Below are 57,671 nucleotides of genomic sequence, written 5' to 3'. Positions count from 1 at the left end.
GTCATCGGGTTCTTTTGCCATGCCGCGCGCGATGACGTCGTCGAAACCCACTGGCACGCGCGGGTTGACCACGCTCGGTCGTGGCGGGGGCGAGGTGAGGTGGGCTGCAAGAGCTTGCTCAAGGCTGCGACTCGCAAACGGTGTGCGGCCGACCAGCGCCTCGTACAACACGCCCGCCAGCGAATAGACGTCGGCTGCCGGCGTATTCGGCAGGTCGTTGAAACGTTCGGGCGCCATATAGTCGAAACTGCCGATTTGATAGCCGCCCATCGTCAGCCGAGAGTCGCCCTTCGCCTGTGCGATGCCAAAGTCGAGCAAGTAGGCGAAATCACCCGCTGTGGCAATGATGTTCTGCGGCTTGACGTCACGATGAATCAGGCCCTCGGCGTGCGCCGCGTCCAACGCCGACGCGACCTGGTTGACGATGGCTACCGCGCGTTGCGGTTCCAACGGCCCCGTCTTGAGTAACTCATGCAACGTCTGCCCCTTGACCAGGCGCATGTCGATGTAGAGCTTGCCGTCGATTTCGCCCCAGTCATGGATCGGGATGACATGGGGTTCTTGCAGAACCGCCGCGGCATGCGACTCGCGCTGAAATCGGGTGCGGTACTGCTCGTCTTCTGAGTACTCCTCGCGAAGGATCTTGAGCGCAACGCTTCGGCGCTTGTCGGTGTCGTAGGCCTCGTAGACCTCACCCATCCCACCCTTGCCGAGCAGCCGGTTCAGGCTGTACTTGCCGAACGTGCGGCCGGCCCGCGAATTGGCCGTAGTCACCCTTTCCTCCCTTGACACGTCGCAGTATGCAACGCGGCGCCGACTGGTACGCCAGGTTTGCCGATCAGCAGTTCGCGACTCGGGAATTTTGAGGTATCGATGGAGCCACGAGGTACCGACAGCTTCGGGGAGAACATGCGGTCGCGGGCATCGTCCAGGTGGCGGTGCACCAGCGGCTCGTCGCGTGGCGTTTCGGGTCATGCCTGTGAAATCGACCCGTTCAACAGCCAGCGCCCTCCAACTCATCGAACAGTCCGCTGATCGGGTCCACGATCTGTTGCATGACGGACAGCAGTCCAATCGGCTCGCGGTCGGGCACCTCGATGTACTCCCCGAACTCCGCCGTGGAGAGAATCTCGGGATGCCGCTGGTAGACACTGCTCGGTTGTACACCAAGCTATGGACAACCACTGCGGAGGTGGGTGTTGGCCTGTCGCTGAAAATGACGAGGATGCCGTCAGTGCCGACGCCGACGAGAAGGCGGGTTTGCTCGTCATCCTGGCGGCGTGATGGTCTCGATGACGCAGTGGAGGGCACAGTGACGGTTGGTTCGGTCACCGTGATGCTGCCTCGGGTGTGGAGAATTTCCCGGAATCCTCGCCGTTGTCAGCGGATTCGGGGCGGGGACACGCGAGCATGACCGCGTGCGCACACCGCGCAGCGACCCCCGGGGCGCGCTGGTGCGCCGGTGCGCACACCGCGGCCGCCGGCGGCCCTAACCAACGCCCTGCTTTCGGCGGAACGTCTGCCCCCTGCATGGTGCCGACGCGATCCTGTTCTGCTGTTCACTCGAAAACCGCGGGCAGGTGCCTGTGATCCGCGTAAGGCCTAATATCGGCTCATGCCAGCCGAGAATTCCGCCGGCGCTCGATGATTGCGGGTGCTCGCCTCCGGGCTCGCGCAGCTCGCGGCGAAGTGTGAGGAGGTCAGCGCCGAGCTGGGCGACGCCGCCGCCAAGCCGCCGGTCACCGCCGGGGCCGGGTGGCCATCGAGTGCTGCCGTGACGAACGCCGCCGTGGCGGCGGGTAAAGACCTGGCCGGGATCGGGGCGCGAGTCGGCGCGCGCGGGGCCCACTACAGCGCGGCCGACGTCGCCTACACCCAGACCGAGGACCAGTCGGCAGCAAAGCTTCGCGCACTGGTGGTCTGATACCCGCCACCATGCTGGACTGGCCCACACTGGCGGAGCTGCGCACCGCCGACTACTCGTACTTCGGGCAACTGGCCGGCTATTTAGAGAAAATCTCTTCCCAGGCGCAGACCGCGCTGCAGGATTTAGCCCAGGACGTCAAACGCCCCGGCGGCGTCGACTGGGAGGGGGAGGCTGGCGACGCGGCGATCGCCCAGGCCCACGCCGACCTCATCAAGGCACGCCCGATCATGTGGTCCTGGGACGACGTAGCAGTGTCCGCTCGGCGCTGGCAAGACGGGTTGCAAGCTGGGACATGCGCAGCACTCGATGCCGTCGACGACGCCCAACGCGACGGTTTCACCGTCAACCAGGACTACAGCGTCTCCGACACCCGCCGATCCGCCACCGAAGCGCAGTTCGCGCAGCGCGTAGCGGCTGCTGAAGCGCACTCGAACTACATCCGCTACCACGTCGGCGCCCTCGTCGCCAACGAGTCCCGCATGAACGCCGAACTCAAGACCATGACCGCCCAGTGGGGCACCCTAACCTTCCCCCAATCCGGCGGCGGTGTGAAAGCCCAGCCAGCCGACCGCACCTTTAAACAAGGCCCCGACCAACCGCCGCCGCCCGGGCTAAAAGACCCATCGGAAGGCCGGCTGCCGGATCCCGTCGGCAAGCTCGGCCTGCCTAACTACAACCCCGGTTCGCTATCTGATGAAGATGCCCGAGCTGTTTACGCGCATGGTGAACTGCGGATGCGCGTCCTCAACGAGCAACTCGTCAAACAAGGGCTCAACGCCGAAGAGCGTGCGAAAAAAATGTTCGAGCAACGGAATTCGCTGCGCTCGTGGGTGCGTGACCTGATGCGTGATCGCACCGCCGCCGACTGGCTAGCCGAGAACCGTCCCAATCAGACTTGGGAGCAATCCATACAGAAGGAAATTTCTCGAGGAAAGCAAGGCGACACCATCTACGAGGGCATCATTGAAAGCTCTACGCGCAGCAACCCCGGTGTCAACGCGGCCACCGGCATCAACCCCGAGCATCCGCCGGCGCTACCAGCGGTGCACCCGTCGGCGCCGATTGAGAGTATGCACACGGAATCGCATCCCCCAACTCCACCGGCGCCTGAAACCGTGCACTCACCGGCTGCGCCGCCGGTCAAGTCAGCACAGGTTGAGCCGCCCGCGCCTCGAGCGTTGCCTCCGGCCGAGGGCGGCGGTGAAGGGCCAATGCTTCCCGGTGCGCCCGGTCAACCCTTCGGGCCCCAGGTAATACCTCCGCCGCACGCTCATCCGCACTGGTTGGGCGAGACCCCGGAAGAAGAATGGGAGGAAGGCCCCGCCGGCCAGCATTAATTAACCCTCACTAAAGCATCGGCTAACGCGAGATGGACGGGCCGCAAACTGGCGGACGGCCGATACTTGGCCTCTGCCGGAGTCTGAGCCGCGACAACCGTCGATGAAGGCGGTATGGCACAGTTGGTACCCGACACCGCCGTTGTCGTACCTGCTGGGAATAATTGGGTCATGACGGACGCTGACCATGCTCCCGATCAGGGATCAACGTTTCGACACTTTCGCTATGACGCCACAGGTCTAGCTGGTCGTCGAATGCGCGTAGTAGCTGAATACCCCGAGGATGACTCTGGTAGGGACTCAGACCTTCCGCCAGGAACCAAGGACGTGATAGCGGTCGATGACACGCCCAGCGTTTTTCTTGAGATGCGTGTCCATCCGGTAGATATGCCAGAGCGACTTGCCTCTGTCCGATTCGATCAGCTCGCGCTCTACATCGAGGAGTGAATCATCATCAGTCGGAAAGGCGTGAGTGACCGACGACGGTCCTAAGATGGCGGACTTGGGCAGTGGACTGGTGATGGCCCGACCGTTGCCGCGGCAAGCATCGCCGGTTGCGCAACCACGACCACCGGTACAACTGCGGCAACATCGACCGGCGCACACGCCGCATCGTCGAGCATCCCTGTGCCCATGCCGCCCACCATTAATCAGGGAATTCAAGTGTCGGGGCCGGTGTCTCAGCTGCAGCCAGCAGGCCCAATCATTAGCGCGCTGAACAGGCTGCGGCTGCGTGAGGAGCTACCGATCATGGCGATCTGGGGTGATCGGGACGGCATCATTCCCGTCGACCACGCCTATGCCGCGCGTGAGGCGCGCTCGGACAGCAGGCTGGAGATCCTGCCGGGGGTCGGGCACTTCCCGCAGGTGGAGGCGCCCAACGAGGTGGTCGAGCTGATCAAGGACTTCATGGCGACCAGCGATCGTCGGGAATTGGAGAGCCTGGAGTTGAGCTTGGAGGTCGAGTAGGGCCGTTTGTCTCACAGCGTGGCTTGCCATGATTGGGCATATGGCCGAGCGTGATCGGGACGACTCGGGTCGACCCAGAAGCGCACGTCCGCGTGATTCTTTGGGTCGGCCGCTGCCCTACGGCGGTGAGGGCGTTCCGCGGATTCCCGATGACCTCGAGCTAACAGCGGCCGAAACCCTGGCCTATGCGCAGGATCTACTGGATCAGGGCCTGGCGTTCAACGCGCACGAGGTCTTTGAGGCGGCGTGGAAGTCCGGTCCCGACGATGAACGGATGTCGTGGCAAGGTCTGGCGCAGCTCGCGGTTGGCATCACCCACGTCCAGCGCGGCAACGTCGAGGGGGCGACGAGTCTGCTGCGCAGCGCATCGGCCCGTCTTGCGCACGCCGACCGCCCGGGACGCCATGGGATCGACGTCGCCGGTTTGGTGGACTATGCCGATGGACTGATCGACGATCTTGTGGCGGGAGTCCAGATCACGCCGCAGCGGTTGCGACCACGTCTGGTCGCCCTCGAATCCGGTCGCGCGTAGCGGCTTTCTGAGGTGATCCGATGGCGACCTCCACGGCATACGCGCCCGGGCGTACGCAGTAGGCGACTACTCGGACCGCGCCAGCTACCGCGGTGTGGGGGCGTGGTAAGGGCTGGAGTTTCCAGGGGAGGCCAGCGACATGGCGCAGTCGTTGGTCAACAACGCCGAGAGAGTGGATCGTTTCCGCGGCGGGCACTGGCCCACACAGCAACCGCGGAGATGACCGGCGACAGCGTAGTGCCGCTGATCGCGACTAACTATACGTTCGGCGCCAGGGACGTTATGTCCAACGGGCACTGCACTTAATCCGAAGTTGCGTCCGAAGGTGGTGTCGGGCGCAATGGTTACGTAGCGCGCCGGCGATGGGACGTATCGACGCACTGCGACGAAGTTCAGTGTTCAAGCTAGCTGCACGCCTAGACGCGACTGGAGCTCACCCGACAACGGAGTCAGAAGTCTGAACGTGACCAACACCGGTTTTGATCCTTCATGTCTGAGCGGTATCACCCGCCCTAAGTATGTGAATGGCCCGTCTTTCCGCCGCATCCACAGCTCGATCGACTTTCCGGTTTCGAGGGCGTCGAGTATCTCCCTGCCCTTCTTGCCTTCGGGATGCGTCGACGATTGCGAACTCCAGACGAACACGTCAGGAGCCTCGAAATGCTCGACGTACTGTTTGCGGTCCGCCCGCTTTTCCAGGCTGACAAATAGGATAGCGTAATTTTGAAGGGACACATGGCCCGATTGCCAGTTGCCGGGGTTGAATTCCTCGCCGTAAAGTTCTGGCACATCACGGCTTTTGAACTGCTCACCAATGCGTGGGGTGAGTGGATTGATGTCTTGCTGGTCGAGCTTGGAAATCAAGCGCGCGACCGGCCGCATGTCTGCTCGTCCCTCAATTGGCGCTACTGCAGGGTTATTCGATTCCAGGAGGTAACCGGCTCGCTCCCGCCGAAGAATCTTGAGTGTGCCAGCGACGCCATACTTTCCGGCCGTCTCAACCAGTACAGGCTGGTCGAGATAATCACTCGCCGACCCGCCGATGATCCACTCGAACAGCAGCGGGTCGCCGTTGCGAATCGGGTCGGGTCCACCGTCCATTGAGTCACCGTGTGCAAAGCACACGAAGTTGCGCGACGGTGTTATTTCGTGACCAGCCTTGCGCCTAATCGCGATCTCGGCAGCGAAGTGGTCGCTCCACGAGGTCTCTACGCCCGGTCCGCATGCCACTGTGTAGTCGCTGAACAGCGGCACGTAATCAACTTCGAACTCGCTGGAAGCTGGGGCACCAGGCCGCAATAACAGCGTTCCATCGATCTGCTCTAGCTCGACCGTATGCGACGTACCCGGGTGCCCGGTCGACGGGCCGAACCAGCCGCGAAGCAGGCCGGGTAGCGCGTTGCCGGCAGTTCCGTCGCGGGTCGCGACGGTCACCGCGCCCTTGGCGAATGAGGCCTGATACTCGGCACCATCGGCAATGAAGGTTTCGTGGCCGGCTGGCAAATCCTGGTACTGCCTTCGATCCAACCGAATGATCGGATGACCATCAGCGTACGTCAGGCGGCATGTCCACGATCGAGTCGTTGATCTTTCTTTGTTGAGAACGTAACTGGCAAGCCGGTATTCGACGAGCTCTGCCACCATGGAATCGAAGATCTCACCGAGGCTGTTGTCGATCGCAAACGTCGGAAGAATCCGATCGGATTCGATTTCGAATAACGGGTTCGTTCGTGCTGCCGCAGAGCCGGTACCGGTCAAATGTGCGATCGGCCACGTATGCCAGTACCGAACCCATTTTTCGATTGGCGCTCCGGCGAGGTCAGGGAACTCCTTCGCTGGCACCTCGCTGGCAAGTCGCGGATCATTCAATAGCAACTCGCGTGAGGCTTCAGCATTGCGGGCAATTTCTTCCCCTGCTCGCAGGACGCCATCCTGCAGAAGCGCGCGGATCGCCACGAGTTTGTAACTCTTGGTAATGGTTTCGGTTTGGAAAGCGCGCAAAATATCGCCGTAAGCGTCGGCGACAGTTGCCTCTCGCTCGCCGAGCAGCTCGGCAATTCGCAGAAACGCAAACCAGCTGCCGTACCTGCTGGTCACGGACGCCGGGTCGTGTCCAGCCCGGAACGTTTGTGCGGCCGTCGGGCGCAGCCCCTCTTCTTCGAGATATGAACGGCAGTACTCTTCGATCGCATCGCGTGCGGTAACACGCGAAAGCTGCCTTAACATGTCAACGACCGTCAGGTCGTAATCCACTGAACACCCTTCGGGCAGATCAAAGTCGTTTCGCTCCAACGCCTGAAGTACTTGCAACGTGGTCGGTGCCTCCCGGCGGCCCAAGCTCAACAGCGTCCGAGGCTTTAGTAAGAACGACCGGTGGTTCCCGATGAAGTCGATCACGGTCAGCGCTCTCTTGCCCTCATGCGTCCGGAGACCGCGACCAAGCTGCTGCAGGAACACAATCGGTGACTCTGTTGGCCGCAGCATCAGTACCGTATCGACGTCCGGCACGTCTAGTCCTTCATTGAACATATCGATACTGAAGATGACCTCGAGATCACCAGCACGCAGAGCATCGATTGATTCGTGTCGCGGATCGCTTGTCGCGCGGCTGTGTACTGAAGCGCAGCGAATCCCTCGTGTCCGGAAGAAGTCGCGCATGAAGTCCGAGTGGTGCTGCGAAACACAGAATGCCAGAGTGCGACTACCTCGGTGAGCCTGCCATTCGTCGAATGCCGACTGCGCACGCTCTTGCGTTTCGACGGCTGCTTGCAACGTTTCTGGATCGAATTTGCCGTTACGCCACGGAATCGGTTCGAAGTCAACCGGATCTGGCACACCCCAGTAGTGGAATGGCACCAATTCGGCACGTCGAATGCCTTCGATAAGGTCGCATTCATAGACCAGGTTATCGGCGCACAACGTAAGGAGGTCTGCGCCATCCATCCGATCTGGCGTGGCCGTCAAGCCCACGAGGAAGTCGGGTTTGAAGTGGTCCAACACCTTTCGATACGAGGCCGCTGCGGCGTGGTGAAACTCATCGACCACGACATAGTCGAAAGCATCGGTAGCGAAGCGATCAAGGTTTCGCGACAACGTCTGGACCGATGCAAACACGACGTCCGCAGCAGGCCGCTTTTCTCCGCCGTAGTACAGACCGAGCGACGCAGCGGGTATCACCTGTCGGAACACGTCGCGGCTTTGCTTGAGTATCTCCTCGCGGTGCGCAACGAACAATACACGCGTTACCTCTGAGCGTGCGGTGTCGAACGCCGCCAGCCAGGTCTTGCCTAAACCCGTTGCCATCGTGACCATCCCGGCACGAAAGCCATCGGATCGGCTCTGTGCCAGCGCCCTGAGTGCTTCTTCTTGTATGGGGCGGGGTCTCGGCGGCTCCTCGAGTACGTCGATCACTTCGACGACTTCGGGAACGTACGACGGTGCCGGCTGGTAAGCAGCGATCAATTCATCGGTCAGCGGGAGACTGCGCCGATCCAGCCAAAGAACGTGGAATCTTTCTTGCAACTCGTCAATGGTTCCAACGAGGAGATTCCATTCGATTCCGCCAGCTAGCCCAGATCGGCTGAGATTGCTGCTGCCCACGAATGCGGCCTCTGCTCGACCGTGAGCGGAGTAGAAGAGGTACGCCTTGGGGTGAAAGCTCACGGCTGGGTCGTGAAATAGGCGAACGCGCAAATGGTCCGGATGGTCGTCCATCAGGTCGTGCAGGCGTGCAAGCGCAGCGAGTTCGGTCAATCCCAAGTAGTCGGTGGTGAGAATTCGCACCTGTGCGCGCCGGTCCAGTGCGTCCCGCAGAGGACCTTCGAGCAGATACATCCCAGACATCTTGATGAAGCTCACGACTATATCGACACGGTCGTATTCGATATCACGAAGGTGTTGCGTCAACTGAGGTAACAGCAAGCGCACCTGCCCATCGACAAGCACCGGTGTCTGCGAGGTGAGTCCGAGCTCGTCAGAAATCTCTGTTGGACTCGCCAAGTAATTGCCGCGAGCAGGGATCACATTTCGAACGCCCCCGCGCGGGTCCGGCACGTCGCCAAGGTATCGAGGGATGACGTGGATATGTAGGTGTTCGATGGTTTGACCGGCAGCCGTGCCGGCGTTGAAGCCCACATTGAATCCGTCAGGTGAGTGGTGCTGTTCGATGTGTGCTCGCACCTGCTCGACGAGGTTCATGAGATCGGTTCGTTCGTTTGGTGTCGCTTCCCACCAATCGGTGATCTGGCGGCGCGTCACAACCAAAGCGTGTCCTGGATTGACGGGGTAGACGTCCCATATGGCGAAGGCCGAGCGGTTTGATGCAATCCACTCAGCCCGCGGAATGTCGAAGAACGGAGATTCAGTTGGCATTATTGAACTTTCATTTCTCGTTTGACTTTGGCTTTCTGCAATCGCAACCGAAGTCCACTCGCCCGCACCGCTCGCCGTTCGATCGCCGCCCGCACCGAGGCCTCCGATCCGACCAACCGCACATTCCCTTTCGCCCGAGTCACCGCGGTATAGAACAACTCCCGCGTCAGCAACCGCGAATCCTCGCCTGGTAGTAGCACGGTCACCTCATCAGCCTGGCTGCCCTGCGACTTGTGGATCGTCATCGCATGCATGGTCTCGACATCCGAGAGTCGGTTCACAGCGAAGTCCAGCGGCCCGCTGGCAGCTGCGATAACCGCCCGCAGTCCGTCAACACCGTTGACAACCACACCGGTGTCGCCGTTGTAAACCCGCAACCCGTAGTCGTTGGCGGTCACCAGCAACGGCCGCCCGGGATACCACTCCGACCATGGCGGCTGGCCCGTCTCCTCGGACAACCATCTCTCGACCTGACGGTTCCAGTGCCGCACGCCATATGGGCCTTCCCGATGTGCGCACAGCAGCCGGTGTTCGTCCAGTGTCGCCAGCGCGACGCTAGCGTCGCCGTACAACGCCGCCTCGCGCAGCCGCAACGCATGCGGCAGCAAGACGGAACGTAAAGCGTCCGACGCGTCTTCGACGAACTCGATGTGCTCGCCGCCAGCCCTCAGCAACTCCAGCGCCCGGTCCGCATCACCCACCCGGATCGCGTCGGCCAGCAGGCCGATCGTCTCCCCGAACCGGTGCGACGTTGTCAACGTCGCCACCTCCATGTCGGTGCGCGCAGAAATGCCGTCGACCAAGTCGGCCAATACCGCGCCGGCTTCTACCGACGCCAACTGGTCGGCGTCGCCGACTAGGATCAGCCGGGAATCGGGACGCACCGCTTCGAGTAGTCGCGCCATCATCGTCAGCGACACCATCGACGTCTCGTCGACCACAATCACGTCGTGCGGCAACCGGTTTCCGCGATTGTGCCGAAACCGCGACGACGTGTCGGGCCGGCTACCGAGCAGGCGATGCAGCGTCGTCGCCTGCAGGTCGCCGAGCCGCGCCCGGTCCGCGGGGTCCAACGCCCTCACCTCATGCTGCACGGCCTCCTGCAACCGCGCTGCCGCCTTGCCGGTCGGTGCCGCCAGCGCGATCCGCAACCGGCCTGCCTGCTCGGCCAGCAGCGCCAACAGCCGCGCAACCGTGGTGGTCTTCCCGGTCCCGGGGCCACCGGTCAGAACCGTAACCGCTTGCTTCAGGGCAATTTCCGCCGCTGCGCGCTGCTCGTCGAAACCGGTCGGGAAAAGTCGCTCGAAGGCGGGCATCTGGCTGGTCGGCTTGGACACGCGCAGCGCCAGTAAGTCGTCGCAGACCTGCTTCTCCTCGCGCCAATACCGGTCGAGGTAGAGCAATCGCTCGTCATAGAGGTGCAGAACCTGGCCGAACAGCGGGCTTTTCCGCACCGCCGCGAGCCATGCCTCAGCCGAAGGCCACGGCACGTCCTCTGCGCCGATGTCAAAAGCGATGGTCGCCAACTCGATGCAGACCGATCCGCCGCGAAGTCCGCGCACCAGCAGCGCCACTGCCAACGCCACGCTTTCGTGAGACTCTTTGCCGAGGGCGCAAATTCGTTCCGCCACTCGAACGTCCGAAACTTCCAACACGTCAGCCTCGTTGAATGTCTGCAGCAATCCGCTCGCATCGACGGCAAGTTCGATTGTCATGCCGCCTGCCTTCCCTCGTCGAGAAGACCCGAAAGCGCAACCACCAAAGCACAAGGCGGCTGCCAGCTGAACACCCCGCACGGCTGACCGTCGATCACCGGGGTGTCGGCACCGCACATGCCGCGGACAAAGAGATACATAGCCCCACCGAGGTGCACAGCAGGATCGTAACCCGGCACCCTCCACCGCAGAAAGCGATGCAGCACAACGGTATACAACAGCGCTTGCAGCGGATAGTCGGAATGCAGCATGGCCTCGGCCAGCCGGGCATGGCTGTAATCTGCTGCATTGTCGCCCAGGTAGTTGGTCTTGTAGTCGACCACCAGGTAGCGCTGGTCGGGCAGGCGCAGCACGGCGTCGATGGAGCCGGACAGGTATCCGCGCAGCGATTGGTTGCCCAGCGCGGCGGACGTCAACCGATCGACGTACGGCGCGACCGGATCGTCTTCCGGGAGAAAAACGCGGAGCAATTCACCGACGTCGGACACCGACACGTTCGGTGCGGCGCCACGCACGTCGCCACCGGCAAGCGGGACTTCAAAGGTCAACTCGCGCAATCGGTCTGATAGGCCAATCTGCCGCAAGGTCACGCCACCCGCCAACGGACCCAGTGACGTCTCATTGAGAGGCACCATTGCCGCGGCTAGTTCGGCTGCCGTCACATCTACCGACCACCAGTTCAACTCGCGCAAAGCATGTGTCTGTAGTTCGGCGGCAAAGTCCGGCGCAAAAGGATCGGCATTCTCCAACACCGCATGCACCAGCGACCCGAATGTCGCGCCCCTCGGCAGCGCCGCCATCGGCGATGGCACCGCGGCCCCGGACGCATTCTCGGTCAATGAGATATCATCGGTCTCGTCGTCTAATTCGGTGACCTCGGGCTCGCTGGTGACCCCGACGGCCTCGGCGACCCGGATGAGGCCGGAGTACGACGTCCGCCGCCAGCCGGTGTCGATACTGCGGTGGAAGTGCCGCATCTCCAGCTCCGCCGGCGCTGGCTTTGATGGCACCGGCGGTGCTGCCGCTATCACCGAGGCCTCGATGACCGGACCGCCGGCGGCTTCCCATTCCCGCAGCCGGGCCATCGCATCGTCGTCGGCGATCTTGGCTGGATCACACCGGTCCGGCACAACTGCCTCGCCGGGGCGGCGGCCACGCAGCAGGCGTGACACACCGCCGTTGGGTTCGTCGCGGGACGGCGCCCACCACAGCACCACCTGCGACTTGGCGCGCGTCAACGCGACGTAGCTCAGCCGGCTCGCGTCGCCGGCGTCCGCACGCCTTCCCTGTTGCTTGGCATGCGCGACACCGGCACCGTTCGGGCCGCCGACATACACGCAACGCACGTCGCCTTCGTGGAAAACCACCACATCGTGGTCCTGGACATTGCGGTTGAACGCGAACGGCACATACACGACCGGGAACTCGAGTCCCTTGGCCGCGTACACCGTCATCACCTGGACGGCGGCGGCGTCGCTGTCGAGTCGACGGTTGCGTTCGGTGGCGCCGCTGCGCTCCTCGCGTTGCTTGCGCAGCCAGTCGCGCAGTCCCGGCAGGCCCCATCGATCATGGTGCGCGGCGTCCTGCAGCAACTGGGTGACGTGGGCGAGATCGGTCATCCGCCGCTCGCCGTCCTCCCACGACAGCACCCGATCGCCCATCCCGCGCAACTGCGCGGCTTCGTAGACCGCGGCGACGCCGCGTTCCCTGGCATGGGCGGCCCATTCACGGAGCGTGTCGGCGATCCGGTCGGTCAGTGGGTCACCACCCGCGGCAAGGGTTTCCGCGGTTTCGCCGAAGAACACCGTCGCAGCGGCCGCGCGGACCATGCCGGGGCGATGCGGTTGATCGAATGCCTCCAGCAGGCAGAGCCAGTCTGCCGCGGCGTCGGAGGTGAACACGTCGGTGTTGCCGGTGTACACCACCGGGACGCCCGCGTCGCACAGTGCCTGGAAGCAGACCTCGGCGTCCCGGTGCCGTTCCACGATCACCGCGATGTCGCGGGCCCGCAGTGGGTGACCGTCGAACGTCGCATCACCGGCCAGCAGCGCACCGATGTCGGCGGCGAGGTCGGCGCCGATGTGCTTTCGAATGGTGTCGATGGGTAGATTCTGAACACCCGTGCGGCCCAGCATCTCTCGACAAACGACCCGTAGTCGCAACGGATCGTTGTGTGGCGCTCCCGCCAGCCGGTGACCTTGGTGGTGCGCCGTCACATCCTCCACCACGATTGCGGCGTCACCAAGCTGCGCGCCCCCCAGCAGTACCTGTAGCCGGTCCAACAGCGCAGAGTCGCTGCGCCAGTTGGTGGCCAGCGTCTTCTGCTCGCCGGCTGTCTTCGCCGCCTCCAGATACGTCACGATGTCGCCGCCGCGGAACGCGTAGATGGCCTGCTTCGGGTCGCCGATCAGGATCACCGTGGAGCGTCCGCCGAACGCGCGGTCGATCACCTGCCATTGCACTTGGTCGGTGTCCTGGAATTCGTCGACCATGACGATCGGCCAGCGGGTGTGCATCCGTGTTCGGGCGGGGGAGTCGTCGGTGTCCAGTGCGGTGGCCAGCCGACTCAGCAGGTCGTCGTAGCCGAGGACGCCGAGGCGTCGCTTGCGGGTCTCTAGTTCGGCCAGAACGGCTTTCGCGAATTCGACGCGGGCGGCCGCCTCGGAACCCAGCGGCGGGCCCAGGGGTCGAAGCTGAGCGGCCGGATTGCCGACCACCTCATGCGCCAGCTTCAGCGCGGGGCCGTACTGCAGCAGCGGATCGTCGCGCTCCTGACCGAAGTGGGCCAGATACAGGTCGTCGACGATCTCGGTGGTCAGCTCGTCGAGGCTTTCCAGCAGGGTGACCGTGGCGGCGGTGTCGCCGGCCACCCCGAGCGACTTCAACACCAGCTGGCAGAACTGGTGCGTGGTGGCGATGGTCGCCGCGTCGAAACCGGCCAGCGCATCGCGCAGCCGCTGCGTGCGGCGGATCAGCTGCTCGTCGGTGCCTTGCAGCAGATATGCCACCAGCTGATTGTCACCGGCCGTCGACGGATCGCCGAAAGCGACGACAGCGTGGACGATTTGGCGGCGCACCCGCTCCCGCAACTCCTGGCTGGCCGCTCGACTGAACGTGATGAGCAGCATCTGATCCAGCGTGGCCTCGCCCTCGGCCAGATAGCGCGTCACCAGGCCGGCCAATGCGAATGTCTTGCCGGTGCCCGCACTGGCCTGCAGGACGGTGGTGGAGCGTTCGGCCGGCAATGGGCCGAGCAGGTCGAACGGCTCCATCAGACGGGGATCCTCTCGGCCCGCAGCATCGGCAGCCAGAGCCGACAGGCATATGCCCCGAGCCGGTTGTCTTCGCTGTCGAACTCCTCACCCGGCCGCAGCGGTGTCATCAGGTCGGCAAGTCGCGCGCCGTGGCCCCAGGCCTGCACGTGTGCCGGTGACTGGTTCTCACCGAAAGTGCCGCTCCACGGGTATTCCGCCTTGCTGACCGGGTCGTCGCCGGTATGCCGGGCGACCGCCCACGCGTAGGAGGTCTTGACCGGCAACGGGAGTGGCTCTCGGCGGCCCGCGTCGTAGATCGCCACCAGCTCACGCAGCACTTCGACGGCGTCACCGTCGGGCCGGCCGAGTTCTTCGACCCGTGGAGCGGTGCCCCGCTTCGGACGCCCGATACACGCCGCCGACCAGTCCTGGCGAGAATCACGAGCGAACAACGCCAGCAACGCAATCCACGATTCCAGCAGATGTTTGCCGTCCAACTTGGAATAGGTCACCGACACCAGACGGTGACCGTGAACGGCGGGCACGGTGCCGCTGAGGCGCCGTCCGCCGCCGAGTTCGATGTCGACGTCGTAGGGCGTGGGATCGGCAATGCGGTACAGCTGCGCCTGGGCTGCCAGGAGGCTGGCCTGGTCGCGGATCTCGGTGGCCTTGCGCCAGCCCAGTTTTCCCGGCGGCAGCGTGCCGCGCCGCCACTCGGCCTCGCGCGCCCGCTCCGGGGTCATGCCGCGCAGAACGTCGTGCAGTATCCGGTCGCCGACCGACCACTGTGCGAGGTTGTCCAGGTCGACGGGCATGGCGTCTTCGACGCCGTCGACATCGCGTGGCAAGGTGAAATCCAGCGCCCGGAAGAACCCCTTCACCGGATCTTTGAAGAAGCCGATCAAGTCGGCGAGGATGACGTCCTCGATGGGTCGCGCGGGGAGCGGTTCCGAGATGAACTTCGGGCGCTCGTGGCGGTAGCCGGTACTGGCCGTGGCGGCCCGCAGCGCCGTCGGGTCGAAGCTGAATGGGACGTGCGGCACCAGCTTGCCGGGCTCGACATTGCGAATGTCGAACGGCTGCAACGGATGTTCGACCACGATGCGGTGGCGGATCTTCTCCGCGGTGGTCATGTCGAGGGTGTCGAGCAGCTCGTCCAGCGGCACCGCAGGCGGGCGGGGCTGGCCCGAGTACTGGTTGGCTCCGGTGTAGGTGATGACCAGTTTCTCGGTGGCGGCGCCGATCGCGTCCAGCAGCAATTGCCGGTCCTCAGAACGGATGTCGCGTTCACCGGTCATCGGGTCGCGGGCCAGCACGTCGTCACCGTCGACGACGCCGAGACGCGGGAAGACGCCGTCGTCGAGACCGACCAGGCACACCACCCGATGCGGCACCGAGCGCATCGGCACCATCGTGCACACCGTCAAAGTTCCGGTGCGGAAGTTGGCCCGGGTCGGGCGCCCGGCCAGGTGCTGGTCGAGCAAGGCCCGGATGTCGGGCAACCGTAACAAGGTGTCGGAACGAGAACCGGCCTGCTGCAACACCTCTGCGAACTCACGCTGCATCTGGCGGGTCTGCCAGGCGTCAGATTCGCTGATGCGCGTTAACGTGGTGATTCCATCGTTTAACGCGTTCAGCCAAGCGCGCAACGGTCGCGCGCCGGATAACGAGTCGGCGGTCCTTTCGAGTCGGCAGACGAATTCGGCCAGCTGCCCGGCCAACTCGACACGGTTGCTGCTGACGTCATCGAGCGGCAAGGTGTTGTCGATCCAGGCGTGGGCATCGTCGGACATCGCAACCCCGGCCAGAATGCGGTCGATGCCGAAACGCCAGGTGTTGTGCACGAAGTCGACGTGGTAGGGCCGCCGGTGTTCCTGGTCGAAGCCCCACCGGATGTTCGCCTGCCGCACCCAGCGGGTGATGGACTCCAGGTCGTCATCGGTGAAGCCGAATCGTGCTCGCACCGGCGCGGTCTCGGCGATGGTGAGCACCTCGCTGGCGGTCACCCTGCTGTCGGCCAATGCCAGCAATTGTGAGGCCAGGCCGAGCAGCGGATTGGTCTGGATCAGTGAGCGGTCGGCGAGCTTCACTCTCAACCGGTGAGCGGGATGCGCGCCGTGCACAATGTCGCCGAGGCCGAAGTCGGCGACGATCAGCGGCGCATAGGTTTCGATGTCCGGACACATCACCAGGATGTCGCGCGGCTCCAGCGTCGAGTCGTCTTGCAGCAGGCCCAGCAGCACCTCACGCAAGACATCGACTTGGCGGGCCGGGCCGTGACAACTGTGCACCTGCACTGAGCGGTCGCCCGTTGCGAGCGTCCGTCCTTGTGGCCGAACGGTATTCGCGGCAATATCGGACTGCAGCCAACTGAGCAGGGAGTCGGAGCGGCCCGCATTGGACACGTACTCATCGGTGGGCAGATCGGCCGGCAGGCTGCGCTGCAGTTCGCGCAGGTCGCGCCCGAGCGTCGCCAGCAGTGGATGGTCGACCTCGCGGTGGCTGGCGTCCTCGCGGCGCGGGATAGCGCCATGGTGGGCGGCCAGCTTCTGCCACAGCGCATCGCTGGGGTGCGGCAGCCACACATGCAGATTGTGATGAGTGGACAACGCCTGCAGCAGTTCGATGTCGGTGCACGCCAACCGGGTGTGTCCGAACAGCGACAGCCGAGCCGGCAACTCGCTCGGCCCGTCCCGAAGCCGGGTCACCGTCTTCTGCTGCCGGATGTGCGGGGGGTCGGCGTCGATGCGCTGGACGAGGGCGCGCCACAGCTCGGGCTGCCAGGCCAAGTCATCGTCGAGGCCTGCTGCGTTGCCGTCGAGCCAGTCGATGAGCAGCTGCGGGCGCTGCCGGGCATAGGAGGCGAACAGCCCGGCCAGCCGCCGCGCCACCGAATACCGTCGGCCGCGGCGCAACTCGGCTTCATCGTCGCAGTCGACATGACCCAAGTGCCGTGCCAGGATGGTGCACCAGGGCTGGTCGAGTGAGGCGTCGATCGTTTCCAGCAGCGGCCACGTCATCGCGTCCGGCGACCACAGGTCGTCGTCGACGGTGCCGGTGATCTCCGCGATCAACGAGCCCGGGCTGCGAAATGCCACCCCGGCGCACACGCCGTCGCCGCTGCTGCCGGCGCCCAGGATGTGCGACAGCCGCTGGCTGAGCCACCGCTCGACGCCGCGAGCCGGCACCAGGACAAGCTCCTCGGCGAACGGGTCGGGCAGCGGGTCGGCCAGCAGCGCGCCCAGCCCGTCGGCCAGCAGGTCGGTGCGCTCGGCACGGTGGAGGTGAAGTGCCATTGAGGGTCACCCTAAGGCGGAAAGCCGACCTCGTTGAGCGGATCGGAGGTTTGTTCTACGTACGTACCAGGAAAGGTTCGATACCGGTGAGTTTTTTGCGGCTGTGGCTGTTAGCGGCCCGGCGCAACATGGGGGAGGCCCGCAGCCGCTGCCGACTTCGACCAGCCCGTCCTCCAGTCGCTGTCAGGTACCGTCGCTGACCGCAATGCAAGTCCCTGGATCACTGCGCGGGGTCTGCTGCATGAATAGGTGACGTAGTGACTCCGACCCTGATCAGAAAGTAGAGCTACGCTCCGCACGCCAAGCGCAAGACGTCAGGCGTCCACGCCGGCCAGGCCGGCGAGCCGATACAGAAGCCGTCGTTCAGCTGCGCGACGATGCAGGGGCCTGTCAGCCCGCTGTTGTCGTACACGGTGGACGCATCGCAACGAACGACCGCGACGGCGACAAATTCCCAAAGACGTTGGTAGCGTTCGCGGATCTTGTTCTCGGGCACATCGTGCCCGCCAGCGCTTACCCGGCACCGGACCCGCTCGACCGCCAGCTCCTCGGGGATGAGCAGGACATGCAGGACGATCGCGTAGTCCGCCGCGCGCGCTGCGTCGATGAGTTCAAGCTTCGACGGGTGGGAGAACACGGTCTCGGCGATGAACGACGCGCCCAGCGCGATGAGCTTGGTCCTCGTCTGCGCCGCCACCCGTGCGGCCTCATACGAATGCGAGGCCGCATCGTCGGGCCATCGCTGTTTGGCGATCTCGTCGGCGTTGACGAAGGCGCTGCCGCGCAACAATGGCGCCAGCGTGAGTTCGACGAACGTTGACTTGCCGGCTCCATTCGGCCCGACGACGAGATCGAGCCGCTTCATCGGGTGGGTGCGGCGCTGGCCTTCCTGCGGCGTGGCGGGCGCCGCCTTCCGGTCAGCACGACCGAGGACCCGTCCGGGCGGTGCTCGACGATCTCGCCGTTCTCATCGAGAGCAACCGTGGTGATGCCGCGCCCGGCCAACACTTTCCCGTAATTCGATGCTGCGAGTTTCTCTTGAACGGCCGCGGCGATCTCGGCGTTGAACACCGCGCCCTCTTCGACGTTGAGTTCGCGCAGTTCCAGCTCGCCGGCCAGTGCGGCCTCGACCCGTCGCCGGGCCGCCGTCTGCTGACTCGACACCGCGCGCCCCACTCGCGCCCAGTGGTCGAGCTGCTGCTTGGTCGAGCGGCTCTGCCGCGCGCCCTCGGCGGCGGCGCTGTCCATGAGATCGGCTGCGATGCGGGTCACCCGATCAGCGGCGTTCGTCATAACGTCTCCTGGCGTAGCAGTCTGCTACGACTGTAGCAAACTGCGGCACGGCTTATCGGCACATGGTGGCGGCCGCGCTGGTCTGGCGCGACAATCCCGGCCCCGTGCGCCGAAGTGTAAGCATTTCAGCGCGCCCCAGCCGGTTAACCTCGAGACGCGGCATAAAGTATTTGAAAGCAACGATGCTTGATCGGGAGAGGGTTTGCGATGGCGCACGTGATGCCGCGAGATCATAAGGGCAACTACGGAATTGACGGATCGTTTCACACCATCTCGGCCCGTGGGCAGGCCGTCACCATCGGCGTCGGATCGGTAGCCCTCGCGGCGTGGTCGGCAATCAGCGCCCGCCGCGGCAAGCGATTGGCCGCCGCGCTGACCGGCGCGTCGTCGCTCGGCATTGCCGCGAGCACCGCGCTCTACATCTACGCAACCAAGGCCGGCAAGTTCGCGGTGTGGCAGCACATCCTCGACGAATTCGTGCTCCAAGGCGACGAAACCGTGCTCGACATGGGATGCGGCCGAGGCGCGGTGCTGCTGGCCATAGCCAAGCGACTCCCCAACGGACGCGCCGTCGGCGTCGACCTGTGGCAGGCCGACCAGACCGACAACTCACCGTCGGCAACCCTGGCCAACGCGGAAGTGGAAGGCGTCCAGGACCGTATCGAATTGCACACCGCAGACATGACCGCACTTCCTTTCGGCGACAACAGCTTCGACGCCATCGTGAGCAGCCTGGCCATCCACAACATCGCGGGCCACGACGGCAGACGCGCCGCTCTGAACGAGGCCATTCGCGTCTTGAAGCCCGGCGGCCGCCTTGCCATCGCAGATTTGTGGGAAACGAAGCAGCACGCCGATTATCTGAAAAAGCACGGTTGGCAGCAGGTCGGACGCAAGAGCGTCGGATGGCGGATGTGGTTCGGCGGCCCGTGGATCTCGACCCATCTTGTCACCGCGACGAAGCCGCGATGAATCACGCTGGAACACCTGCCCAACACTGCGCTTAGCTGGGCATATCGGGATACGCCGAAAACTCTGCCCAAGTCGGTGGCGTCGCCGATGAGCGCGGTGATGGCTGCAATTTCCGATTCCGACCAGCCGGTTGGCCCGACGACGAGACCGCTACCCTGACGTGACCGCCGGCCGTTAGGCAGATTTGCTCCGGCGGCAAGCCAAATTCAGGAGGACGAGCATGCAGATCTCTAAATTCCGACTGACGCTAGCCGGCGTGATCACCGCGGCCAGCTTCAGCCTCGCAGGCGCCGGCGTGGCCTACGCCGTCCAACCACACATGGTCAGTGCGAGAGACCACCTGAAACAGGGCCTCTCCGAGTTGCAGATCGCCGACCCCTTCGATTCGGGTGGACACCGCGAACAGGCGATCGAGATGGTTCGACTGGCGATCGACGAAGTCGACCAAGGTATCGACTACGCCGAGCTGCACCAGTAGGGCGCGCTGAGCGAATTCGCTCAGAGGCGGGCACATCGACTACTGCGACCGGAGCGTGGCTGGTGGGACTTCTGTGACCGCTGGTTCTTTGTGTCCACGCCATGTACGAAAACCCTGCCGAGCCGCAAACGCGCCGACTACCGCAGTCACGCACCACACCCCGATCGCGGTATACGCCAGCACCGGCGACTTGTTCCCGATCGAGGCGCCCAACGCGGTGTAGACGAACGCGCGCGGCAGTGAGCCGATGAACGCGCCAACGGCCATCTGCCACAACGGAACTCCGAACGCGCCGAAAGCATACGAGGCCATCGCATCCGACAGCCCGGGAATGAAGCGCTGACCGACGACCGCCCACAGGCCGCGCCGCTGGATCAGCGCATCGAGACGGTCGGCGCGGTCGGCCCCCAGTAGGGTCCGCGCGCTGTCGCGACCCGCCCGACGTCCCGCGAAGGCCGCGACGACCGCGGTGCCCACCGTGGCGCCCAACGTCACGAACACACCCAGCAGCGGGCCGAACAGCAGTCCGCTGCTGGCCGCCAGGATCGGGCCCGGCACGAAGATGGCGCCCAGCGCAGCCGACAGCACAACGTAGGTGAACGGCGCCAGCGGACCCGTCGCCTGCACCCAGTCCCGCACGTCCTCGACCTTCACCACGTGCTTGACGGCCAGCAGATAGAACAACACGACCAGGAACGCGGCAAACACCGCAAGCCGGATGATGTGCGGCCGCCGGGAGGTCGGTGGGGAGGTCATGGTGACCGTGATTCTTCCGTATCACCGGCTCACGTAGGGTCGGGAGGTGGCGAGAACCGATGATGACAGCTGGGAAATCACCGAAAGCGTGGGCGCGACGGCGCTGGGTGTGGCCGCGGCGCGCGCGGCGGATACCGAGAGCAGCGATCCGCTGATCGACGACCCGTTCGCGCGGGTGTTCCTCGACCGGGTCGGCCACGGCGTGTGGGACTGGTTCGGCGGTCCCGAACTGCCTGCGGCCGTCGTCGAGGCCGAGCCGGACATGCCGCAGCGGATGCAGGCGTTGGTCAGCTACTTCGCCACGCGCACAAAGTTTTTCGACACGGCGTTCATGGATGCGGCAAACGCCGGTGTCCGCCAGGCAGTGATCCTGGCCGCCGGCCTGGACGCACGGTCGTGGCGACTGCCCTGGCCTGACGGCAGCACGGTCTACGAGCTCGACCAGGACCGGGTGCTGGACTTCAAGCTCGAAACCCTGCGCAACCACGGCGCAGAGCCGAAGGCCACCCGGGTTCCGGTCGCGGTGGATCTGCGCCAAGATTGGCCGACGGCGTTGCGGCAGGCCGGTTTTGACCCGTCAGCCCCGAGCGTCTGGTCGATCGAAGGCCTGCTCATGTACCTGCCCGCCACAGCCCAGGATCTGCTGTTCGAGCGCATCCACGAGCTTGCAGCGCCCGGCAGCCGGATCGCCGTCGAGGGGCTTGGGCCTGAGTTCGCCGTCCCCGAACTCCGCGATGTGCGGCGTGAGCGAATGGATCGCGTCCGGGAGTTGATGGCCGAGGCGGGCTCGCAGATCGAGGTCCCCAAGACCGACGAGCTGTGGTACTTCGAGGAGCGCGACGACGTCGCCGACTGGTTGCGCCGGCACGGCTGGGGTGTGACCGCGACGCCGTCGGACGAGCTGATGGCCAGCTACGGCCGCCCGTCACCCGAAGGGCTCGAAGAGGCCTCGCCGACCCATTGGTTCATTTCGGGACAGCGAAAGTCTTCCTGACAGCAGGTAACTAACCTCGGGTTTTGCAGAGGTATCGAAAAGAGTCAGTCGTCAGTTCCGCGCAGCCGCACCAGGCGCGTCGTCGAACTCTCGTCCAGCTCGACCAGATCAGTGCGCGACCGCAGGAAGTCGCTGAAAGACTTGAAACCAAGCGACTTTTCGCTGAACGACGGGTCCATCCGCTTCATCTGCGCCTTGACCGCCGAGTTGTGCAGCCAGTCGACGTCGTCCTTCTCGGTGCCGATCCGCAGCGCGCGGGTGAGCAGGGCGGTGGCCGCTAGCGGGTCGGGTCCCGTCGGAGGCTCGTCCTCGTCAGCCTTCGTCCGCCGCGCCTTGGGCTCGGGCACCGGAACCCCGGGCAGCGCGTCGTAGATGACGAAGTCGTCGCACGCCGCGGCCAGCGCCTTACTCGACGAGCCGGCCACCCCGACGCCCACCACGTAGCGGCCGAGCCGCTTGCAGCGCTGCGCCAGCGCGATGTAATCGGAGTCGCCGGCCACGATCACCACATGCGTCAGGTCGGGCAGCCGGAACATGTCCTCGACCGCGTCGACGGCCAACCGGATGTCAGCGCCGTTCTTGCCGTAGGCCGCCGCCGGAAAAAGCTGCACCAAATCGACGGCGCGACCGACTAATTGCTCGCGGTATCCGTTGTTGACCTCCGACGACCAGTCGGCGTAGGCGCGGGTGAGCACCAGCGTCCCGAACGACGAGGCGAAGTCGATAATGGCGCCGACGTCGACGGTGGCCCGGGCCAGCCGATCCTCCTTCAGGCCTTTGGCCTTGTCCTTCTGGAACGAACTGCGGCCGTTGACCTGGTCATACCGCGAGATCACGATGTTGTCGAAGTCCAGGTACACCGCAACTCGGTCCGCGTCGGCATCTGTCATGAGTCCAGTCTCGACTATCGGGGGCCGTGCGAGCGCCATTTGCCGATAGTGGGTGTCATGATCGGCCGCCGGCACAACAGCGCAGCGGCGGTGAGCAATTGCCACCCAGTGATCGAATAAACGCTGCATCGCTCCACCACGCCGAGCGGCAGGTCCATGCTCTTCAGGTCGATCACGAACACCGCGAAGCTGAGCAGACCGAACCCGCCGAGTCCGATCGAGGCCTTGCGGTGCCAACCCCCGAGGATCGACGACCCGGCCAGGATGGCGGTGTTCCCGCCGACGATGGCCAGCACCGCGCCGAGGGCATGCATGGCGGATCCGCTGTGATAAATAGCGATCAGCACATTGCCGACGGCATTCGCGGCGGTTAGAGCGATAAACGGCCGAGCTTTACTGACCGCCACGGCGCCGACGAGGAACAGCGATCCGTTCACACAAAACCCGAGATTCATCAGCCACGCGAACGGCGAGTCAGAGCCCGGCACCCCGAGATCGCTGATGAAGTTGTCGGCATAGCTGTAGTGCGGCCGAAAGGCAGCTGCCGCAACGGCTTCCAGCGTCAGGTATGCCGACGCTCCAACCAGCCAGACCAGGCCCCTGATTCCGAGCTCTCCAAGCCGCTAACTCGACAGCTAACCGCCCAGATGTGCGCTGCTGTCGCCCAAATCATTGCGGCGCAGCGCCATCGGGGTCATCACCGGAATATCGCCACCGGCCACCACGGTCCGCGTGATCGGCGTGAGCGCCTGAAAGAGCCTGTCGACCTCGTCGTCGCTCAGGGTGTCGAGCACCGACAACGACAGCGCGTCGGTGGTGGATTCGATGTGGTCCTTCAATTCCTGCCCGGCTGGTGTCAGCGACCCGTCTTCGGTGAGCAGACCCCGCTCGGCCAGCCCTCGCTCGTGCCGGCGCCATTCCTCGTCGTCGTAGTCGCGCGTGCTGGCAATGAAGTCGCGGGGGATGGCACCCGCGGCGGAGTGCAGCACGTTGCATTCCCGGCCCGTCACGCCGGCGGCGCTCAGCACCGCGGTGTGCGTGTCGCCGCGCTGCTCCCGCAGCAGGGTGCACGCGTGCCACAGCGCGGCCAGCGGCTCCTCCGGCCAGGGGAGTGCCCGGTTCGCGGCGAACAGCGGCCGTCCGCACAGCGCCGCGCTCTTTGCCGCCTTGCCGAGCAATTCGGCTGCGGTAGTGACGTTTTCGTCATCGTTGAGACCGTACCGACGCAACACCGCCACGGCAGTGTCCAGTCGGACGCGTAACGCCTCTTCGGGGCCGGCGATCTCCCACGCCGCGGGCAGCGCCTTGGCCACCCGCGCGGGGGCGAAATTGTAGAAGATCGCCGTCACCACCTCGGCCGGCACCTTGCCCAGCGGCGCCGAGCGGGCGGCGAAATACCCCATCCAGAAGCCCCGGTAACCCAACCCGTCCAACGCCTCGCGTACCTCGGGCGCGAAGTACGTCACGCCGTGAACGGGCTCGAATCGATCAAGCAAGCGCCGGGCAAGCTTTGGTTCTCTATGCATGAAGACTGAGCCTAATGGCGGCCACGGCATCACGGTACGCAATAGCGCAGGACCGGACACATTTCTGCCGAAACCGCGGGCGCTTGAGCCCGGCCGCGTTACGGTCTTACAAGAATGCTGCCATCGACGCTGCGGAGGGCGGATGACTTCCTACAAGACCGTGTTGGTGGGGACTGACGGCTCGGAGTCGTCACTACGCGCGGTCGAGCGCGCCGGCCGGATCGCCGCCGAGTCCGGCGCGAAGCTCATCATCGCGACGGGCTACCTGCCCGAGAAGGACGACACCCGGGCCGCCGACATCCTCGGACAAGAGGCCTACAAGGTGACCGGTAGGGCGCCGGTGTACGCGCTGTTGCACGATGCCCACGACCGGGCACGGGCGGCGGGCGCCACCCAGATCGAGGATCGGCCGGTCCAGGGCGATCCGGTTCATGCACTGGTGGATCTTGCGCACGACGTCGGCGCCGACCTGTTGGTGGTTGGCAACGTCGGACTGGACACCGGAGCGGCGATCATCGGGCGGGTGTTCTCGATACCTGGAGCAGTGGCCAGCCGCGCCAAGATCGACGTGTTGATCGCACACACCGCTGGCTGACGCTGGATCCGCGCCGCACGCTGCTTTCCTTCACCGTCGACATTTCCGGATGCGGACACGCACAAAGCGAGCCTGGTCCATGCTGTTCTCCATGACCCGCAACCAGATCACCGAACAGATCGTGCTCGCCCGCCTGCGTAAAGGCCTGACCTGGCAGCAACTGGCCGACGCAGTCGACAAGCCGGTGGTGTGGACCACATCGGCTCTCCTCGGCCAGCACCCGATTCCCGCTGAGGCGGGCCGGGTGCTGGTCGAGATGCTCGGCCTCGACGAGTCGGCGATCCCGGTGCTGGCCGCAGTGCCGGTGCGGGGCGGACTGCCGACCGCGGTTCCCACCGACCCGACCATCTACCGCTTCTACGAGGCAGTGCAGGTCTACGGCCCGGCGCTCAAGGAACTGATCCATGAGAACTTCGGCGATGGCATCATGAGCGCGATCAACTTCAGCGTCGACATACAGAAGAAGCCGCACCCGTCGGGCGACCGCGTCGTGGTGACGTTCGACGGTAAATTCCTTCCCTACGACTGGGTTTCAGCGCAGGCGTAAAGAATCCGACGCGTCTGACCGATTGGCGTCGCGAAGCGCTTCGAGGGGGTCATGGCGCTGATCGCCCCAGCCGCTACCGTGGGGGCGTGACCTCCGAACTCAAGGCGGACCTCGTCCTCTCGGGTGGCGGCGTCAAGGGCATCGGCCTTTCCGGCGCCGTCGTGGCGCTGCTCGAGGCCGGTTATGCGATACAGCGGGTGTCCGGCACGTCGGCAGGTTCGGTCGTCGGCGCGATCCTGGCGGCCGGCGCCGACCAGCTGGGCCCCGAGGACGTCGAGCGGCTGACCATGGCGCTGCCGTACAAGAAATTCCTCGACCCGACGCGGATCACCGGCATCCCACTGCTCGGCCCGGCCTGGGGCGTGCTGAGTGAAACCGGGATCTACAAGGGCGATTTCGCCCGCGAGTGGATCAGCTCCGAGCTGGCCAATCTCGGCGTGCGCACTTTCGGCGACCTGGCCATCGACGCCCCGAGCCTGCCGCCGGAACAGCGCTACCGGTTGGTGGTCACCGCGGCCGACGTGACCTTAGGCCAACTGGTCCGGCTGCCGTGGGACTACCACAGGCTCTACGGCCTGGATCCCGACGAGCAGCCGGTCGCCGACGCGGTGCGGGCCTCGATGTCGATCCCGTTCTTCTTCCAAACCGCGAAGCTGACCAGCACCAGCGGGATGACGTCCACCTTAATCGACGGCGGCATGCTGTCGAACTTCCCGATCGACTCGTTCGACCGACGGGACGGCAAACCACCACGCTGGCCGACGTTCGGCGTCACGTTGCTACCCAATCTGCCGCAGGGCAACGACAAGGTGATTCCGGCTCTGGCACCGGTGAATTGGCTGTTCGGCGGGCCACCGCTGATCGAAGCGCTGATCACCACGATGATCGTCGGCCGCGACCAAGCCCACCTGAGTCGGCCGTGGGTGAGTTCGCGGGCGATCCGCGTCGACTCGTCGAGCGTCGGATTTCTCGACTTCGGTATCAAGGACAAGCAGAAGCAAGAGCTCTATCAGAACGGTTACAACGCGGCGATCGCATTCTTGTCGACATGGAACTGGGAGGACTACTTGAAGCGCTTCCGGCGGCCGGGAACCTAGGCAGTCAACCCGCGAATTCGTTTGCCATGTCGTCGATTCCGGCGCGAATGCCGGCCAGCGCCTCGGCTCGGGTGCGCAGCTTCGTCGCGACATGGGCGTGCTGATTCAGCGCGGCGAAGTCCCGCGCAGCTTCCTCGGCGCGACTGAGGACCATGTCGGGCAGCACGATTTCGTCGACCCACCCGGAGGCCATCGCGGTCTCGCCGAAGAAGGTTTTCGCCAGCCCGGCTGACTGCTGGAACGCCGCCCGCGTCAGACGCAGCTTCATCACTTCCAGCGCCGCGTAGGGGATCGTCATACCGACCGCGACCTCGTTGGCCGCAATGTTGTAGGCGGGCGCGGCAATGCGATGATCGCCGCTCGCCAGCAAGAAGGCACCCATCGCAATCGCGTGACCGGTGCAGGCCATCACCACCGGCTTGGGGTACGACAGCAACCGGTGCGACAGCTCGAAACCGCCCTTGAGCATGTCGATCGAAGCCTGGACGTCACCGGAATTGAGGATCTTCAGGTCGAATCCGCCGCTGAAAACCCGGTCGTTTCCGGCGATCACGACAGCGCCGACGTCGTCGCGGTCGGCGTGGTCGAGGGCCTCCTGCAACGCCTGCTGCATGGTGGGTCCGAGGACGTTGACTTTGCCGTCGTCCATGGTGATGACCGCGATGGAATCGTCGAGACGATAAGTGACTGAACCGCTCATAGCAGCGATTGAATCAGACCGGCCACATACCGATGTCGCTAGACCCGTTCGCCGCGGTGCTTGCCGAGTTCCTCTTGGGCGTTACCCCAGCGCAGGCTGACGTCGGTCGGCGGCGCCTCGATCTGCCGGATGCGCCACCGGTCCTTGGTCTCGTCGACCGCACGGTTCATCCGCTCGATCTCGGTGCGCAACACGTCCGCGCGAGTCTCCTTGGTGGCGTAGTGGAAGTAGGTCAACAGGCTGCGCAGCAGCTCCAACTTCTGCTTCTCCCGCTTGCCCAAGTCGTGGTTGGTCATCAGCTCGATGCGCTGCACCGGCGGCAGTGCCGCCCAGTCGAGCACCACCTTGGTTTCCAGCGCACGCCGACGAGGCCGCCAGAACTTCCAGCCGCGGGGGATTTCGGCGCGGTCGTAGTAGGTCACGGTGCCCGGGAAATGCGACTCGATGCCCTCGCCGAGCTCGGCGCGGTCGAGTGCGGAGTCCCACACCGTGCGCCATTCCTGGCCGGGAGCCAGCGTCGGCAACTGGTGGGGGAGTTGCAGATCGACGACATCGGCATAGCCGTCGGTGGCGTTCTCGTATTCGGCGACGGTCGGCGGGTTCGGAAACGCGAACGAGACGTCGTAGGCGGATGTCTTGCCGAAGTTGCGGACGACCAACTCGATCACGTGCCAGTCGGCGGCGTGCGGCTCCATGAACATGCCGACGTGCGGGCGGGTTTCTTCCCACGCCAGTCGACGATTCCCACGGATGTGGACATTCGCGTAGGCGAGCGCGACAACGCCGAGCGCGAGCAACGCCCAGACGGCCCACGCCAACCAGGTAGCGGAGCCGGCACTCGCTACCTCATGCCATCGATCGCGGATCCATTCCATCGAAGAACCCATCGCTTTCCCCTAGATCACGCGATTGGCCGCGTGAAAGTTCGCTGGCGAGCTCGTATCGCGTGCTGCTATCCGCCCATCAGCGTTCGCCACTGTTCCAAGTCAGCGACTCGGTAAACATAATTTGAGCGCTTGACCTCCGACAACGAGGCGCTTGGATCCGCCGAATACCAATGTCCGGGAAATACTGTCGGATCACCCGATAGCTGTGCAAGCTTTTGCAGGCTGCGAAATATCTCGTCGGAATCTCCACCGGGAAAATCGGTGCGACCGCAGCCCTCCAGAAAGAGCGTGTCGCCGGCGATCAACCGGCCGTCGAGCAGGAAGCATTGGCTGCCCGGCGTGTGCCCGGGCGTGTGCAGCAGTTCGATGTCGATGTCGCCGACGCTGACTTTGTCACCGTTGCCGTGTGAGGTGAGATCGCTCATCGGTATTCCGGTGATCCGCGAAACAAACAGCGCCTCTTGGGAATTGACGTGGATGGGGACGCTGACCCGCTCGAGCAACTCGGCCAGGCCTGTTAGCTCGAAGCCCATCATCGAACCCCCGACATGGTCGGGGTGATGGTGGGTGACCAGGACGCCGGACAGACGCATGCCGTCGGCCTCCAGCGTGTCGACCAGGTCGCCGGCCGCGTACGCCGGGTCGACCACGACGCAGTCACCGGTCTGCCGGTCGCCGATCAGGTAGGCGAAGTTGCGCATCTGCGCAGCGATGCCGTCGCCCCGGGCGAAGTCGCGGCCGGAGAGCAGTTGGCGGAAGTACAGCTGGTCTCCAGAAGAAGAGTCGGGCACTCGGACAGCCTAAGCGGGCCCGCGACAAGCGGTAAACCTCACCGTTTGGTGCCCCCGCGGACCAGGCTGTACCCTCTTTTAGGCCCGAGGCATGACCGGAACGGTCATTTCGGGTGCGGCCCCCTTAGCTCAGTCGGTAGAGCGTTTCCATGGTAAGGAAAAGGTCAACGGTTCGATTCCGTTAGGGGGCTCGGCGGACGCCGAGCAGGCAGGCGGCGCGCAGGGCGAGGCGGTGTAGCTCAGTCGGTTAGAGCGAACGACTCATAATCGTTAGGTCGCCGGTTCGAGTCCGGCCATCGCTACCAGTGAACAACGAACACCCGAAAAGAGAACTGACGTGGCCTCCAGTACCGACGTACGGCCCAAGATCACCTTGGCGTGCGAGGTGTGCAAGCACCGCAACTACATCACCAAGAAGAACCGCCGCAACGACCCCGACCGGCTAGAGCTGAAGAAGTTCTGCTCCAACTGCGGCAAGCACCAGGCGCACCGCGAGACGCGCTGACGCCCTGCCGTCGGCCATCCCCTCAGGCGGACTAGGTACATTTAGCAGTCATGTCGCTGGGCCAAAACGCCATCGGTAAGCGTTTCCGCTACCCCGACCACTACATCGTCGAACGGGAGAAGATTCGCGAATACGCGGTCGCCGTCAAGAACGACGACCCGCCGTTTTTCGAGGAGAGCGCTGCTGCGGAACTCGGCTACGACGGCCTGGTCGCGCCGCTGACCTTCATCTCGGTGTTCGGCTACCGGGCCGTGGCCGCGTTCTTCGAATGGGCGAACATCGTCACCAACGACGCCCAGGTGGTGCAGGTCGACCAGGCGCTGAAATTCGCCGCGCCGATCAAGGTGGGCGATCGGCTTTTCTGCGACGTGGAGATCGAATCGGTTCGGCGCGCTCACGGCACCGACATCATCATGACCAGGCAGACGATCACCAACGACACAGGTGAGACTGTCCAGGAGACGTACACGACCTTGGCTGGTCGTTCAGATGAAGAGGGAGAAGGGGGCTTCACAGATGCCACTGCGTGACTTCGATTCGGTAAAGGTGGGCGACCAGCTCCCGGAGAAGATCTACCCGCTGACCCGTCAGGACCTGGTCAACTATGCGGGTGTCTCCGGCGACCTGAACCCGATCCACTGGGACGACGAGATCGCCAAGGCCGTCGGGCTGGACACCGCGATCGCCCACGGCATGCTGACCATGGGCTTGGGCGGCGGCTTCGTCACGTCGTGGGTCGGCGACCCCGGCGCGGTGACCGAATACAACGTGCGGTTCACCGCGGTGGTGCCGGTGCCCAACGACGGCAAGGGCGCCGAAGTCGTGTTCGGCGGCCGGGTCAAATCCGTTGATCCCGATAGCAAGTCGGTGACGATCGCGCTGACGGCCACCACCGACGGCAAGAAGATCTTCGGTCGGGCGATCGCAACAGCGAAGTTGGCCTAAGCGTGGCGATCAACACCGACATCCTGGGCATGGTCTGGGAGTACCCGGACAGTTACGTGGTGGGCCGGGAGAAGGTCCGCGAATTCGCCAAATCGGTCAAGGTTGATGACCCGGCTTCGCTCGACGAAAGCGCGGCCGCCGAATTGGGCTACGACTCCCTGGTCGCGCCGCTGACGTTCGTCACCATTTTCGGGCAGCTGGTCCAGGCGGACTTCATGCGCAAGGTCGACACCGGCTACGACACCATGCAGATCGTCCAGGTCGACCAGCGGTTCGTCTACTGCAAGCCGATCATGGTCGGCGACGTGCTGCACGCCCGGATGGAAATCCACTCCGTCACCGAGCGATTCGGGGCCGACATCGTGGTCACCAAGAACACCTGCACCAACGACGCGGGCGAGGTCGTGCTTGAGGCGTACACCACGGTGATGGGCCATGAGGGCGACGACTCGGTCAACCTCAAATGGGACAAGGAGACCGGCCAGGTCGTCCGGACGGCGTGATTAGTACCTGACACCTGCTCCGAGGTACACTCAGATTTCGGGGTTTTCCCAGTACCAGCGTGTTTTTCCGTAAATTGGGCGAAGCGCGCGTGCATCGAAGGCCCCGACACGCGCAGGTTGGCCTGCCAACCAGCAAAGGGGCGTAGCTCAATTGGCAGAGCAGCGGTCTCCAAAACCGCAGGTTGCAGGTTCAAGTCCTGTCGCCCCTGCCAGGGTGGACACTGGGAGTGACCATCACGCACACGACTGAACGAAGGAGCATGCCGTGAGCGACGAACGCGTCGATGACGACGCCGCAGCCGACGGCAATGGAACCGACGACGCGCAAGGTGGTCGCACGGCCGTCGTGACGCGTCCGCAGCGGCCCGCCGGTAAGCGGTCCCGTCAGCGCGCAGAGGCAGATCAGGCATCGGGCGCCGTCGAGCTCACTGATAGCGACGCCGACGACAGCGACACCAAGGCGAAAAAGGCCAAAAAGGCCAAAAAGGCCAAGTCCGACGACCCGTCGAGCAACCCGCTCGTCTTCGTCTTCAGCTACCTGAAGCAGGTCGTTGGAGAGCTGCGCAAGGTTATCTGGCCCAACCGTAAACAGATGAGCTCGTACACCTCGGTGGTGTTGGCGTTCCTGGTGTTTATGGTGACGTTGATCGGCCTGGTGGACCTGGGCTTGGCCAAGTTAGTACTGCTGGTGTTCGGCTGAGCTTGTGCACGGCCACCTAGCGCTGAAATATTAGGAAGGACCCAGAAAACCGTGACTACCTCCGACGGCGATCAGCCGGTGGGTGAGACGGTCGACATCGAAGCCGCACTTAACGAGGTCACCGCCGACGACGCAGCCGAGACGGCCGGCGCTGAAACGCCCGTCGAAGAGGCCGACTCGGCGGCCGATGAAACCGCCGCACCCGAGGAACCGGCTGAGGACGAGGACGTCGACCCGGCCGTTGCGCTGAAGGCCGAGCTGCGCTCCAAGCCCGGCGACTGGTATGTCATCCACTCCTACGCGGGCTACGAGAACAAGGTAAAGGCCAACCTCGAGACCCGTGTGCAGAACTTGGACGTCGGCGACTACATCTTCCAGGTGGAAGTGCCCACCGAAGAGGTCACCGAGATCAAGAACGGCCAGCGCAAGCTGGTCAACCGCAAGGTGCTGCCGGGCTACATCCTGGTGCGGATGGATCTCACCGACGAATCATGGAGTGCGGTGCGCAACACCCCGGGCGTCACCGGCTTCGTCGGCGCGACCTCGAAGCCGTCGGCGCTCATGCTCAACGACGTGGTGAAGTTCCTGCTCCCGCAGGGCGCCGCCAAGAAGCCCGCCAAGGGCGCTGCGGGCACGTCGACCGCGGTTGCCGAGGGCGGTCTGGAACGTCCCGTGGTCGAGGTGGACTACGAGGTCGGCGAGTCGGTCACCGTCATGGACGGGCCGTTCGCCACGCTGCCGGCGACGATCAACGAGGTCAACGCCGAACAGCAGAAACTCAAGGTGCTGGTGTCCATCTTCGGCCGCGAAACACCTGTGGAACTGGGCTTCACCCAGGTCTCGAAGATTTAAGGAAGGAACCCCAACACTCATGGCCCCGAAGAAAAAGAAGGTCGCCGGGCTGATCAAGCTGCAGATCAAGGCCGGGGAAGCCAACCCGGCTCCGCCGGTCGGTCCGGCGCTCGGCCAGCACGGCGTCAACATCATGGAGTTCTGCAAGGCGTACAACGCCGCGACGGACTCCCAGCGCGGCAACGTCGTCCCGGTGGAGATCACCGTCTACGAGGACCGCAGCTTCACCTTCGCGCTGAAGACGCCGCCGGCTGCCCGCCTGCTGCTCAAGGCCGCCAAGGTCGCCAAGGGCTCGCCCGAGCCGCACAAGGAGAAGGTCGCCAAGGTTACCTGGGACCAGGTCCGCGAGATCGCCGAGACCAAGAAGGCCGACCTCAACGCCAACGACATCGACGCGGCCGCCAAGATCATCGCCGGGACCGCCCGGTCGATGGGGATCACCGTCGTATAACTTTTCGGCGGCGTGACAACGCCAAGTGGGAGGGCCAGCTTCGGCCCGCGAACCACGACCCAACACATGGATTGGACGAACGAATGAGCAAGAACAGCAAGGCATATCGCGCCGCCCTCGAGAAGGTCGACCGCGACAATCTTTACACCCCGTTGCAGGCCGCCAAACTGGCCAAGGAGACGTCGTCGACCAAGCAGGACTCGACCGTCGAGGTTGCGATCCGGCTCGGAGTGGACCCCCGTAAGGCCGACCAGATGGTCCGCGGCACGGTGAACCTCCCGCACGGCACCGGTAAGACCGTCCGCGTCGCGGTGTTCGCGGTCGGCGAGAAGGCCGAAGAAGCAACCGCGGCCGGTGCCGACGTCGTCGGCGGCGACGACCTGATCGAGAAGATCCAGGGCGGCTTCCTCGACTTCGACGCAGCGATCGCCACCCCCGACCAGATGGCCAAGGTCGGCCGGATCGCCCGCATCCTCGGCCCGCGTGGCCTGATGCCCAACCCCAAGACCGGCACGGTCACCCCGGACATCACCAAGGCGGTGTCCGACATCAGGGGCGGCAAGATCAACTTCCGTGTCGACAAGCAGGCCAACCTGCACTTCGTGATCGGCAAGGCATCGTTCGACGAGAAAGCGCTCGTCGAGAATTACGGCGCGGCGATCGACGAGGTGCTGCGGCACAAGCCGTCGTCGTCGAAAGGCCGCTACCTGAAGAAGATCACGGTGTCGACAACCACCGGACCGGGCATCCCGGTCGACCCGGGGGTCACCCGCAACTTCAGCGAGGGGTAATTGCCCGCGACCAGACGCAGAATCGCACAAATATCGCTCGGGCGATGCGACTCTGCGTCTGCTCGCCGAGGGTGGCTAGCAGATACTTATGCCGCAGCGCCCGGCTTCAGGTAGGTCACCAGGCTGACGTCCAGCATCTCCTCGGAGAAGTAGAACTCGCAGCCGCGCAGGTACTTCATGTAGCGCTCGTAGACCTCTTCGGACTGGATCTCGATGGCCTTGTGCTTGTTGGCCTCCAGCGCGTCACTCCACAGATGCAGGGTCTTGATGTAGCTCTCGCGCAGCGAAATCGGCTCGGGCACAACGAAGCCCGCCTTCTCGCCGTGCTCGACCATCATGCCGGTGGAAGGCAGGCGGCCACCGGGGAAGATCTCGGTGAGGATGAACTTGATGAATCGCGCCGTCTCGAAGGTGACCTTCTTGCCGCGCGCGTTCAGGTCATACGGGTGGTAGGCCACGCTGCTCTGCACGGTCATCCGCCCGTCCTCGGGCATGATGCTGAACGCGTTCTTGAAGTAGCGGTCGTAGTTCTCGAAGCCGAAGTGCTCGAACGCCTCGATGGACACGATTCGATCGACCGGCCGGTGGAAGTCTTCCCAACCCTGCAACAGCACCGTGCGGGAGCGGTCGGTGTCGAGGCCGTCCAGGACCTGCTGGGTGCGGGCGTGCTGGTTGTTCGACAGTGTCAGGCCGATGACGTTGACGTCGTATTTCTCGACGGCGCGGCGCATGGTGGTGCCCCAGCCGCAGCCGATGTCGAGCAGCGTCATGCCGGGCTTGAGGTCCAGTTGATCGAGGTTCAGGTCGACCTTGGCGATCTGGGCTTCCTCCAGCGACTGGTCGTCGCTGGTGAAGTAGGCGCTGCTGTAGGTCCGCGTCGGATCCTGGAACAGTCCGAAGAAGTCGTCGGAGAGGTCGTAGTGCGCCTGGATGTCCTCTGGGCGCGTCCGCTTGTCCAGCGGATCGACGGGGTTCTCACTCATCAGCGTCTGTCAACCCTTTCCTACTGCCTGGGGTATGGCCGCACCCCAGGTTGCGAAAGCACCATACCCGGCTCCACCAGTCGTCGAGCACATCATCGTTGTTATTGCGTGCGTGGCGGCTATTTCTCCAGCGTGAACTGGTTGACGTCGATGTATCCGATCCGGAATCCATTCGCGCAACCGGTCAGATAGTGCATGTAGCGGTCGTACATTTCCTGCGACTGAATCTCGATTGCTTCGTCTTTGTGCGCCTCCAGTGCGGCCGCCCAGCAGTCCAGCGTTCGGGCGTAATGAGGCTGCAGCGACTGTCGGCGCGTCAGCGTGAAGCCGCCTTTGGCGGAGCGCTCTTCGACCATCTCGATCGACGGCAGCCGGCCGCCGGGGAAAATCTCGTCGACGATGAACTTCATGAACCGGGCCAGCTCGAAGGTCAGCGGCATGCCGCGCTCAGTCATCTGCGCCGGGGTCAGGCCGGTGATCGTGTGCAGCAACATCACCCCGTCGTCGGGCAGCGACTCGTTGGCCATCGTGAAGAAGTCGTCGTAACGGTCGTGGCCGAAGTGCTCGAACGCGCCGATCGACACGATCCGGTCCACCGGTTCGTTGAACTCTTCCCAGCCGGCCAGGCGGACTTCCTTGCTGCGGGGGCTGTCCATCGCCTCCAGCGTCTTCTGGACGTGGCCGGCCTGATTCTTGGACAGCGTCAGCCCGATGACGTTGACGTCGTACTTTTCCACGGCGCGGCGCATGGTGCTGCCCCAGCCGCAGCCGACGTCCAGCAGCGTCATCCCGGGTTGCAGGCCGAGCTTGCCCAGGGCCAGGTCGACTTTGGCCTGCTGGGCTTCTTCGAGCGTCATGTCGTCGCGTTCGAAGTAGGCGCAGCTGTAGGTCTGGCTCGGGTCGAGGAACAGCCGGAAAAACTCGTCAGAGAGGTCGTAGTGCGCTTGGACATCCTCGAAGTGCGGCCTTAATTGTTCGGCCATCGCGTCGCACGCCTTCCTGGATTTTCGTTGGTCTCACCTGCGTTGGGTTGCCTGCCGTCCCCGGCGATCCATGGGTCAGCCTAGTCGACGTGGCCGGTCCGGCCGAATCGGCAGAATCCCGGCTCAGGCCTGCGCAAACGTGGTGAACAGTTCGCCGGTGATCTCGTCCCACAGCTCTTCGGGCAAGTCGTGGCCCATGCCGTCGAACAAGACCAGGCGGGCGCCCGGGATCGTGCGGGCCACAACTTTGCCGCCGCACGGCCGCTGCAGCTTGTCGGCCTTGCCGTGCAGGACCACAGTCGGAGCGGTGATCTGCCGGTCGTAGCGGGCCAGGCTGCCGCTGGCGACGATCGCGCTGAAATGCCGGGCCGTACCCCACGGGTAGTAGCAGCGTTGGTAGCCCTGGATGGCCTCGTCGCGCAGCCGCTGCTCGGGGGCCGGGTATTGCGGGCTGCCGATAATCCGCCAGACCTGCACCGAGTAGTCCGCGATCACCTCGATCGGGGAGTTGGGCGACGGCCCCCGCAGCATGGCCAACAGCGCCCGCGGGTGTGGCGGCGGCAGGAACGGCCGGTTGTTGCTGGAGAAGATCACCGCCAGCGAGCGGGTGCGCTGCTTGAATCGCGCCGCGAAGATCTGGGCGATCATGCCGCCCATCGAGGCGCCGACGATGTGGGCTTTGTCGATCTCGAGATGGTCGAGGATCGCGGCGGCGTCGTCGGCCATGTCTTCGAGCCGATAGTCAGCCTTACCGGGAATGCCCAGGAAGAACTTGACCATGCTCGGGATCATCGCCTCGCTGTTGCCGCGACGTTCGGTCTTGCTGGACAGGCCGACGTCGCGGTTGTCGTAGCGGATCACCCGCAGGCCCTGGGCAACGAGCTTCTCGCAGAACCTCATCCGCCACAGCAGCAGCTGCGAGCCGAGGCCCATGATCAGCAGGACGGCCGGGTCGCTTGGTTCGCCCATGTCCTCGTAGTAGATGTCCACATCGCCCGAACGTGCTGTGCCGGTGCGGATTTGCATAAGTTGTACCTCTCAGGCGTCGATGCCGGAGTCGTTGTGCTCGCGGGCCACCTCGACCATGAAGTTGGCGAAGTAGCCGGTGAGCTGCGGGTCGGACATCATCTGCCAGCTCGGTGCCAGCAGTTTCATGTAGCGCTCCACGTAGAGGAACTGCTTGCCGATCAGCACCAGCTCACGCGGCAGTTTGACGTCGTAGGCGTCGGCGAGCGTCGACAGCTGCTTGCCGATGTCGGCGTAGGACAGCTCGCCGAGGGTCTGCATGGTCAGCGGGGTGGCGAAGCGCTCCAGGTCCTTGGCGGCCTCGGCCTCGGGTCGCATGGTGCCCACGGCGCCCATCAGCACGACGATCTTGCCGGCCGCGGCGTGGTCCTTCTTCACCAGCAGCGCGTGCACCAGCTCGCGCAGCAGCCAGCGGGTCCGCGGATCGATGCGGCCCATGATGCCGAAGTCGAAGAACACGATCCGGCCCTTGTCGTCGACACAGAGGTTGCCGGCGTGCAGGTCGCCGTGGAACAGGCCGTGCCGCAGTCCGCCCTCGAAGAGGCTGAACAGCAGTGCCTTGACCAGCTCGGTGCCGTCGAAGCCGGCCTTGCCGATGGCGGCGACGTCGTCGATGCGGATGCCCTGCACCCGCTCCATGGTCAGCACCCGCTCCGAGGTCAGATCCCAGTACACCTGGGGCACCCGGATGTTGCGGCCGAGCGGCGACCCGTGCAGGTGGGAGACCCAGGCCTCCATCGACTGCGCCTCGAGCCGGAAGCTGAGCTCCTCGGCCAGGTTGTCGGAGAAGTCCGCGACGACGTCCTGCGCGGACAGCCGGCGGCCCAGCTTGGCCAGCTCGACGGCCTGCGCGAAGCGCTTGAGGATCTGCAGGTCGGCGGCCACCCGGCGGCGGATGCCGGGCCGCTGGATTTTGACGACGACCTCTTCGCCGCTGTGCAGCGTGGCGTAGTGCACCTGGGCGATCGACGCCGAGGCGAACGGGTGTTCTTCGAAGTGGGCGAACAGCTCCGACGGGTCGCCGCCGAGCTCTTCGGCAAGGAGTTTGTGCACGGCGTCGTTGTCGGCCGGCGGAACCCGGTCGAGCAGGCTGCGGAACTCGCGGGACAGCTGTTCGCCGAACGCGCCGGGGCTGGACGCGATGATCTGGCCGAACTTGACGTAGGTCGGGCCCAGGTCGGCGAAGGTCTGGGGAAGTTGCTTGACGACCTTTTGTTGCAGCGGACCCTTGCCGGGCAGCGTGGTCAGGATGCGGGCTGCGGTGCGGGTGAGCTGCCAACCGGTCACGCCGATGCGTGCCGCCTCGACCGGTAGCGGTACCCGGTCGAGCCTGGCAACTCCACGGTGGTTGCTGGAACTCATTGCTGCAGTCTCTCAAATTGCCAGTTCGTTACCGAATCTCGCAGGTCAAGGGCCGCTCGACGGCGCCTTGCGCGGCGTCCAGGGCTGCACCCAGCCGTCGATCGACCAGCCCTCCAGGGCGGCCAGCAGCTCGTACATGGTGGCGCCGTCGATGGTCTCGCGGATGATGTCGGCATGGCCGCAGTGCCGGGTCAGCTCGTTGATCACGTGCAGGATCACCCAGCGCACCGACCAGTCCTTGATGCCCCTCGGAAGCCACGGAATATCCTGCGGCACTGGCACTTTCGCCGCAAGATCGGTCGTCTCGACCAGTCGCAGCGCCTTGGCGCTCTCGGCCTTGAACTTCTGGAGTAGCCCGTCCAGCGTCTCGTCGGGCCGCATGACGTGCTGGCCGGCGAAGTCCTTGGCGATCTCGTCGAACGGCCGGGGATCGCGCGGCGGGGCGTCGGGTGCGGCAGCGACCCGCGACATCCAGGTGTGCTGCATCGCGGTGCAGTGCTTGACCAACCCGCCGATGGACAGCTCGCCGACGGTCGGGCACGAGCGGGCCTGCTCGTCGGTCAGGCCGAAGGCCACCGCGAAAAACCCGCTCTGGTGGTAGGCGAGGTACTCGCGCAGGGCGCTGCGTTCGTCAGCGACGGGCGGAGCGAGAGCAGGCATCGGCGGTCCTTTCTCGTGGACGTGTCGCAAGCCTTCCACCCGGGCACCCCTTCGGCGTCGTAGGGTGCGGGAATGCGGGTGGTTTCGGCGGAGTCGACGGATCTTTTCGTGGGCCCGGTCGACGCGCCAATGCAGCTGGCCCGGGTGACACTCGACGGGTCGACCGAGCCGGTGCAGGTTCGTGTCGACGGCGACGGGCTCAGCGGTTCGGCCCGGGGCCAGGGCGTGGTCGAGGTGCCGGTTTCGGTCGAGGGCCCGGTGGTCGGGGAGCGGCGGGCCGCTTCGGTACACGCCGGCGTTGCCCAGACGTCCTTCGACTTCGTGGTCGCCGAGCCGGGCTGGACGATGTTCATGATCAGCCACTTCCACTACGACCCGGTGTGGTGGAACACCCAAGGTGCCTACACGAGCCGCTGGACCGAGGACCCGCCCGGAAAAGCCCGGCAGACCAACGCGTTCGAGTTGGTTCATGCGCATCTGGAGATGGCCCGCCGCGAGCCCGAGTACAAGTTCGTCCTGGCCGAGGTGGACTACCTCAAGCCGTACTGGGACACCCACCCCGAAGACCGTGCCGACCTGCGTCGGCTGATCCGGCAGGGCCGGGTGGAGATCATGGGCGGCACCTACAACGAGCCGAACACCAACCTCACCAGCCCCGAGACGACTATCCGAAACTTCGTGCACGGCATCGGTTTTCAGCGTGATGTGCTGGGCGGCAGCCCCGAAACCGCGTGGCAGCTCGACGTGTTCGGTCACGACCCGCAGTTTCCCGGCATGGCCGCCGACGCCGGGCTGACCTCGAGTTCGTGGGCCCGCGGGCCGCACCACCAGTGGGGCCCGATGCACAGCGAGGGCGGCGTCTCGGGCATGCAGTTCAGCAGCGAGTTCGAGTGGATTTCGCCGTCGGGCCGCGGGCTGCTCACGCACTACATGCCGGCGCATTATTCGGCCGGCTGGTGGATGGACGAGTCGACCACGGTGGCCGAGGCCGAGCGGGCCTGCGTCGAGTTGTTCGCGGAGCTGAAGAAGGTCGCGCTGACCCGCAACGTGTTGCTGCCGGTCGGCACCGACTACACGCCACCGAACAAGTGGGTCACCGACATTCACCGCGACTGGGCCGCGCGGTACACCTGGCCGCGCTTCGTCTGCGCGCTGCCGCGCGAGTTCTTCGCCGCGGTGCGTGCCGAGTTGGACGAGCGCGATGAGGCACCCTCGCCGCAGACCCGCGACATGAACCCGATTTACACCGGTAAGGACGTGTCGTTCATCGACACCAAGCAGGCCAACCGGGCCGCCGAGGACGCCGCGCTGGACGCCGAGAAGTTCGCGGTCTTCGCCGGTCTCGTCGGCGGCGCGGACTATCCGCAGGCGGCGCTGGCCAAGGCGTGGGTGCAATTGGCCTACGGTGCGCACCACGACGCGATCACCGGCTCGGAATCCGATCAGGTCTATCTCGACCTGCTGACCGGCTGGCGGGACGCGTGGGAGCTGGGCCGGGCGGCCCGGGACAACTCGCTGGCGCTGCTGTCCAGCGCGGTGGACGGCGACGTTGTGGTGTGGAACACGTTGGCGCACAATCGGACCGATATCGTCACCGCGCGATTTACTGAACCCCTGGGTGCTCGCGTCAAGGTGCTGGATCACGACGGCATCGCGCTGCCCGCGGTGGTCGAGCACGGCGGGACGTCGGTCAGCTGGCTGACCCGCGACGTGCCGTCGCTGGGTTGGCGTTCCTATCGCGTGGTTGCCGGGGACGCTTCTGCTGGTTGGGAGTCGTTGGAGGGCAACGAGATTGCCAACGAGCACTATCGGTTGACGGTCGACCCGTCGCGGGGCGGGGGAGTGGTCTCGCTGGTCCGTGACGGCCGACAGCTGATCGCCGATGGCCGAGTCGGCAACGAGCTGGCCGTCTACGAGGAATACCCGGCGCATCCGACCGGCGGCGAAGGTCCCTGGCATCTGCTGCCCAAGGGGCCGGTGGTCGGGTCGTCGGAAACTGCTGCCGAGGTGCAGGCCTACCGCAGTCCGGTGGGGCGACGGCTGGTTGTCCGCGGCCGCATCGGTGAATTGTTGCGCTACACCCAGACACTGACGCTGTGGCGCGGCGTCGACCGGGTCGACTGCGCCACCACCATCGACGACTTCGTCGGCGAAGACCGGCTGTTGCGATTGCGCTGGCCGTGCCCGGTGCCCGGCGCGATGCCGGTCAGCGAAGTCGGCGATGCCGTGGTCGGTCGCGGTTTTGCGTTGCTGCACCATCCTCATACGGACTCTGAGTCGGTGGACACCGCCGACCAGCCCTGGACGCTGGACAACCCGGCCTACGGCTGGTTCGGATTGTCGTCGGCGGCGCGGGTCCGCGTCGGTGACGGGGTGCGCGCGGTGTCGGTGGCCGAGGTCGTCGCACCGACCGGGGCGATGGGTGGTCGGCTGGCACGCGACCTGGTGGTCGCGCTGGTGCGGGCCGGGGTCACGGCGACCTGCAGCAGCGCAGACCGGCCGCGGTACGGGCTGCTCGGCGTCGACTCCAACCTGCCCGATACCCGTATTGCTTTGAGCCAGAGCTCCTTCACCGCGTCGGTGCTGGCGGCCGCCGATCCGGCTTATGCCGGTGAACTCGAGCGTCAGCTGGCCGACACCGGCTGCGCCAGGGTGTGGGTGCCCGCGGCTGCCCCGTTGGCCGAAGCCTGGACTCCCGATGCCGATCTTCGGGATGCGCGGGCGCTGCCGGTGCTGGTGATCGCCGGGAGCGACGACGCCCACCTCGCCAAGGCGATCGCGTCGGTGGTCGACGACCTGGCCGATGCCGAGATCGTCGTCATCCAGCACGCCCCGTCGGGCCTGCGGGACTTCGAATCGCGCACTGTCGCGCTGTGCAACCGCGGCGTGCCCAGCTTCGCCGTCGAGACCGACGGCACCCTGCACACCGCGCTGATGCGATCGTGTACGGGCTGGCCGTCCGGTATCTGGATCGACGAGCCGCGCCGCACCGCACCGGACGGCTCCAATTTCCAATTACAGCACTGGACCCACACTTTCGACTACGCGCTGGTGTGCGGTGGCGGTGATTGGCGTCGCGCCGGGGTGCCCGAGCGTAGCGCCGAGTTCTCCCACCCGCTGTTGCCCGTGACGTCGTCGGGCTCGCTGGGCGGGTTGCCCGCGACCGGCTCACTACTGCAGGTGGAACCCGTCGGCGCGGTGCAGCTGGGCGCACTCAAGGCGGCCGGCAACCCGCTGGCCCACGGTAGCGCCGAGCGTGTCGACACGACTCGCGTCGCGATCCGGCTGGTCGAAACCCGCGGCGGCGACGCCAAAGTCGACGTGCGTTCCCCGCTGGGGACGGTGTCCGAGCTGCGGTCGGCCGACCTGCTGGAGCGGCCGCAGGGCCGCCACCACGTGACGACGTTGCACGGCCACCAGATCGGCACCGCGCTCGCGCGATTCGACCTGCCGCGGCTGCTGGATGCCGAAAATGCCGTGCTGGCACCGGATGCCGAGATCGCGCAGCCGCTGTACGCACGCTACTGGCTGCACAACCGCGGACCGGCGCCGCTGGGTGGGCTACCCGCCGTCGCGTACCTGCACCCGCAGCAGCTCACCGCCGAGCCGGGTTCCGCGGTGTCACTGCGCCTGACCTTGGCCAGCGACAGCACCGATGCCTCGCTGGCCGGGACGGTGTCGCTGGTCTGCCCGCCGGGCTGGTCGGCGGACCCGGCCGCGTTGCCCTTCGCGCTGTCGGCCGGCGAGCATCTGGAAGCCGACATCGTGGTCTCGACGCCGGCGGGCGTCGAGCCCGGCGGGTACCCGGTGCGGGCGCAGCTGGCGGTCACCGATGCCGCCGTCCCGGCGGCTTGGCGTCAGGTGGTCGAGGATGTCGCGCTGGTCTCGGTGGGCGGGGCGGACCACGGTGGGCTGGTCCAGCTGACCCGTGAGCCCACGGATGTCTTTGTCGCCGCCGGTGATTCGGCTCAGTTGAGCGCCACGCTCGGCACCGACGCGGGCGCTGACCTGAGCCTCGAGGCGCACCTGATCAGCCCCTGGGGGACGTGGGAGTGGATCGGCCCGGCCGCGCTGGGTGCGGTATTACCGGCCCGCGGCACCGTCGACGTCAGCTTCGACGTGCACCCGCCCGCGTGGATCGAGCCCGGCCAGTGGTGGGCGCTGATCCGGATCGGCTGCGCCGGCCGACTGGTCTACTCGCCGGCCGTCACGGTGACCGTGCGATGACTCATCTCCACCCGCCCGGCGCGGTTGCGTTCGTCGACGGCATTGCGGTATCGGTCGACGAGGTCGACGCGCGCGAGTCACGTTTGCGCGGGGGCCCGCTGGCCTCCGCGCTGCCGGTTGCCGGGACCAGCGAGGGCAGGCAACTGCGGCGCTGGCTCACCCAGCTGATCGTCACCGAACGCGTGGTCGCCGTCGAGGCCGCGGCCCGGGGCGTGTGCGCCGACGATGCCCCTGGCGAGGACGAGCTGGTGCCCGACATCACCGCCCGGCTGGAGATGGGCAGCATCGCCGCCGCGGCGTTGGCCGATCCTCGCGCGCGAGCACTGTTCGCCCGCATCACCTCCGACGTCGACGTCAGCGACGGCGATATCGCTGCCTATCACGAGCGAAACCCGTTGCGCTTCGCCGGTTCTCAACGCGACGCCCGCGGCTGGCGGACCCCGGCGGCGACCATCCCGCCGCTCGCCGCGGTACGTTCGACGATCGCCGACCACCTGCGGGGCGCCGCCCGACGACGGGCCTTCCGGATCTGGCTCGACCAACGCCGCGCCGCACTCGTGCAGCTCGCCCACGGCTACGAGCACCCCGGCGACCCGCGTCAACCCGACAACACCCATCGGCACTGAACGGTGCTGACCCTGGCCCTCGATATCGGCGGCACCAAGATCGCCGTCGGGCTGGTCGACCCGGCCGGCGAATTGGTGCACACGTTCGTTGAGCCCACTCCCAAAAGCCCTGATGCAGAACATGTCTGGGATGCGCTTGATCGGATGATCGCCGAGGCGGCCAAGACTGCCAGGGGAGCGATCCGGGCGGTCGGCATTGGATGCGCCGGCCCCGTCGACGCCGTCGCGGGCACCGTCACCCCGATCAATATCGGTTCTTGGCAAGGGTTTCCATTGCGCGACCGAGTCGCGGCCGCGGTGCCCGGCGTGCCGGTCCAACTGGCCGGAGACGGTGTGTGCATGGCCCTCGGTGAGCATTGGCGGGGTGCCGGCGGTGGTGCCCGCTTCATGCTCGGCATGGTGATCTCGACCGGTGTGGGTGGTGGGCTGGTGCTCGACGGCAAGCCGTATCACGGACGGACCGGCAACGCGGGTCACGTCGGCCACGTCGTCGTCGAGCCCGACGGGCAACTCTGCACGTGCGGCGGCCGCGGCTGCGTCGAGACCGTCGCAGCCGGGCCGTGGATGACGCGGTGGGCGCTGGCCAACGGCTGGGACGGGCCGCCGGGCGCCGACGCCGTGGCGCTGGCCGACGCGGCCGAGGCCGGTCAGCCGGTGGCGCTGAAGGCGTTTTACCGGGGCGCGACGGCGGTGGCCGCGATGATCGCCTCGGTCGGCGCCATATGCGACCTCGACCTCGTCGTCATCGGCGGGGGAGTGGCTCGAGCCGGTCCGTTGCTGTTCGATCCGCTCCGGGCAGCTTTGGCCGACTACGCGGGGCTGAAATTTATCCGCGGCATGCGGGTGGTGCCGGCCGTTCTCGGCGGCGACGCCGGATTGATCGGGGCCGCGGCACTGGTCACATAAGTCACATGAGTCACATGAGTCACCGACCCCCACCCCCGAGCTGTGACTGCTGTGACTCGTCGTTTTGGCTGATCGGGACGGTGCACTGTATGGTGAGCGGCGATCCACCGAAGACCGTAGGTCACCGAGCAATCGGGTGAAGGTCCGGGCTCGCACAAAAGTGTATGGGCCCGGCGGCCCACGCAGGAGGACGAGGCAGATCTCCGTTGGCCCGAGCCGACGGGAACTTCACGCCCCGACCGCATCCTGCGTCGGGGCGTTCGTCGTTTCCGGGCGCAGCGGGTCGTCGCACGACGACCCAGAACTCAAGGAGGAATGCATGGCACAGGCTGGAAAGGCCACCGCCGTTGCAGACATCGCTGAGCAGTTCAAGAGCTCAACAGCGACCGTGATCACCGACTATCGCGGTTTGACGGTCGCCAACATGGCCGAGTTGCGCCGCTCGCTGGCTGGTTCCGCGACCTACTCGGTCGCCAAGAACACGCTGATCAAGCGCGCTGCGTCGGAAGCGGGCGTGGAAGGCCTCGACGAGCTGTTCGTCGGGCCGACCGCGATCGCGTTTGTCAGCGGTGAGGCCGTCGACGCCGCCAAGGCGATCAAGAAATTCGCCAAGGACCACAAGGCGCTGGTCATCAAGGGCGGCTATATGGACGGCCGCGCGCTGACCGTGGCCGAAGTCGAGCGCATCGCCGACCTGGAGTCGCGCGAGGTCCTGCTGGCCAAGCTGGCCGGAGCGATGAAGGCCAACCTGTCCAAGGCGGCCGGGCTGTTCAACGCGCCCGCCTCGCAGATGGCCAGGCTCGCGTTCGCACTGCAAGAAAAGCGAGCCTCAGAAGAGCCGGCGGCCCCGGCCGAAGCGCCGGCTGCAGAAGCTGAGCCAACCGAAACACCCGCCGAAACCACCGAATAACCCCGTAACACCCAGGAAGGACCCACACCATGTCCAAGCTCTCCACTGACGAACTGCTCGACGCCTTCAAGGAACTCACCCTGCTGGAGCTCTCGGAGTTCGTGAAGAAGTTCGAAGAGACCTTCGAGGTCACCGCGGCCGCCCCGGTCGCAGTGGCGGCCGCCGGCCCCGCCGCCGGTGGCGCGCCCGCCGAGGCCGCCGAGGAGCAGTCGGAGTTCGACGTCATCCTCGAGTCCGCCGGTGACAAGAAGATCGGCGTCATCAAGGTCGTGCGTGAGATCGTCTCGGGTCTGGGCCTCAAAGAGGCCAAGGACCTCGTCGACGGCGCGCCGAAAGCAGTTCTGGAGAAGGCCCCCAAGGAGGCCGCCGACGAGGCCAAGAGCAAGCTCGAGGCCGCCGGCGCCACCGTCACCGTCAAGTAGTCGACTACAGCGAAAACCCCCGGAGCCGAACTGGTTCCGGGGGTTTCGTGTAGCTAGCGCTGGACCGACGCCAGTTGCGACTTGCGCACCAACTCCGGTGAATCACCCAGCGCAACCAGCAAGTTCGTTGTCAATGCGGCCAGCACCGGTCCGATGGCACTGCCCTGCGCGCCGTAGGAACCGGCCAGCTCGAGCATGACGAAGCCGTGAATCGCCGCCCAGAACTGCGCGGCGGTGGCCACCACGGCGGCGTCGTCGTCGGGCGAGCCGTCGACGCGCCCGGCCTGCATGGCGCGGTGCACGCCCCGCACGACGTGGGCGAAGCTGGGGTGGTGGTCGTTGATCTCGGCCAGGGTCAGCGTGAGGACGTTGTGCGCCGGCGCGTTGATGCCGTGCGCGCTGGTGCTGCCGAACATCAGTCGATACATGTGTGGCCGCTCGATCGCGTAGCGCCGGTAGGCGATTCCGGTAGCCATCAGATCGGCGACCGGGTCCGACGTCGACGGCATCGTCATCGCGACATCGAACTGACGTAGACCCTCCTCGGCAATTGCGGCGATCAGCCCGGGCATGCCGCCGAAGTAGGTGTACACCGCCATGGTCGACGTCCCGGCGGCGCTGGCGATCTTGCGAGTCTGCAATCCGTCTGGGCCGTCCTGATTGAGGATGTCGACGGCAACGCGCAGCAACTCGTCGCGCACGTTGCGTTTGGGCCTCGGGGTCTCGGGGGGCATCGATAGACATCTTGACACACCACCCGGCGAACTGTTATAACGATGACATATCAATGTTATAGCAGCTGGGAGGCTTGCGTGGACAACGCCGTCAGTGCACCACCGGCGAATCCGTACCTCGACGACTTCCTGGCCCCGGTCAGCGACGAGGTGACCGCCACTGACCTCCCGGTTACCGGCGACATCCCCGACTTCCTGGCTGGCCGCTACCTGCGCAACGGGCCCAACCCGGTTGCCGACGTCGACCCGGCCACTTATCACTGGTTCACCGGCGACGGCATGGTTCACGGTGTGTCGCTGCGGGGCGGCAAGGCCGGCTGGTACCGCAACCGCTGGGTGAGAAGCGCCGCTGTGCGCAACGTGCTGGGGGAGTCGGGCGCGGGCCCGCGCAATCTCAAGGCCGGCATGCAGTCCCTGGGCGCCAACACCAACGTGCTGGCCCATGCCGGCAAGACGCTGGCGCTGGTCGAAGGTGGCGTGGCCAACTACGAACTCACCGACGAACTCGACACCGTCGGCCCGTGCGACTTCGGCGGGACCCTGACGGGCGGCTACGCCGCGCACCCGCATCGCGACCCGCGTACCGGGGAACTGCACGCGGTGTCCTACTCCTTCGCCCGCGGCAAGTCCGTGCAGTACTCCGTCATCGACAGAGCCGGTCATGCCCGTCGCACAGTCGACATCGAAGTCTCGGGGTCGCCGATGATGCACGACTTCTCGTTGACCGACAAGTATGTAGTGCTCTACGACCTGCCGGTGACGCTCGACCCGATGCAGCTGCTGCCGAGGAAGATGCCGCGGTGGTTGCGGCGCCCGGCTCGGATCGTGGCCGAAGCCGTCGTCGGACAGGTGCCGGTGCCGGGGCCGATCGTGGCGATGTTCAACCGCAACGAGACCTCGGCGTATCAGCTGCCTTACGCCTGGAACCCGAAATACCCGGCGCGCATCGGCGTGATGCCGCGAGAGGGCACCAACAAAGACGTCCGGTGGTTCGAGATCGAACCTTGCTACGTCTACCACCCGCTGAACGCCTTCTCGGAAGTTCGCAACGGCCACGAGATGCTGGTCCTCGATGTGGTGCGCTACGCGCGGATGTTCGACCGCGACCGTCGCGGGCCCGGCGACACCAGGCCCACGCTGGACCGCTGGGTGGTCAACCTGGCCACCGGATCGGTGAGCAGCGAACGTCTCGACGACCGCTCGCAGGAATTCCCCCGCATCAACGAAACACTGCTGGGCAGCAGGCATCGCTTCGGTTACACCGTCGGAATCGACGGCGGCTTCGTGGACTCGGGCAGATCGAAAATGCTGTCGGCGCTCTACAAGCATGACTTTGCCACTGGATCGAGCATGGTCGCTCCGCTCGACCCCGAGGTGCTGATCGGCGAGATGTCGTTCATCCCGCGCCCCGGCGCCGACTCGGCCAGCTCGTCTGAAGACGACGGAATCCTGATCGGTTACGGGTATCACCGCGGACGTGACGAAGGTCAACTACTGCTGCTCGATGCGCAAACCTGCGAATCGGTGGCGACGGTCCACTTACCGCAGCGCGTGCCCATGGGATTTCACGGAAACTGGGCACCCCAGGACTGAGCAAAACTGACCCCCCTGTGCGCTACAGTGACTCAAGCCACAAGCCGGGCTTGGGGTGAGATCAGCACTAGCAGTGGGAGGATTTCGCGTGGGCATCGGTATCTCGGTTGAGGGGCTGACCAAGTCTTTCGGGTCCCAGCGGATCTGGGAAGACGTCACGTTGGACATCCCGCAGGGCGAGGTCAGCGTGCTGCTGGGCCCGTCCGGTACGGGTAAGTCCGTCTTTTTGAAGTCGCTGATCGGCCTGCTGCGTCCCGAGCGCGGCTCGATCCTGGTCGACGGCACCGACATCATCGAGTGTTCGGCCAAGGAGCTCTACGACATCCGCACCCTGTTCGGGGTGATGTTCCAGGATGGCGCGCTGTTCGGGTCGATGAACATTTTTGACAACACCGCATTCCCGCTGCGTGAGCACACCAAGAAGAAGGAATCCGAGATCCGTGACGTGGTCATGGAAAAGCTCGACATGGTGGGTCTGGGCGGGGATGAGAAGAAGTTTCCCGGTGAGATCTCCGGTGGTATGCGCAAGCGTGCCGGCCTGGCTCGCTCGCTGGTGCTGGACCCGCAGATCATTCTGTGCGACGAGCCGGACTCCGGCCTGGACCCGGTCCGTACCGCGTATCTGTCGCAGTTGCTGATCGACATCAACGCCCAGATCGACTGCACGATCCTGATCGTGACGCACAACATCAACATCGCCCGCACGGTGCCCGACAACATGGGCATGTTGTTCCGCCGCAAGCTGGTCATGTTCGGCCCGCGTGAGGTGCTGCTGACCAGTGATGAGCCGGTCGTCAAGCAGTTCCTCAACGGTCGCCGTATCGGCCCGATCGGTATGAGCGAGGAAAAGGACGAGGCCACCATGGCCGAGGAGCAGGCCCACATCGAAGCCGGCCACCATGATGGTGGCACCGATGAGATTACCGGCGTGCCCGCCCAGATCACCTGCACCCCGGGTATGCCCGAGCGCAAGGGCGCCGCCCGCCGGCAGGCCCGGGTCCGGGAGAACCTGCACCTGCTACCCAAAGACGCCCAACAGGCCATCCTCGAATCCTTCGAGAACGACAAGCAGCCCGCCCCCGGGTACGAAGACCCCGACACCGCCTCGATCCCGACGCGGCGCGGGCTCTGACCCGCGACCCCTTGCCGACCATCACGGAAGGAGTTTGTTCCACACACAAGGCGCGTCACCTCTTGACGGCAGCCTCCGGAGGGGTCACTCTGTTGGGCAGTATGAATGCACGGGAAAGTAGAGCCGCCAGCCAGCGCCGATACACCCGCGCACGGTAGTTGAGGAATGCGCCGTCCTGCGCTATTGTTGGACGTTGCGCTGGCTGCCTCCTGCCCATCTCACACTCGCCACTCGACACCGTGGTCCTAGCTTGAGCTATCGCTGATTCAAGCGAACTAGCTACGTGCGTGAGATTCGGTCAGATCGTCCGCCAGCCGAACCGACAAAATTACAGCGGCGAACGGCTCCGGTGATCTTCCGGATCTCTCGTCGCGTGAGGTGCTGGAAGGAATGCATCTTGGCAGTCTCGCGCCAGAGCAAGAAAAATCCACCAAATTCTCTAAGTTCTGCCTCTTCAAACAGTTCCGTACCCGGTGCCCCTGATCGTGTCTCGTTCGCCAAGTTGCGCGAACCTCTCGAGGTTCCGGGCTTGCTGGACGTGCAGACCGACTCGTTCGAGTGGCTGATCGGCAAGGACAGCTGGCGCGAGCGCGCGGTGGAGCGCGGCGAGGTCGACCCCAAGGGCGGTCTCGAAGAGGTACTCGAAGAGTTGTCGCCAATCGAGGACTTCTCGGGTTCGATGTCGCTGTCGTTCTCGGACCCACGATTCGACGAGGTCAAGGCACCTGTCGATGAGTGCAAAGACAAGGACATGACCTACGCTGCCCCGCTGTTCGTCACCGCGGAGTTCATCAACAACAACACCGGCGAGATCAAGAGCCAGACGGTGTTCATGGGTGACTTCCCGATGATGACCGAGAAGGGCACGTTCATCATCAACGGCACCGAGCGTGTGGTGGTCAGCCAGCTGGTCCGCTCGCCCGGCGTGTACTTCGACGACACCATCGACAAGTCCACCGAGAAGGTGCTGCACAGCGTCAAGGTGATCCCGAGCCGCGGCGCGTGGCTGGAGTTCGACATCGACAAGCGCGACACCGTCGGTGTGCGCATCGACCGCAAGCGTCGCCAGGCCGTGACCGTGCTACTCAAGGCGCTGGGCTGGAGCAACGAGCAGATCCGCGAGCGCTTCGGGTTCTCCGAGATCATGATGCAGACCCTCGAGCGCGACCCCACCGCGAACCCCGACGAGGCGCTGCTGGAGATCTACCGTCGGCTGCGTCCGGGCGAGCCGCCGACCAAGGAGTCCGCGCAGACCCTGTTGGAGAACCTGTTCTTCAAGGAGAAGCGCTACGACCTGGCCCGCGTTGGTCGCTACAAGGTCAACAAGAAGCTGGGCCTGACCACGGTCGAGACCATCAACCCCCGCAAGACCACGTTGACCGAGGAAGACGTCGTCGCGACCGTCGAGTACCTGGTGCGCCTACACGAAGCGGCTCAAGGTGGCCAGGCCCCGTTCATGACCGTCCCGGGTGGCGTCGAGGTCCCGGTGGAGACCGACGACATCGACCACTTCGGCAACCGTCGTCTGCGCACAGTGGGTGAGCTGATCCAGAACCAGATCCGGGTCGGCATGTCCCGGATGGAGCGCGTGGTCCGCGAGCGGATGACGACTCAGGACGTCGAGGCGATCACGCCGCAGACGCTGATCAACATCCGCCCGGTGGTCGCCGCGATCAAGGAGTTCTTCGGCACCAGCCAGCTCTCGCAGTTCATGGACCAGAACAACCCGCTGTCGGGTCTGACCCACAAGCGTCGCCTGTCGGCGCTGGGCCCGGGTGGTCTGTCCCGCGAGCGCGCGGGCCTGGAAGTTCGTGACGTGCACCCCAGCCACTACGGCCGGATGTGCCCGATCGAGACTCCGGAAGGCCCGAACATCGGCCTGATCGGGTCGCTGTCGGTGTACGCGCGGGTCAACCCGTTCGGTTTCATCGAGACGCCCTACCGCAAGGTGGTCGACGGCGTGGTCACCGACGAGATCGGATACCTGACCGCCGACGAGGAAGACCGCCACGTCGTCGCGCAGGCCAACTCGCCTCTCGACGATGCGGGCCACTTCGCCGAGGACCGCGTGCTGGTCCGCCGTAAGGGCGGCGAGGTCGAGTACGTGTCGTCGGCCGAGGTCGACTACATGGACGTCTCGCCGCGGCAGATGGTCTCGGTGGCCACCGCGATGATTCCGTTCCTCGAGCACGACGACGCCAACCGTGCCCTGATGGGTGCCAACATGCAGCGTCAGGCGGTTCCGCTGGTGCGCAGCGAGGCGCCGCTGGTGGGTACCGGCATGGAGTTGCGCGCCGCGATCGACGCCGGCGACGTCGTCGTCGCCGACAAGGCCGGTGTGATCGAGGAGGTGTCCGCCGACTACGTCACCGTGATGGCCGACGACGGCACCCGGCACACCTACCGGATGCGCAAGTTCGCCCGGTCCAATCACGGCACCTGCGCCAACCAGCGTCCGATCGTGGACAGTGGCGAGCGGGTCGAGGCCGGCCAGGTCATCGCCGACGGGCCGTGCACCGACAACGGTGAGATGGCGCTCGGCAAGAATCTGCTGGTCGCGATCATGCCGTGGGAAGGCCACAACTACGAGGACGCGATCATCCTCTCTAACCGGCTGGTCGAAGAAGACGTGTTGACGTCGATTCACATCGAGGAGCACGAGATCGACGCCCGCGACACCAAGCTGGGTGCCGAGGAGATCACCCGGGACATCCCGAACGTCTCGGATGAAGTCCTCGCAGATCTGGATGAGCGCGGCATCGTGCGCATCGGCGCCGAGGTTCGCGACGGCGACATCCTGGTCGGCAAGGTCACCCCGAAGGGGGAGACCGAGCTGACCCCGGAGGAGCGGCTGCTGCGTGCCATCTTCGGCGAGAAGGCCCGCGAGGTCCGGGACACGTCGCTGAAGGTGCCGCACGGTGAGTCCGGCAAGGTGATCGGTATCCGGGTGTTCTCCCGCGAGGACGACGACGAGCTGCCGGCCGGTGTCAACGAACTGGTCCGCGTCTACGTCGCCCAGAAGCGCAAGATCTCCGACGGTGACAAGCTGGCCGGACGGCACGGCAACAAGGGCGTCATCGGCAAGATCCTGGCGCAAGAGGACATGCCGTTCCTGCCGGACGGCACCCCGGTGGACATCATCCTGAACACCCACGGTGTGCCGCGACGGATGAACATCGGCCAGATTCTGGAAACCCACCTCGGGTGGGTGGCCAAGGCCGGCTGGAACATCGAGGGTTCCCCCGAGTGGGCGGCCGCCCTGCCCGAGGACCTGCACGCGTCGCAGCCGGGCTCGATCGTCGCCACGCCGGTGTTCGACGGCGCCAAGGAAGCGGAGCTGCAGGGCCTGTTGGCCTCGACGCTGCCCAACCGCGACGGCGACGTGATGGTGAACGCCGACGGCAAGGCGAACCTGTTCGACGGCCGCAGTGGTGAGCCGTTCCCGTACCCGGTGACCGTCGGCTACATGTACATCATGAAGCTGCACCACCTGGTGGACGACAAGATCCACGCCCGGTCCACCGGCCCGTACTCGATGATCACCCAGCAGCCGTTGGGCGGTAAGGCGCAGTTCGGTGGTCAGCGGTTCGGTGAGATGGAGTGCTGGGCCATGCAGGCCTACGGTGCGGCGTACACACTGCAGGAGCTGTTGACCATCAAGTCCGACGACACGGTCGGGCGGGTCAAGGTGTACGAGGCGATCGTCAAGGGCGAGAACATCCCCGAGCCGGGCATCCCCGAGTCGTTCAAGGTGCTGCTCAAGGAGCTGCAGTCGCTGTGCCTCAACGTCGAGGTGCTGTCCAGCGATGGCGCGGCCATCGAGATGCGCGACGGCGACGACGAGGACCTGGAGCGCGCTGCGGCGAACCTGGGAATCAACCTGTCTCGCAACGAATCTGCGTCAGTAGAAGACCTTGCTTAATTTGTTTTCTAGTCCCGAAAGGGGAAAGGAAGTTACGTGTTAGACGTCAACTTCTTCGATGAACTCCGTATTGGCCTGGCCACCGCGGAAGATATTCGCAACTGGTCCTTCGGTGAGGTCAAGAAGCCGGAGACCATCAACTACCGCACGCTGAAGCCGGAGAAGGACGGCCTGTTCTGCGAGAAGATCTTCGGACCCACTCGCGACTGGGAGTGCTACTGCGGCAAGTACAAGCGCGTCCGCTTCAAGGGCATCATCTGTGAGCGCTGTGGCGTCGAGGTGACCCGCGCCAAGGTGCGTCGCGAGCGGATGGGCCACATCGAGCTGGCCGCTCCGGTCACCCACATCTGGTACTTCAAGGGTGTCCCGTCGCGGTTGGGTTATCTGCTCGACCTGGCGCCGAAGGATCTCGAGAAGATCATCTACTTCGCCGCCTACGTGATCACCGCGGTCGATGACGAGATGCGGCACAACGAGCTCTCCACGCTCGAGGCCGAGATGGTGGTCGAGCGCAAGGCCCTCGAGGACCAGCGCGACGGTGACCTCGAGGCGCGTGCGCAGAAGCTGGAAGCCGACCTGGCCGAGTTGGAGGCCGAAGGCGCGAAAGCCGATGCACGGCGCAAGGTTCGCGACGGTGGCGAGCGTGAGATGCGTCAACTCCGCGACCGGGCGCAGCGCGAGCTGGACCGGCTGGAGGAGATCTGGAACACCTTCACCAAACTGGCTCCCAAGCAGCTGATCGTCGACGAGAACCTCTACCGCGAGCTCATCGACCGGTACGGCGAGTACTTCACCGGAGCCATGGGCGCGGAGTCGATCCAGAAGCTGATCGAGACCTTCGACGTCGATGCCGAGGCCGAGATACTGCGTGATGTCATCAAGAACGGCAAGGGGCAGAAGAAGCTTCGCGCCCTGAAGCGGCTCAAGGTGGTTGCCGCCTTCCAGACAAACCGGAACTCGCCGATGGGCATGGTGCTCAACGCCGTCCCGGTGATCCCGCCGGAACTGCGTCCGATGGTGCAGCTCGACGGTGGTCGTTTCGCAACCTCCGACCTCAACGACCTGTACCGCCGGGTGATCAACCGCAACAACCGGCTCAAGAGGTTGATCGACCTCGGCGCGCCCGAGATCATCGTCAACAACGAGAAGCGGATGCTGCAGGAGTCGGTCGACGCGCTGTTCGACAACGGCCGTCGTGGCCGTCCGGTCACCGGGCCGGGTAACCGTCCGCTCAAGTCGCTGTCGGATCTGTTGAAGGGCAAGCAGGGTCGGTTCCGGCAGAACCTGCTCGGTAAGCGTGTCGACTACTCGGGCCGTTCGGTCATCGTGGTCGGCCCGCAGCTCAAGCTGCACCAGTGTGGTCTGCCCAAGCTGATGGCTCTCGAGCTGTTCAAGCCGTTCGTGATGAAGCGACTGGTGGACCTCAACCACGCGCAGAACATCAAGAGCGCCAAGCGGATGGTGGAACGTCAGCGTCCGCAGGTGTGGGATGTCCTCGAAGAGGTCATCGCCGAGCACCCGGTGCTGCTGAACCGTGCACCGACTCTGCACCGCCTCGGCATCCAGGCCTTCGAGCCACAGCTGGTGGAGGGTAAGGCTATTCAGCTGCACCCGTTGGTGTGTGAGGCGTTCAACGCCGACTTCGACGGCGACCAGATGGCTGTGCACCTGCCGCTGAGCGCCGAGGCTCAGGCCGAGGCCCGCATCCTGATGCTGTCTTCCAACAACATCCTGTCGCCGGCCTCGGGTCGCCCGTTGGCCATGCCGCGATTGGACATGGTGACCGGGTTGTACTTCCTGACCACCGAGATCGCCGGCGACCAGGGCGAATACACGCGTGCTGCCAAGGATCGTCCGGAGTCGGGCGTGTATGCCTCGCCGGCCGAAGCCATCATGGCGCTGGACCGTGGTGTGTTGAGCGTGCGCGCCAAGATCAAGATCCGGCTGACCCAGCTGCGTCCGCCCGTCGAGATCGAGACGGAGCGGTTCGGTCACAACGGTTGGCGGCCAGGCGATTCCTGGATTGCCGAGACGACGCTGGGCCGGGTGATCTTCAACGAGCTGTTGCCGCTGGCGTACCCGTTCGTGGACAAGCAGATGCACAAGAAGGTGCAGGCTGCGATCATCAACGACCTGGCCGAGCGCTACCCGATGATCGTGGTCGCGCAGACCGTCGACAAGCTCAAGGACGCCGGTTTCCACTGGGCTACCCGATCGGGTGTCACGGTCTCGATGGCCGACGTGCTGGTGCCGCCGAACAAGGCCGAGATCCTCGACGCTTACGAGAAGGAAGCCGACGGGGTCGAAAAGAAATACCAGCGTGGTGCTTTGAACCGCGAAGAGCGCAACGAGGCTCTGGTGGAGATCTGGAAGGAAGCCACCGACAAGGTGGGTGAGGCCCTGCGCGAGCACTACCCGGCCGACAACCCGATCATCACGATCGTCGACTCGGGCGCGACCGGTAACTTCACCCAGACGCGAACCCTGGCCGGCATGAAGGGTTTGGTGACCAACCCGAAGGGTGAGTTCATCCCGCGGCCGATCAAGTCGTCGTTCCGTGAGGGCCTGACGGTGCTGGAGTACTTCATCAACACCCACGGCGCACGAAAGGGTCTGGCGGACACCGCACTCCGTACCGCTGACTCGGGCTACCTGACCCGTCGTCTGGTCGACGTGAGCCAGGACGTCATCGTTCGCGAGACCGACTGTGGCACCGAGCGCGGCATCCTGGTCGAGCTGGCCGAGCGTGGGCCCGACGGCGCGCTGATCCGTGACCCGCACGTCGAAACCTCGGCCTATGCGCGGACTTTGGGCACCGACGCGACCGACGAGTCGGGCAACGTCATCGTCGCTCGCGGCGAAGACCTGGGTGACCCGCAGATCGAGGCTCTGTTGGCCGCCGGCGTCACGCAGGTCAAGGTCCGCTCCGTGCTGACCTGCACCACCGGCACCGGTGTGTGTGCGACCTGCTACGGCCGCTCGATGGCCACCGGCAAGCTGGTCGATATCGGCGAGGCCGTGGGTATCGTTGCGGCGCAGTCGATTGGTGAGCCCGGCACGCAGCTGACGATGCGTACCTTCCACCAGGGTGGTGTCGGTGAGGACATCACCGGCGGTCTGCCCCGGGTGCAGGAGCTGTTCGAGGCCCGCGTGCCGCGCGGTAAGGCCCCGATCGCCGACGTCACCGGACGGGTTCGTCTGGAGGACAGCGAGCGCTTCTACAAGATCACCATCGTTCCCGACGACGGCGGCGAAGAGGTTGTCTACGAAAAGCTCTCGAAGCGTCAGCGTCTGCGGGTGTTCAAGCACGAGGACGGTTCCGAGCGGCTGCTCGCCGACGGCGACCACGTCGAGGTGGGCCAGCAGCTGCTGGAAGGCTCGGCCGACCCGCACGAGGTGCTGCGGGTGCAGGGCCCCCGCGAGGTGCAGATCCACCTGACCAAGGAGGTCCAGGAGGTCTACCGGGCACAGGGCGTGTCCATCCACGACAAGCACATCGAGGTGATCGTCCGGCAGATGCTGCGCCGGGTGACCATCATCGACTCGGGTTCGACGGAGTTCCTACCTGGTTCGCTGATCGAGCGGGCCAGCTTCGAGGCGGAGAACCGTCGCGTGGTGGCCGAGAGCGGCGAGCCCGCAGCCGGGCGTCCGGTGCTGATGGGTATCACCAAGGCGAGCCTCGCCACCGACTCGTGGCTGTCTGCGGCGTCGTTCCAGGAGACCACCCGCGTGCTGACCGATGCGGCGATCAACTGCCGCAGTGACAAGCTGCAGGGTCTGAAGGAGAACGTGATCATCGGAAAGCTGATCCCGGCCGGCACCGGTATCAACCGGTACCGCAACATCGTGGTGCAGCCGACCGAGGAAGCCCGCGCTGCGGCGTACACGATCTCGTCCTACGAGGATCAGTACTACAGCCCGGACTTCGGCCAGGCGACCGGAGCCGCGGTTCCGCTGGACGACTACGGCTACTCCGACTACCGGTAGTTCGAGCACAGACACTCGACGACGAGAGTGAAGCTAGCGTCACTCTCGTCGTCGAGTGTGCGGCTAGCGTCACTCTCGCGGCCAGAACCCGGGCGTCGGCAGTGTGCACTCCGACGAGCCGCGTGCTCACTAGACTGGCCACGTGCTCATCGGTTCACATATCAGTCCGCAGGATCCGCTGGCCACCGCCGCCGCCGAGAACGCCGACGTCGTGCAGATCTTCCTCGGTAACCCGCAGAGCTGGAAGGCCCCGAAACCACGTGCGGACGCGGCGGAACTCAAGGCCGCGGCACTGCCCATCTACGTGCACGCCCCGTACCTGATCAACGTCGCCGCGGCGAACAACCGGGTGCGGATCCCGTCGCGCAAGATCCTGCAGCAGACCTGCGACGCGGCGGCCGACATCGGTGCCGCCGCGGTCATCGTGCACGGCGGGCACGTCACCGAAGACGACGACCTCGACGAGGGCTTCCGGCGCTGGCGTAAGGCGCTCGACCAATTGGAGGCGAAAGTCCCTGTCTACC

Annotated in this window: 47 protein-coding genes, 3 tRNA genes and 1 pseudogene (2 of these 51 cut by a window edge); 31 read left to right on the top strand and 20 right to left on the bottom strand. The window is 65.2% G+C overall.

Translation table 11 applies throughout. From position 1 onward, the window contains the following. Nucleotides 1-774 carry part of the coding region annotated (locus tag ABDV69_RS02695; protein ID WP_343571792.1) for a serine/threonine-protein kinase on the bottom strand (this coding region is incomplete at its 3' end). 83 nt of the annotated region lie to the left of the window's left edge, so 774 of the 857 annotated nt are shown. An 880-nt stretch (nucleotides 775-1,654) separates the two neighbouring features. On the opposite strand from ABDV69_RS02695, the gene ABDV69_RS02690 reads away from it, so the two are divergent. From ABDV69_RS02690 to ABDV69_RS02675, 4 genes and pseudogenes are all read left to right on the top strand, one after another. Then, nucleotides 1,655-1,924, top strand: coding sequence for a hypothetical protein (locus ABDV69_RS02690; protein WP_343571791.1), 270 nt, complete (start codon nucleotides 1,655-1,657; stop codon nucleotides 1,922-1,924). Nucleotides 1,925-1,935: 11 nt separating this feature from the next. Then, nucleotides 1,936-3,264 carry a hypothetical protein gene (locus ABDV69_RS02685; protein WP_343571790.1) on the top strand — a complete coding sequence of 443 codons (1,329 nt, stop codon included), beginning with the start codon at nucleotides 1,936-1,938 and terminating at the stop codon, nucleotides 3,262-3,264. Nucleotides 3,265-3,969: 705 nt separating this feature from the next. After that, nucleotides 3,970-4,233, top strand: a pseudogene (locus ABDV69_RS02680) (alpha/beta hydrolase); the annotation flags it as partial. A gap of 40 nt (nucleotides 4,234-4,273) precedes the next feature. Then, on the top strand, nucleotides 4,274-4,765 hold the full coding sequence (locus tag ABDV69_RS02675) for a DUF309 domain-containing protein (RefSeq protein WP_343571789.1): 492 nt from the start codon (nucleotides 4,274-4,276) through the stop codon (nucleotides 4,763-4,765). Nucleotides 4,766-5,164: 399 nt separating this feature from the next. Here ABDV69_RS02675 and ABDV69_RS02670 read toward each other — a convergent pair whose 3' ends face one another. From ABDV69_RS02670 to ABDV69_RS02645, 6 genes are all read right to left on the bottom strand, one after another. After that, on the bottom strand, nucleotides 5,165-9,136 hold the full coding sequence (locus ABDV69_RS02670; protein WP_343571788.1) for a DUF3427 domain-containing protein: 3,972 nt from the start codon (nucleotides 9,134-9,136) through the stop codon (nucleotides 5,165-5,167). After that, nucleotides 9,136-10,851 (bottom strand): exodeoxyribonuclease V subunit alpha, encoded by a 1,716-nt coding sequence (gene recD, locus ABDV69_RS02665; RefSeq protein ID WP_343571787.1) that lies wholly within the window; start codon nucleotides 10,849-10,851, stop codon nucleotides 9,136-9,138. Before recD ends, ABDV69_RS02670 begins: the two co-directional genes overlap by 1 nt. Then, the gene (gene recB / locus ABDV69_RS02660; RefSeq protein WP_343571786.1) at nucleotides 10,848-14,123 is read right to left on the bottom strand and encodes an exodeoxyribonuclease V subunit beta; all 3,276 of its coding nucleotides are present in this window, start codon (nucleotides 14,121-14,123) and stop codon (nucleotides 10,848-10,850) included. The genes recD and recB overlap by 4 nt, the downstream gene beginning before the upstream one ends. Continuing rightward, nucleotides 14,123-17,401, bottom strand: a complete 3,279-nt coding sequence (gene recC / locus ABDV69_RS02655; RefSeq protein WP_343571785.1) for an exodeoxyribonuclease V subunit gamma — start codon at nucleotides 17,399-17,401, stop codon at nucleotides 14,123-14,125. The genes recB and recC overlap by 1 nt, the downstream gene beginning before the upstream one ends. Nucleotides 17,402-17,687: 286 nt before the next feature. Continuing rightward, nucleotides 17,688-18,266: a zeta toxin family protein gene (locus ABDV69_RS02650; protein WP_343571784.1), complete on the bottom strand. Its 579-nt coding sequence runs from the start codon at nucleotides 18,264-18,266 to the stop codon at nucleotides 17,688-17,690. Continuing rightward, a complete protein-coding gene (locus ABDV69_RS02645; RefSeq protein WP_343571783.1) occupies nucleotides 18,263-18,694 on the bottom strand; it encodes a hypothetical protein in 432 nt (143 codons plus the stop codon). Before ABDV69_RS02645 ends, ABDV69_RS02650 begins: the two co-directional genes overlap by 4 nt. 219 nt (nucleotides 18,695-18,913) lie before the next feature. On the opposite strand from ABDV69_RS02645, the gene ABDV69_RS02640 reads away from it, so the two are divergent. Together ABDV69_RS02640 and ABDV69_RS02635 are read left to right on the top strand one after the other, a co-directional pair. Next, nucleotides 18,914-19,666 carry a class I SAM-dependent methyltransferase gene (locus tag ABDV69_RS02640; RefSeq protein WP_343571782.1) on the top strand — a complete coding sequence of 251 codons (753 nt, stop codon included), beginning with the start codon at nucleotides 18,914-18,916 and terminating at the stop codon, nucleotides 19,664-19,666. Between the two features lie 220 nt (nucleotides 19,667-19,886). After that, nucleotides 19,887-20,144 carry a hypothetical protein gene (locus tag ABDV69_RS02635; RefSeq protein ID WP_343571781.1) on the top strand — a complete coding sequence of 86 codons (258 nt, stop codon included), beginning with the start codon at nucleotides 19,887-19,889 and terminating at the stop codon, nucleotides 20,142-20,144. Nucleotides 20,145-20,183: 39 nt separating this feature from the next. Here the strand turns inward: ABDV69_RS02635 and ABDV69_RS02630 are convergent, their stop codons facing one another. After that, nucleotides 20,184-20,900 (bottom strand): TVP38/TMEM64 family protein, encoded by a 717-nt coding sequence (locus tag ABDV69_RS02630; protein WP_343571780.1) that lies wholly within the window; start codon nucleotides 20,898-20,900, stop codon nucleotides 20,184-20,186. Nucleotides 20,901-20,946: 46 nt separating this feature from the next. Here ABDV69_RS02630 and ABDV69_RS02625 point away from each other — a divergent pair, with 46 nt between their 5' ends. Next, the gene (locus ABDV69_RS02625) at nucleotides 20,947-21,894 is read left to right on the top strand and encodes a class I SAM-dependent methyltransferase (protein ID WP_343571779.1); all 948 of its coding nucleotides are present in this window, start codon (nucleotides 20,947-20,949) and stop codon (nucleotides 21,892-21,894) included. Nucleotides 21,895-21,938: 44 nt separating this feature from the next. On the opposite strand, the gene ABDV69_RS02620 is transcribed toward ABDV69_RS02625, so the two are convergent. The 3 genes from ABDV69_RS02620 to ABDV69_RS02610 are packed head-to-tail and all read right to left on the bottom strand — an operon-like array spanning nucleotide 21,939 to nucleotide 24,310. Next, complete coding sequence (locus tag ABDV69_RS02620) at nucleotides 21,939-22,784, bottom strand: NYN domain-containing protein (protein ID WP_343571778.1); 846 nt, start codon at nucleotides 22,782-22,784, stop codon at nucleotides 21,939-21,941. 14 nt (nucleotides 22,785-22,798) lie between these two features. Continuing rightward, nucleotides 22,799-23,371, bottom strand: a complete 573-nt coding sequence (locus ABDV69_RS02615; protein WP_343571818.1) for a DUF998 domain-containing protein — start codon at nucleotides 23,369-23,371, stop codon at nucleotides 22,799-22,801. A 48-nt stretch (nucleotides 23,372-23,419) separates the two neighbouring features. Then, on the bottom strand, nucleotides 23,420-24,310 hold the full coding sequence (locus tag ABDV69_RS02610; RefSeq protein ID WP_343571777.1) for a hypothetical protein: 891 nt from the start codon (nucleotides 24,308-24,310) through the stop codon (nucleotides 23,420-23,422). Nucleotides 24,311-24,452: 142 nt separating this feature from the next. On the opposite strand from ABDV69_RS02610, the gene ABDV69_RS02605 reads away from it, so the two are divergent. From ABDV69_RS02605 to ABDV69_RS02595, 3 genes are all read left to right on the top strand, one after another. Further along, complete coding sequence (locus tag ABDV69_RS02605) at nucleotides 24,453-24,905, top strand: universal stress protein (protein WP_343571776.1); 453 nt, start codon at nucleotides 24,453-24,455, stop codon at nucleotides 24,903-24,905. 79 nt (nucleotides 24,906-24,984) lie between these two features. Continuing rightward, nucleotides 24,985-25,452, top strand: a complete 468-nt coding sequence (cynS, locus tag ABDV69_RS02600; protein WP_343571775.1) for a cyanase — start codon at nucleotides 24,985-24,987, stop codon at nucleotides 25,450-25,452. A gap of 86 nt (nucleotides 25,453-25,538) precedes the next feature. Further along, nucleotides 25,539-26,549, top strand: a complete 1,011-nt coding sequence (locus tag ABDV69_RS02595) for a patatin-like phospholipase family protein (RefSeq protein WP_343571774.1) — start codon at nucleotides 25,539-25,541, stop codon at nucleotides 26,547-26,549. A 4-nt stretch (nucleotides 26,550-26,553) separates the two neighbouring features. On the opposite strand, the gene ABDV69_RS02590 is transcribed toward ABDV69_RS02595, so the two are convergent. The 3 genes from ABDV69_RS02590 to ABDV69_RS02580 form a co-directional block, all read right to left on the bottom strand. Continuing rightward, nucleotides 26,554-27,249, bottom strand: a complete 696-nt coding sequence (locus tag ABDV69_RS02590) for a crotonase/enoyl-CoA hydratase family protein (RefSeq protein WP_343571773.1) — start codon at nucleotides 27,247-27,249, stop codon at nucleotides 26,554-26,556. 38 nt (nucleotides 27,250-27,287) lie between these two features. Beyond that, nucleotides 27,288-28,136, bottom strand: a complete 849-nt coding sequence (locus ABDV69_RS02585; protein ID WP_343571772.1) for a hypothetical protein — start codon at nucleotides 28,134-28,136, stop codon at nucleotides 27,288-27,290. A gap of 65 nt (nucleotides 28,137-28,201) precedes the next feature. After that, nucleotides 28,202-28,927 carry an MBL fold metallo-hydrolase gene (locus tag ABDV69_RS02580; RefSeq protein ID WP_343571771.1) on the bottom strand — a complete coding sequence of 242 codons (726 nt, stop codon included), beginning with the start codon at nucleotides 28,925-28,927 and terminating at the stop codon, nucleotides 28,202-28,204. 118 nt (nucleotides 28,928-29,045) lie between these two features. Here ABDV69_RS02580 and ABDV69_RS02575 point away from each other — a divergent pair. From ABDV69_RS02575 to rplA, 11 genes are all read left to right on the top strand, one after another. Beyond that, nucleotides 29,046-29,118: transfer RNA gene (locus ABDV69_RS02575), tRNA-Thr, on the top strand. A gap of 37 nt (nucleotides 29,119-29,155) precedes the next feature. Continuing rightward, a tRNA-Met gene (locus tag ABDV69_RS02570) sits at nucleotides 29,156-29,232 on the top strand. Between the two features lie 32 nt (nucleotides 29,233-29,264). Next, a complete protein-coding gene (gene rpmG / locus ABDV69_RS02565; protein WP_067248545.1) occupies nucleotides 29,265-29,432 on the top strand; it encodes a 50S ribosomal protein L33 in 168 nt (55 codons plus the stop codon). Between the two features lie 50 nt (nucleotides 29,433-29,482). Then, nucleotides 29,483-29,962 (top strand): (3R)-hydroxyacyl-ACP dehydratase subunit HadA, encoded by a 480-nt coding sequence (hadA, locus tag ABDV69_RS02560; RefSeq protein WP_343571770.1) that lies wholly within the window; start codon nucleotides 29,483-29,485, stop codon nucleotides 29,960-29,962. Further along, entirely contained in the window at nucleotides 29,949-30,377 is a 429-nt protein-coding gene (hadB, locus tag ABDV69_RS02555) for a (3R)-hydroxyacyl-ACP dehydratase subunit HadB (RefSeq protein WP_343571769.1), read from the top strand. Before hadA ends, hadB begins: the two co-directional genes overlap by 14 nt. Before the next feature lie 2 nt (nucleotides 30,378-30,379). Further along, nucleotides 30,380-30,880 carry a (3R)-hydroxyacyl-ACP dehydratase subunit HadC gene (gene hadC, locus ABDV69_RS02550; RefSeq protein WP_343571768.1) on the top strand — a complete coding sequence of 167 codons (501 nt, stop codon included), beginning with the start codon at nucleotides 30,380-30,382 and terminating at the stop codon, nucleotides 30,878-30,880. A gap of 136 nt (nucleotides 30,881-31,016) precedes the next feature. Next, nucleotides 31,017-31,092, top strand: a tRNA-Trp gene (locus ABDV69_RS02545). A gap of 53 nt (nucleotides 31,093-31,145) precedes the next feature. After that, entirely contained in the window at nucleotides 31,146-31,580 is a 435-nt protein-coding gene (secE, locus tag ABDV69_RS02540) for a preprotein translocase subunit SecE (RefSeq protein WP_343571767.1), read from the top strand. Between the two features lie 51 nt (nucleotides 31,581-31,631). Then, on the top strand, nucleotides 31,632-32,432 hold the full coding sequence (gene nusG, locus ABDV69_RS02535) for a transcription termination/antitermination protein NusG (protein ID WP_343571766.1): 801 nt from the start codon (nucleotides 31,632-31,634) through the stop codon (nucleotides 32,430-32,432). Between the two features lie 19 nt (nucleotides 32,433-32,451). Then, nucleotides 32,452-32,883 carry a 50S ribosomal protein L11 gene (gene rplK, locus ABDV69_RS02530; RefSeq protein WP_343571765.1) on the top strand — a complete coding sequence of 144 codons (432 nt, stop codon included), beginning with the start codon at nucleotides 32,452-32,454 and terminating at the stop codon, nucleotides 32,881-32,883. Between the two features lie 83 nt (nucleotides 32,884-32,966). Further along, nucleotides 32,967-33,674, top strand: a complete 708-nt coding sequence (gene rplA / locus ABDV69_RS02525; RefSeq protein WP_343571764.1) for a 50S ribosomal protein L1 — start codon at nucleotides 32,967-32,969, stop codon at nucleotides 33,672-33,674. Between the two features lie 86 nt (nucleotides 33,675-33,760). Here rplA and ABDV69_RS02520 read toward each other — a convergent pair whose 3' ends face one another. The 5 genes from ABDV69_RS02520 to ABDV69_RS02500 all read right to left on the bottom strand — a co-directional run bounded on the left by ABDV69_RS02520 (nucleotide 33,761) and on the right by ABDV69_RS02500 (nucleotide 38,688). Further along, entirely contained in the window at nucleotides 33,761-34,657 is an 897-nt protein-coding gene (locus ABDV69_RS02520; RefSeq protein WP_343571763.1) for a cyclopropane mycolic acid synthase family methyltransferase, read from the bottom strand. Between the two features lie 119 nt (nucleotides 34,658-34,776). Then, nucleotides 34,777-35,640, bottom strand: a complete 864-nt coding sequence (locus ABDV69_RS02515; protein ID WP_343571762.1) for a cyclopropane mycolic acid synthase family methyltransferase — start codon at nucleotides 35,638-35,640, stop codon at nucleotides 34,777-34,779. Nucleotides 35,641-35,763: 123 nt separating this feature from the next. Beyond that, complete coding sequence (locus tag ABDV69_RS02510) at nucleotides 35,764-36,666, bottom strand: alpha/beta hydrolase (protein ID WP_343571761.1); 903 nt, start codon at nucleotides 36,664-36,666, stop codon at nucleotides 35,764-35,766. A 12-nt stretch (nucleotides 36,667-36,678) separates the two neighbouring features. Further along, entirely contained in the window at nucleotides 36,679-38,028 is a 1,350-nt protein-coding gene (locus tag ABDV69_RS02505; protein ID WP_343571760.1) for an AarF/ABC1/UbiB kinase family protein, read from the bottom strand. Between the two features lie 45 nt (nucleotides 38,029-38,073). Then, nucleotides 38,074-38,688 (bottom strand): DinB family protein, encoded by a 615-nt coding sequence (locus ABDV69_RS02500; RefSeq protein ID WP_343571759.1) that lies wholly within the window; start codon nucleotides 38,686-38,688, stop codon nucleotides 38,074-38,076. 72 nt (nucleotides 38,689-38,760) lie between these two features. On the opposite strand from ABDV69_RS02500, the gene ABDV69_RS02495 reads away from it, so the two are divergent. From ABDV69_RS02495 to rplL, 5 genes are all read left to right on the top strand, one after another. Then, on the top strand, nucleotides 38,761-42,915 hold the full coding sequence (locus tag ABDV69_RS02495) for an NEW3 domain-containing protein (RefSeq protein WP_343571758.1): 4,155 nt from the start codon (nucleotides 38,761-38,763) through the stop codon (nucleotides 42,913-42,915). After that, nucleotides 42,912-43,541: a malonyl CoA-ACP transacylase gene (locus ABDV69_RS02490; RefSeq protein WP_343571757.1), complete on the top strand. Its 630-nt coding sequence runs from the start codon at nucleotides 42,912-42,914 to the stop codon at nucleotides 43,539-43,541. The genes ABDV69_RS02495 and ABDV69_RS02490 overlap by 4 nt, the downstream gene beginning before the upstream one ends. 3 nt (nucleotides 43,542-43,544) lie before the next feature. Next, nucleotides 43,545-44,447, top strand: coding sequence for an ROK family protein (locus tag ABDV69_RS02485; protein WP_343571756.1), 903 nt, complete (start codon nucleotides 43,545-43,547; stop codon nucleotides 44,445-44,447). Between the two features lie 319 nt (nucleotides 44,448-44,766). Continuing rightward, entirely contained in the window at nucleotides 44,767-45,357 is a 591-nt protein-coding gene (gene rplJ, locus ABDV69_RS02480; RefSeq protein ID WP_343571755.1) for a 50S ribosomal protein L10, read from the top strand. A 29-nt stretch (nucleotides 45,358-45,386) separates the two neighbouring features. Continuing rightward, the gene (gene rplL, locus ABDV69_RS02475) at nucleotides 45,387-45,779 is read left to right on the top strand and encodes a 50S ribosomal protein L7/L12 (RefSeq protein WP_343571754.1); all 393 of its coding nucleotides are present in this window, start codon (nucleotides 45,387-45,389) and stop codon (nucleotides 45,777-45,779) included. A gap of 53 nt (nucleotides 45,780-45,832) precedes the next feature. Here rplL and ABDV69_RS02470 read toward each other — a convergent pair whose 3' ends face one another. Beyond that, nucleotides 45,833-46,513 (bottom strand): TetR/AcrR family transcriptional regulator, encoded by a 681-nt coding sequence (locus ABDV69_RS02470; RefSeq protein ID WP_343571753.1) that lies wholly within the window; start codon nucleotides 46,511-46,513, stop codon nucleotides 45,833-45,835. Between the two features lie 78 nt (nucleotides 46,514-46,591). Here ABDV69_RS02470 and ABDV69_RS02465 point away from each other — a divergent pair, with 78 nt between their 5' ends. From ABDV69_RS02465 to ABDV69_RS02445, 5 genes are all read left to right on the top strand, one after another. Continuing rightward, a complete protein-coding gene (locus ABDV69_RS02465; protein WP_343571752.1) occupies nucleotides 46,592-48,106 on the top strand; it encodes a carotenoid oxygenase family protein in 1,515 nt (504 codons plus the stop codon). An 88-nt stretch (nucleotides 48,107-48,194) separates the two neighbouring features. Continuing rightward, nucleotides 48,195-49,238: an ABC transporter ATP-binding protein gene (locus ABDV69_RS02460; RefSeq protein ID WP_343571751.1), complete on the top strand. Its 1,044-nt coding sequence runs from the start codon at nucleotides 48,195-48,197 to the stop codon at nucleotides 49,236-49,238. Nucleotides 49,239-49,635: 397 nt separating this feature from the next. Then, entirely contained in the window at nucleotides 49,636-53,160 is a 3,525-nt protein-coding gene (locus ABDV69_RS02455) for a DNA-directed RNA polymerase subunit beta (RefSeq protein ID WP_343571750.1), read from the top strand. 36 nt (nucleotides 53,161-53,196) lie between these two features. Continuing rightward, nucleotides 53,197-57,147: a DNA-directed RNA polymerase subunit beta' gene (locus ABDV69_RS02450; protein ID WP_343571749.1), complete on the top strand. Its 3,951-nt coding sequence runs from the start codon at nucleotides 53,197-53,199 to the stop codon at nucleotides 57,145-57,147. 142 nt (nucleotides 57,148-57,289) lie between these two features. Further along, nucleotides 57,290-57,671 carry the 5' portion of a deoxyribonuclease IV gene (locus ABDV69_RS02445; protein WP_343571748.1) on the top strand. The gene runs 377 nt beyond the window's last position, so the window shows 382 of its 759 coding nt (coding positions 1-382); the start codon lies at nucleotides 57,290-57,292; its stop codon lies beyond the right edge, outside the window.

The sequence above is a fragment of the Mycobacterium sp. genome (assembly GCF_039583785.1).
Taxonomy (GTDB): Bacteria; Actinomycetota; Actinomycetes; order Mycobacteriales; family Mycobacteriaceae; genus Mycobacterium.
The sequence above is the reverse complement of the archived record's forward strand: the minus strand, read 5'-3'. Positions and strand labels throughout refer to the sequence as shown.

Bases quoted from the DNA above. Each gene is read 5' to 3' on its own strand.
- recD (WP_343571787.1), bottom strand. From the start codon at position 10,851: ATGACAATCGAACTTGCCGTCGATGCGAGCGGATTGCTGCAGACATTC.
- ABDV69_RS02470 (WP_343571753.1), bottom strand. From the start codon at position 46,513: ATGCCCCCCGAGACCCCGAGGCCCAAACGCAACGTGCGCGACGAGTTG.
- ABDV69_RS02520 (WP_343571763.1), bottom strand. From the start codon at position 34,657: ATGAGTGAGAACCCCGTCGATCCGCTGGACAAGCGGACGCGCCCAGAG.
- ABDV69_RS02500 (WP_343571759.1), bottom strand. From the start codon at position 38,688: ATGCCTGCTCTCGCTCCGCCCGTCGCTGACGAACGCAGCGCCCTGCGC.
- ABDV69_RS02515 (WP_343571762.1), bottom strand. From the start codon at position 35,640: ATGGCCGAACAATTAAGGCCGCACTTCGAGGATGTCCAAGCGCACTAC.
- ABDV69_RS02630 (WP_343571780.1), bottom strand. From the start codon at position 20,900: ATGACCTCCCCACCGACCTCCCGGCGGCCGCACATCATCCGGCTTGCG.
- hadB (WP_343571769.1), top strand. From the start codon at position 29,949: ATGCCACTGCGTGACTTCGATTCGGTAAAGGTGGGCGACCAGCTCCCG.
- ABDV69_RS02645 (WP_343571783.1), bottom strand. From the start codon at position 18,694: ATGACGAACGCCGCTGATCGGGTGACCCGCATCGCAGCCGATCTCATG.
- ABDV69_RS02590 (WP_343571773.1), bottom strand. From the start codon at position 27,249: ATGAGCGGTTCAGTCACTTATCGTCTCGACGATTCCATCGCGGTCATC.
- recB (WP_343571786.1), bottom strand. From the start codon at position 14,123: ATGGAGCCGTTCGACCTGCTCGGCCCATTGCCGGCCGAACGCTCCACC.
- ABDV69_RS02605 (WP_343571776.1), top strand. From the start codon at position 24,453: ATGACTTCCTACAAGACCGTGTTGGTGGGGACTGACGGCTCGGAGTCG.
- ABDV69_RS02505 (WP_343571760.1), bottom strand. From the start codon at position 38,028: ATGAGTTCCAGCAACCACCGTGGAGTTGCCAGGCTCGACCGGGTACCG.
- rplA (WP_343571764.1), top strand. From the start codon at position 32,967: ATGAGCAAGAACAGCAAGGCATATCGCGCCGCCCTCGAGAAGGTCGAC.
- rplK (WP_343571765.1), top strand. From the start codon at position 32,452: ATGGCCCCGAAGAAAAAGAAGGTCGCCGGGCTGATCAAGCTGCAGATC.
- ABDV69_RS02635 (WP_343571781.1), top strand. From the start codon at position 19,887: ATGCAGATCTCTAAATTCCGACTGACGCTAGCCGGCGTGATCACCGCG.
- ABDV69_RS02585 (WP_343571772.1), bottom strand. From the start codon at position 28,136: ATGGGTTCTTCGATGGAATGGATCCGCGATCGATGGCATGAGGTAGCG.
- ABDV69_RS02490 (WP_343571757.1), top strand. From the start codon at position 42,912: ATGACTCATCTCCACCCGCCCGGCGCGGTTGCGTTCGTCGACGGCATT.
- rplJ (WP_343571755.1), top strand. From the start codon at position 44,767: ATGGCACAGGCTGGAAAGGCCACCGCCGTTGCAGACATCGCTGAGCAG.
- ABDV69_RS02620 (WP_343571778.1), bottom strand. From the start codon at position 22,784: ATGACAGATGCCGACGCGGACCGAGTTGCGGTGTACCTGGACTTCGAC.
- ABDV69_RS02650 (WP_343571784.1), bottom strand. From the start codon at position 18,266: ATGAAGCGGCTCGATCTCGTCGTCGGGCCGAATGGAGCCGGCAAGTCA.
- ABDV69_RS02670 (WP_343571788.1), bottom strand. From the start codon at position 9,136: ATGCCAACTGAATCTCCGTTCTTCGACATTCCGCGGGCTGAGTGGATT.
- ABDV69_RS02685 (WP_343571790.1), top strand. From the start codon at position 1,936: ATGCTGGACTGGCCCACACTGGCGGAGCTGCGCACCGCCGACTACTCG.
- ABDV69_RS02610 (WP_343571777.1), bottom strand. From the start codon at position 24,310: ATGCATAGAGAACCAAAGCTTGCCCGGCGCTTGCTTGATCGATTCGAG.
- ABDV69_RS02640 (WP_343571782.1), top strand. From the start codon at position 18,914: ATGCCGCGAGATCATAAGGGCAACTACGGAATTGACGGATCGTTTCAC.
- recC (WP_343571785.1), bottom strand. From the start codon at position 17,401: ATGGCACTTCACCTCCACCGTGCCGAGCGCACCGACCTGCTGGCCGAC.
- hadA (WP_343571770.1), top strand. From the start codon at position 29,483: ATGTCGCTGGGCCAAAACGCCATCGGTAAGCGTTTCCGCTACCCCGAC.
- cynS (WP_343571775.1), top strand. From the start codon at position 24,985: ATGCTGTTCTCCATGACCCGCAACCAGATCACCGAACAGATCGTGCTC.
- ABDV69_RS02510 (WP_343571761.1), bottom strand. From the start codon at position 36,666: ATGCAAATCCGCACCGGCACAGCACGTTCGGGCGATGTGGACATCTAC.
- ABDV69_RS02675 (WP_343571789.1), top strand. From the start codon at position 4,274: ATGGCCGAGCGTGATCGGGACGACTCGGGTCGACCCAGAAGCGCACGT.
- ABDV69_RS02495 (WP_343571758.1), top strand. From the start codon at position 38,761: ATGCGGGTGGTTTCGGCGGAGTCGACGGATCTTTTCGTGGGCCCGGTC.
- rplL (WP_343571754.1), top strand. From the start codon at position 45,387: ATGTCCAAGCTCTCCACTGACGAACTGCTCGACGCCTTCAAGGAACTC.